Genomic DNA, 57671 nt, shown 5'->3' on the forward strand with positions numbered 1-57671 from the left:
AATTCAACTCGTTGAGATTTAATGTATTTACTTAGGTTTTCTTTACCTTGTATAGTAAATTTGTAATTAATTAATAGCTGCTCAAAGTTTGTTTGCATTTTAATAAATTCGTTGGGGCAATGACCTTTATTAAATAAGTCTGTCATTTTATTTTTTGTGAACTTAAGAGCTTGAGGTGTTTTTTCTTCTAACCACCCACTCTCTAATGCATGCTTCCAGATGGGTTCTGGTAAACATGATTCCAAGTCAGCGACCACATTAAAACCTTTTTTGACTAGATTATAAACCTGTGGTGGTTTAGGAATTAAACTAACCTTTATAGTATTTGATTTGCTATCTTTTAAAAACTCATCAATAACTGCTTTGCATTCATTGCCTGCGGGATCATTATCTAAAATCAAAGCCCCCTTTAGTTTATGGACTTCTTTATTATGCTTTTGAATCAAATGGAATGCTTTAGCTTTGTCTGTTGCGGAGTTTGCACAATTATTCCCTTTTAAATCAAAATGAAGTAAATCTGATAATTCAGGAAAATAAACTTCTATCACCTTAGAAAATATCCCCTCATCAGACTTTCCCTCTACAAATAATCTATGTTTTTTGTCATTTTTCAATTCTAACTCAAGGCTATCAATTATGCTTTTCTGCTTTTCTTTTTCATCAATCCATAACTTTTCTTGTTCCGCAATAATAGGTGCAATCAATGGCATAAAGCCCAATTTTTGGTGAAGATTGTCGTCATCAATGATATTTAATGTTGTATCCCCTGAACTTTCATCTTTACTAACATGAAAGCGGGCAGATTTTAAATTTGAGTCATTTTCAATACCTTGTCCAATATTATAAATAGCAGGTGAATGAGTAGTTAAAATGACCTGTACATTATTTTTTGCGGCATCAATAAACTGTTTATTGAGCGCGAAACAAGATGAAAACTCTACATTATTTTCGGGCTCTTCGAACCCCCAGATCTGTGGTGTGATTAATGTCTTATGGCGATTACCACTTTTGTCACCAATAAACCTCAACATTGCGGGTATATGTCTTATTTTTACACCGTCACCTCTTCGAGATAAGGGGATATTATTTGAATTAAACTCTAGAGTTTCAAATATACTTCTTAAGTTTTGAGGCAAGGATATTGAGTTACGGTTTTTGAAGGTGCTATCAATAGCAGATAATAATTCGGTAAATTCATTTTTAATTTTGTCTTCAAAGCTATTTGCTGATGAGTGAAGCTCACTTTCTGCTATTTGTGATAACACATCATAGATCTTACCTTGCAAATCAATAAAGAAATACTTATCTTTAATTGCTGGTACATATATAAAGTTGATGTTTTCCAATAGTGACTTTATTTTACTTCTTGCTGGAAAATCTTGCTTTTTAGTAAATCGATTGTTTTTGATTACACAATATTTTATTTCTTCACCGTCAGTATGCTCACCGCTTTCCCGCCATACTTTTTTCCAATAAACAGTCTCTGGTAAACCTTCTCTTCTATATGATTTAGGTAGTTTGAGGCCTAATTCTATAATTACTTCTTTAGCTCTTTGCTTATAAGTCTTAGCGTTAATATTAAAGTCGGATTTAAAGTTATATTCAGTTTTATGATCTGTTTCACCATTAAAAAATAAATTTAACCCTCGTAATATATTGGACTTCCCTGCGTCATTTTGACCAACAAAAGTTGTTATTTCTTCAATCGATGCTACTTGCGTTTGTATTGATCTAAAATTTTTAATATTAATTAAACGAATCATAATTCCATTGCCTGATTACTATTTTGAACTTGAAAAACTGTTAACAGCTTATTGAATCTACTTTGGTGGTTTATAAAACCTTAAAGTAGCGTATATTACGTTGTTCGATAATTAGACCAAACAAATCTTTTATAAACCGAGAATTACAGCTTCTACTTAGTAGCCTTTGTTATTTAACCCCATAACGTCTTTTAATAATGTATCGGACAAAACTTAAATTTTTGTATTTATACACAGTAACTAATTCTTTTTTTCAACCTAACCTTTAACTAAAAAGCGTATAGCTACCCTAGCCTTTATAATCGTGAATCCCTCTCACACGGGTCGCCATCTCTATCGCCATCCATGTTTGTATTCGGGCATTTATTTATGAAAAATACCGCCTCTGCACGGGAAGTCATTTGGCTGCAGTGCTGCCTGCCATCGCAGGTAAAGTTTTGTGTGTTTTTTGGAATAACGATTTTTGGATATTGCTCGTCAAAGGTGGCTAAATCGGCGTTGGTAATAACAGGTGTGTTGTTATTAAATTGCTCGTTACTTTTATAATGGCTGTATTTATTTACTGCGACAAAGCCAAGTACGGCGATAATACTAATTGAGGCTACTTTGCCTAAAAAACTATCAGTAAAATTAGATTTAGCAACACGATGATGGTTTGATTTTTTAGGCGTGACTTTAGGCGCAGCTACGCCTTCTATCCGGCAATTAATGGCTTTGGTTTTACCATCGGGCTGTGTAGCCACTTCAAAATAAAGGGTGTCGCCCACTTTAGGCTTGCGACTCATGTGTTTGAGCGCTGAAATGTGTATAAAGGTGTCGTGCGCTAGGGTGTCTGATTTAATAAAACCAAAGCCCTTTTCGTCATTCCACGCTTTTAACAGTCCTTTGTTCATGCATTTACCTTTGCTGATTAAGCTGCGATTACGCAAATTCCATTTAAAAGTTAAGAGTCGTTAGTATACGTTCCTTAATTGTTACCACGCAACCAAATATTCATATTAGGTTAATTTAAATACTCAAATTGGTGTGCAAAACATTTAACCGTATAAGGAAAATACCGAGCTTTGAGGTTTAAAATGCAGCAATAAAATAGCCTGTTTTATTTTATAAATTACGGCCATTTGTCTTTTATTCTACTACTGCTAACTTTTGCGAAGCGATTGAAAATGGCCACTTTAATTTTCAAATAGTGCCAACCGAAATTAAATCGCGTAAAGGCACGCACGTTTTTTGACACCGACGAACATGTCCGTACCGATAATACAGCCGAAAAACTTGCCACACTTAAGCCCTACTTTAAAGAAAATGGCACAGTAACAGCTGCTTCATCTTCAGGTATAAACGATGGCGCAGCTATGCTAGTACTTATGTCTGAACAAAAAGCCCACGAACAAGGGCTTCACCCTATTGGACGACTTATTGGCTATTCTCGTGCTGGTGTTGAACCCTCATTAATGGGAACAGGACCTATTCCCGCTGTACAGCAAGTATTTGAAAAAACGGGCTTAACAATCGACGACATTGATATAATTGAGTCTAATGAGGCCTTTGCAGCGCAAGCCTTATGCGTATCAAACGAGTTAAACTTTCCTGCACATAAGGTGAACCCGAATGGCGGCGCCATAGCGCTAGGTCACCCGGTTGGCGCAACAGGCGCTATTTTATCAACAAAATGCTTATACGAACTAAAACGCATTAACGGTAAATTTGGGCTAGTTACTATGTGCATTGGCGGCGGGCAAGGCATAGCAGCCATTTTTGAAGCGCTTTAATTTTAGGCCTCATTAGGTTTAATTATAAAAGTTTGTTCACAAAGAGAGTTTAGAAGCGCTTTGCTTATAGAGGAGGTAAAAACGTATGGGCTATATTTTGCGTATACCACTTCTTGCATATCTGTTTGTGGAAACCCCTTTTAACCTTTTTTCACAAAGAAAATAAGCGCTTTTTAAACATATACGTTAGCTATAAAATATGTGCCAATCTCATCTACAAAACATGTTTTAAAGTTAACTTTCTAACCCCTCCAAAAATACCGCCAAATGAGACTATAAATAAAGTCGGTAAAAACAGTAATGCATTGGTGTTACCACTATTTATAGCTGGGCTGCCAATAACTGCCAGCGTATTAATTAACAATAATATCAAAGTTGATTGCAGGTAGCCTTTGTACCCTATCCCCCTGCAAACAACAGCATAATAAATGAACCTAAAATCGCAGGTGTAAATGGTGCAACGGCGAGTAACATGCAAACGAATGAAAATATAACAGCACATCCAATTATTATTTTAAACATAATAACCTCAATGATAAGTGGCGTTTAATCCAAGTAATTAAAAGAGGATTAAACCAAATTAACTTTGCCGGGTCTGCTTAACATCCGCAATTTCTAATGTTAACGAACTCATTTTGCAAAAAAGCGTATTTTGGCTTCTTTTATTGTGATTAAAAATATAGAAAATGCACAAATTCCACCAGCTATAAACACAATTTGAAAGCTAGATAGCGAAGAAAAGCTATATTGCGGCGAATACAAATACTCCCCTAATAACTGTGCAAAAGTCGCTACACCTAACATTATTAATAATGGGCACACAACTAGCGTACACCAAAACCAAATACGTTTAATGTCTTTCATAAAAATTTCCTTTGTATTGCTTTAAATGTAACTTTTAAATAAATTAGCATTTAGGCTGTCTGTATTTTAAAAAGCTACTCGTTTTTGAGCAATAACAAATCCTCTAACTTATTAATATACAATTCAATTTCCTTTGTATGTGCATCACTATGTGAACCATTAATTACTTTGACTAATTCAATGTTGTTGAAACGCTCAGAGAGTACATGTATATCTTTATAGGGTGTTAATGTATCGTGCTCTCCTTGAAATATAACAACAGGTGCATATGTTAAGAAATCCATGGATTCTGAAAGCTTAGGGTCGTACTCCATAATATTTGCTAATGGTAATAGTGAACCAAGCCATAAATAAGGATTATTTTTAAAGTGATTGCCAATCACTGATGACAAAGAGACAGCGACTGAATCAAGTAAAAACCCTTTAGGCTTATTATATTCTGCAAGTTTTACAGCAACCATAGCCCCTAGCGAGCGAGCAATAAATACAGACTCTGATATTTTGCAGCTTGTACTATCGTTTATATACTCTAGGGCTGTTTTACCTGTTGTCAGCACAGTTTTGTAACTAGATTTGCCTTCGGCCCCGTCATAACCTGGAAATGAAATGGCAAATATTGAAATATTGCGGGCTAATGCATGTTTAAATATTTCTTTTTCATATCGACTAATATTGCCAGACCTTCCAGGAAAAAATATCGCACAATATTTTGCTAATTCAGGCTTATAATGGCGAATGATTAATTCATTATTTCCATGTTTTATTGAGTATCTTTGTGTTTCACTTGTTTGCGAATGCTCTATATTTTTAAAAATAAAGTCAGATAAATAAAATCTAAGAGAAATTAAAATAACCGTAAAATATACAATAAGCAGCAATAACGATAGCTTTAAAAAAATCTTAATATGAGTTCCTTACTGAGCTTCTATGAGACACCTAAACATTTACATATACTCTGTTTTTAACAACCCAAAGCATTTAAGATCGTGAAATTGGTTTTTCCAATAGCCACTTTGGCGCCTTATACCCTCTTCTTTAAAACCTACTTTTAATAATACCGCCTCAGACGCGGCATTACCTAAAACTGTATCGGCTTGTATTCGGTGTATGCTACACGGTAATTTACCTTCAAAAGCTGTTTTTACAATACAATTTACTGCGTCTGTTACATACCCTTTCCCCCAATAATCGGGGTGTAAATCATAACCAATAACAGCACTTTGCATTTTGGCGTTCCATGAGTTAAACCCACAAGTACCAATCAGTTTATTAGATTTTTTTAACCGAATAGCCCAGCGTATTCCTAAATTTTCACTAAAACGAGCATTAAATAACGTGATTAAATTGCTCGCTTGGGTTAATTCAGTCATTGCTTCTAAATCGTAATATTTTATAACCGACTGGTTTGAAAAAAGCTCAAACAGGGCCTTAGAATCTGCTGCGGTTACTTGGTCAAGCAGAATGCGGGGGGTCTTTAATATTGGAAAATCCATTTCATTCCTATTTATGCTTATAATTGTGCGTTTGTTAATACAAATCTAAATTTGAATTCGTAATATGCCAAAATGCTCACAAATACAGCTTCTAATATAATAAACACAACGCCAATTAAACTTGCTGTTTGTACATAATATAAAGCAATTAAAATGCATATCCATACCCATACCGCGTTAGCTATTGCCAATACAGTGATTGAGTAAACAGGCTTAGTGACTAAAAAAGCAAGGGTTAAAGCGTAAATCCCATAGATAACATTGGCACTGGCAAGTAAAATTACAATATTTACTGGTAGGTTATACAAAACCGAAACCTGCTCTAATTAAGCAAACAACAATACACCCACGCTAAAACCAGCCGCGCCATCTAGATGTAATATGTTTATAGCTAACCCCTCTATTTAGTAATTAACGACGAGTAATCAAGCATAAGCTAAAGCACATACTATTATATCTAGCAGTAAACTTTATATAATCATTAAGCCTTTAACTTATACGGTAAGTTTAGGTTTCACATTTATTAAAAAAACAACCTCAATGCAAATCCAAATGCGCATAGCAATGCACCTGAAAACATAATACATTGCTGTACTTTGGGAATACCTATAGATGGTGTTTCTTTTGATTTAAAAATATCAGTAAAAGGTAAGAAAAATATTTTCGGTATTAACGCTAAACTAAGTAGCAATAAGAATGCCCCAATACTCATTAATAAATCTTGTGCATTAAATTCGATAATCCAAAAATCGTAAATGCCGCTAATTAATAATAAAAAAGCAAAACTAATACATAGCGTAAACGCTACTTTTTCTCTAGTAGATAAATTACTCATAAAAATCCTTCTTACATAAAATTTTAATCCATAAACTAAATGACTTACGCTAATAAAACCAACTTTAATTTGTAACTATTTATTAGTTAATATTAATACTTGGCTTAAAGCAAATGACTTATTTGCTCTCTTTTGGCTAGCTTAGGTTAAAAGCATTGATTGTAAACAGAATGACGTGATTTGCTTTCCTGTAATTGTTTTGAAGAGTGCGTGTCTAATAGAATATAAAAAGTCGTACTCGCACTAATAAAGTAAATTTTGCAAATCATTAGCACAATTATAGGTTTTACTATGCTTAGCGAGTTCCAGCATTTCCTCGTTAAAAATACGTGAATAAGCAATGGCCTGTTTTTCCAGCTCAATTTGTGCAGAACAATTACCGCTGTCTGCACCAACCCACAAAACATCCCATCTAGTTTTCAATATAATACATGCTGTCATTTGAATATGTTCAAACCCCGGACGTGCAGGAACTAAACCATTAGCAACGGCGATAAAAGACACACCTTTAGCCTCAAAACTTTGTTTTGCATCAATCTCTGCACTTTCAGTAACAAAGTCATTACGTAGATGTTCAAAAGAGCAATAACTAGCTAAAACAAGAGGAGAAAAATAGAAATAAAAGGTATAACTATCTTCATGGAACCCCTTAATAATTATCACCCCAAATGGGGCCGCCCTTTCTTGTTATATGGTTTTATCAGCCAAACCTTGGTTAATTTTATATTGCATATAAATAACATGTAAAATTGATGTCATAAAAGGATTTAACCAAAGATTGTCACCTTTATGGGTGCCTGCTATTAAATTAATACGTTTACGAACCATGACAATCCAAGTGATATCGAAAGCACTCGATATTACATGAACGCCAATTGTGCTTTTTAAGATACTATGGTCATGATAGTTAACTAAACTGTAAATTAAGCTACTTAAAGAAATAACAAACAAAATGATTGCTGTAGTGATAAATAAGCATGATATTTTTAGGTGAGTATGTTGATTTATTCTACTTGTAAAACGATAAAGCTTATAAATCAAATACGCTCCTAAAGTTAGGACACATAATACGAGAGTCTTTAGTACAGAGTCTGTTTCAAATACATTCGAAAAACTGTGTTTCATTTATTTCCTCGTTATGAAGCTTGCTTTATTTGCTCAGTAAATCTTTTGAGCTTTAAGGCAACGAGAAGTCATTATTTTTTGCCAGTAAAGATAATCTAGCTGAATCTAGAAAACCAAATAAGTAATTCTCACAATGTGTAGTAACATCATCTCTATAACTACTTTCTTTGTCGCATACTTCAAAAAGTATTTTAATGCTCATATGCGTAACTAAGGAAGTAAAAATAAGCAGTAATACTAATGTCTTTATCGACAACCCCATATTTCACTAATGCTTCTCTAAACGGCAATTAGATTGTTAACTTAAAACAGCGAAGTCCGAGGGGTAGTCAACTGTTATTATCTGTATGAGCGCCTTGTATTTAATTAGCCACATGCTAATTTTGCTTGTTGCTTGCAAACCATTTCAGCCTGCTGCGTAGATTCTCCACCCATACAAAAATCTAACCTCAATGTTCTTTTTTCTGAAGTTGTTTCTGCGACTGTTGCTGAAGGAATCCACTTCCATTTTTTTAGCATTTTACGTGAATATTTACCAATATGCTTTTTAGGGAAAGAGTTGATAACCTCAACATTTTCAGTTTTCCCAGAGTCTGAGATATTGAAAGATAAGACAGCACAGCCCCTTATGCCTGATCGAGCAAGTTCAACAGGGTATTTGGGAGTGTTTTTATTCTTACGCTCCCAAATAAAGTCACTAGTTGGATCCATATCAGTGACTTGTACGTCGGCATAAAAGGTTTTGGTATTCGCTAAAACAGCTGCTGAGGTAAATAAGAGAAAGACTGGAATTAATTTTAAAGTATTCATATACACTCCATTGTTAGCATTATTCACAAAACGCTTCACCTAAGAGGAGAAAAGTTCTTGGCTATAATTAGTGACGTTGGAACCTAAACTAATTATTTTACGTATTTTGCTTTGAATTATTTCAACCTAAAGAACGCCACTTTGGGGTTTATACCTCCCCAAACGCCGTATGTATTTTCTTAATAATCGCACCAAAAAACCTCAATGTAAACAGGTGATTATATAAGATAAAAATGACTATTGTTAAAATACACCAAAATGGCTATTAATAATTTTATAGGGAAAAAAAATAACTGTGCAAATACGCATTACTTATGGATATATCAATTGATGTGTATAAAACACTTAACTCACTGGCTGTTAATTTAGCTAGGTGGTTTTAATTTTTGCGGCTGTTGATTATGATGATGCAAAGTCTGCTTTTATAAATTCATTTAAATTTTTCATTCATTTCATTAAGGATCACCGCATGTCTCAGTATGACGAATCTCCAGAGCAAATTGCACAGGCCACTGAAGGCTATGTAATGCAGCAAACTATGTTACGTATAAAAGATCCAAAACCGTCGCTGGCATTTTATCAAAATGTATTAGGTATGAAGCTATTAGGTAAGTATGACTTTCCTGAAATGAAGTTTACGCTGTACTTTTTAGGCTACGAGCCAACACAGCCCGAAGGTGATGATAAAGAGAAAACACAATGGGTGTTTCGACGCCCTGCGCTGATTGAGCTTACCCATAACTGGGGTACTGAAAACGACGACAGCTTTACCGGTTATCACAGTGGTAATGAAGAACCAAAAGGCTTTGGCCATATTGGGATTAGCGTACCCGATGTTTACGCTGCCTGTGAGCGCTTTGCTAAATACGATGTAGAGTTTGTTAAAAAGCCAGATGGTGGTTCAATGAAAGGTCTTGCCTTTATTAAAGACCCTGACGGCTACTGGATTGAAATACTCTCGCCGGAGGGTATTACTGACATTATTCAATCACAATAAAAAACATTAAACATAAAAAAGCCTGCAAATGCAGGCTTTTTGTTTACAAGTACTGTGAAAAACTTGAATTTTTTTAACGACGTAAAGCGTCTATACGCGAGTCAAGCGGCGGGTGAGATGAAAACAGCTCAGCCATGCTTTTACCACCCGCAATACCAAATGCCATCATAGATCCTTGTAACTGCGACGGATGGTTTTGCTTTAATCGCTCAAGTGCTGAACGCATTTTCTCGGCGCCAACTAATTTTGCTGCACCGCTATCGGCTGCAAATTCACGCTGCCTGCTGTAATGTGCCACAACTATACTTGCCAACACCCCAAACAGGACTTGGAATAACATATCGAACAAAATGTAGGTCCAGCTTATTCCGCCCTCTTCTTCATCGCCATTAAGAAAGTTATCTACAATATTTGCCAACACTTTTGCAGCAAAAATCACAAAAGTATTAACCACACCTTGAATAAGCGTAAGCGTTACCATGTCGCCACTGGCAATATGTGACACTTCATGAGCGAGCACGGCTTCGGCTTGATCTTGGGTCATGCTTTGCATTAACCCTGTACTTACAGCGACTAGTGAGTTGTTTTTACTTGGGCCTGTTGCAAACGCGTTTATTTCGGGGCTGTTGTAAATTGCCACTTCAGGCATTGCAATACCCGCTTTTTTAGCTTGTACTGCCACAGTGTTTACAAGCCATTGTTCGGTCTCGTTACTTGGTTGAGTAATAACCTGCGCCCCTGTTGATTTTTTAGCAATCCATTTAGACATAAATAGTGAAATAAACGATCCACCAAATCCAAATACGGCTGCAATAAGTAATATACCACCGAGGCTACGATGGCTTAAGCCCAGCGCGCTCATTATAATTGAAAGCACCACACCTAATACCAACATAACCGCGAGGTTAGTCAATAAAAACAAAAATACACGTTTCATTCGAGTTCTCCAAAAATAACATTTATTGCTGGGCGATTTTTCTAAAATTTGATCGACTATAAGCAACACCATCCTTATGACACACTATGTCATAAGGATGGTGTTATTTTGTGACAAACTATGTCACAACACAAGTAGTATTTATGGATTTATTGATAAATTTTCAAGAAGTGTTTTATAGATTTGTAATTTTGGTGTTTGTTCGCTGTACGGACTAATAGCAAGAATAGGAAACGGCAAGCGTGCCTTTAAACTATCAAGGTTTGCTTGGTATTCATCCATATGTTCATCAACTTGGTTGGCTATCCAACCTATACAGTTAATGCCTAAGCTTTGTATGTGTGCTGCGGTTAAAAGTGCATGATTTAAGCAGCCCAACTTCATACCCACCACTAATATAACCGGTAGCTTCTCAGCTTTTACCCAATCGTATAAATACTCGGTATTATTTATAGGCAAAGCCCAACCACCAGCACCTTCTGTAAGCAGGTAGTCAGCGCCTTGCTGTTTTACCGTTTTATAAGCTGCAGTAAGTTTGTTTACATTTATAGTTACACCTGCCTGCTCTGCTGCTATGTGGGGGGCTATAGGTGGTGCAAAAGTAAAGGGATTTACCACGTCATACTTTGCGCTTACTGTTGCACTTTCCATCAGCATAAGTGCATCATCATTAACAAGTTGGTCAAACGCCATTTCAGACCCAGCAGCTAGTGGTTTATACCCTATTGCCTTTTTTTTATGTTGGGCAAGCAGTTTTAACAATAAACTTGTTACATGTGTTTTTCCCGCATCGGTGTCGGTACCAGTAATAAAAAATTCTTTCATAGCTTTGCCTTGTAACAAACGATGTTTACGCTTTAGTTAATGATAACAATACTACATGATACGAAACACACGCTTTTTGGTTTATTAACGGATACGCTGCACAGGCCGTTTTAAGCGCCGATTTTGTTAATAACCCTGGGCGTGTTTTTCCTGTATTCTGAGTGGTTGCGCCAATTGCTTTTATTGAGCGAATTGCTTGCAGCGGTGTCGAGTATTTATCTGTATAAATTGTGCTTTTAGAGCTTGTAACATTAAAACCAGAACTTTGGACCGATTGGTTTATATAATCAACCGAATTAAATGTATTAATATGGCTGTGGCTATCTACCGCAGCAAACGCTGTTTTTATCTCGTTTAGTGAGCCTTCCACTACAGTGCTAATAAAAGCTTGCCCGCCCGGTTTTAATACCTCATAAAGTGACTTTAAAAGCACCTTAAAGTTAGCTGACCATTGCACCGCAAAGTTACTAAAAATAATATCTACACTGTTTGATTGTAATGGTAAATTGTCCATATCTGCGCATACTTTGTAACCGCCTTTATTACAACTATTTAGCATATTAAAACTTAAATCCATTGAAAGCACATTACCGTAAAGGCTTTTAAGCTGATGAGTGTTTACAAGTGGGCCTGCACCTAAATCAACACACACCTTATTTTTATTACATGCTGAAGGCGCTATTAATTTGAACAAGTCATCCGCTGCTTTTTTTTGAACATGCGCATGCGTATTGTAATTACCCGCCGCTTTTGAAAAGTTAACCTGCGCTCCTTTTTTAAGTGCTGGGTTAAACCTTTTTAAATGGCACATTGTTGCGGGCTTTGTAACCGGCTTACTATCAAGTGCATGGGCTATCATGATAGTGCCTCTGCTAAATGTTTAACTAGATAAGTAATATCATCAAGGGTGTGCGCTGCCGTTAACGTCACTCTTAACCGTGCAGTATTGTAAGCAACCGTAGGTGGGCGAATAGCGGTTAGCCAAATTCCTTGTTGCTTGAGTTTATTAGCCGCTTTTAATGTTTGCTCTGCACACCCTAATACAATAGGTTGAATAGCCGTATCGGACTCCATTACCGCTATGTTGTGCTGTTGTGCAAGGTGTTTAAAAGTAGCAATGTTTTTATTTAACATTACTCGTTGCGTGTTAGCTGTTTTAATGTGCTTTAAGCGCACTAATGTATTATCTGCCAATAACGGCGACATAGCCGTTGAGTATGTGTAATCGCGGTTATATTGCAGCATGTAGTCTATAAATGCGCGTGAACCCAACACACACGCGCCACTACTAGCAACAGCTTTACCAAATGTGATGACGAGTATATCGGGTAAAATATCGCCAATAAATGTTTCGCAACTACCCAGCCCTGTATTACCTAACACGCCAAAGCCATGTGCGTCGTCTATCATCAGCCATGCATTGTGTTTTTTTGCAAGGCGCAGTAGGTCTTTGATAGGGGCCGTATCGCCATCCATCGAAAAAACACCTTCGCTAATAATTAACTTATTTTGTGCTTTTGACTTTTCGAGCCTAGATCGTAAGTGATTTAAATCGTTGTGGTTAAACCGTATTAAAGCCGCATTTGAATGAAGTGCCCCATCTATTAAGCTAGCGTGGTTTAACTTATCTTGAAAAATAGCGCTGTTTTGCGCTGCTGCTTTATCCTGAAACAACGCTTTAATTACACTGCTATTAGCACTAAACCCAGAATTAAAAAGCAACCCAGCTTGATAACCTAACTGAGTGCATAAGTACTGCTCTAACGCTTGTTGCTGTAATTGATACCCTGTTACTAATGCAGAGCTATGGCTACCTAACGTATTAATATTTTCGTTCTCAATAGTTAAATCACCAAAGCCCAAGTAATCATTACTGGCAAAATTTAGGTAGGTTTTATCATTTACCATAATGGTTCGTGCTGTGGCGCTTTGTACCACATGGCGTTTGCGTAAAAGCAATTGCTCTGCCCGTTCATTAAGGTGTGTGCTAATAAATTCAAATGGCATGAGTAACGCTTAATTAGGCTTCGTAAAATAATTCAGACGTTGCTTTATCTGCAACTTGCGATGAAAGCGACGCTGCTACAGCTTCATCTGAATAATCTTCACGCGTTTCTGGGTTCATTCCTAGCTTTTTAATTAGGTTCATATCGGCATCCGCTTCTGGGTTTTCGGTGGTAAGCAGCTTGTCACCATAAAATATAGAGTTAGCACCTGCAAAAAAACACATTGATTGCATTTGCTCGTTCATGGCGTTACGCCCTGCCGACAAACGTACATAGCTGTGTGGCATCATTATTCGTGCAGTAGCAATAGTGCGTATAAACTCAAAATGGTCTAAATCGTCAACGTTTTCAAGTGGGGTACCTTTTACTTTAACTAGCATATTAATAGGTACACTTTCTGGCTGTTGTGGCAAGTTAGCCAATTGCATAAGTAACCCATAACGGTCGGCTGCTTGCTCGCCCATACCGACAATACCGCCTGAACAGACTTTCATACCGGCATCGCGTACATGATCTATGGTGTTTAATCGATCTTCAAAGGTACGGGTTGATATAATTTGCTCGTAGTATTCAGGTGATGTATCAAGATTATGGTTGTAGTAATCTAAACCTGCACTGCTGAGTTCGTGCGCTTTTTCGTTTGTGAGTTTGCCCAGCGTCATGCAGGTTTCAAGGCCAAGCTCTTTTACTTCTTTTACCATTTTCGAAATGTAAGGCATGTCTCTGTCTTTTGGATCTGACCACGCAGCGCCCATACAAAAACGTGTTGCGCCTTTTTGTTTAGCTAAACGCGCTTGCTCTACTACTTTTTCTACTTCAATAAGGCGCTCGCGCTCTAGGTCGGTTTTATAGTGCCCTGACTGTGGGCAATACTTGCAATCTTCTGGGCATGCCCCAGTTTTAATTGATAACAGGGTAGAAATTTGCACTTCATTTGGGTTGAAGTTAGCACGGTGAACCGACGCCGCCTTAAAAAGTAAATCGTTAAACGGCATTTCAAATAATGCTTTAACTTCGCTATGGGTCCAATTGTGGCGAACAGGTGCAAGTTCCATAATTCTCTCTTTATTTTTTTCATATCGGTGATGTTGGATTAGTCTAAAACTTCAAGTACCATTGTCAACGAAGCCCACCTAGTTAAAGTTTACATATGAACAATAAACACTCAATTGATTTAAATTTTGATCGTGAACACATTTGGCATCCATACACATCAATGACAAAGCCTATTCCCGTTTACCCTGTCACCCATGCTAAACACAATATAATTTACCTCGAAACAGGCGAGCAACTTATAGATGGCATGGCATCGTGGTGGAGCGCTATTCATGGTTACAACCACCCTGCTATTAACAAAGCAATGGTTAATCAAATTAATCACATGAGCCACATTATGTTTGGAGGTATCACACATTCAAGTGCAGTTGAGCTGTGTAAAAAACTTGTAGATATCACCCCCCCAAGCTTAACTAAAGTATTTTTAGCTGACAGTGGCTCGGTAAGTGTTGAAGTAGCTATTAAAATGGCTCTGCAATACTGGTTAAGCCAAGGTATTAAAACAAAACAAAAATTAATGACGCCTTATAAGGGTTATCATGGCGATACGTTTGCTGCAATGAGCGTATGCGATCCTGTGAACTCTATGCATAGCCTATATAAAGGTTTTTTGCCTGAGCACGTATTTGTACCAGCCCCTACCAGTAAGTTTTCAAGCACTTTTGAGCAAAGTGAAGCGCGTGAACTTGAACAGTATTTTAAAAATAACCACCAACACGTAGCTGCTTTTATTATTGAACCCATAGTACAAAATGCGGGAGGTATGAATTTTTATCATCCCGATTATTTAGCCTGCGTAAGGCAGCTATGCAATCAATACAATGTACTTTTAATTTGCGACGAAATAGCCACAGGCTTTGGCCGTACGGGTAAGTTATTTGCGGTTGAACACGCTAATATTGAACCCGATATTTTATGTATAGGTAAAGCACTTACCGGTGGCTCAATGACTTTATCGGCAACGCTTACGAGCGATAAAATTGCCACAGGTATTAGCGAAGGTGAAGCCGGAGTTTTGATGCACGGACCTACTTTTATGGGTAATCCGCTAGCGTGTGCAGCTGCATGTGCCAGCATAGACTTATTACTTGAGCAAAACTGGCAACAACGCGTAGAAGAAATAAATAATCAACTTCAGCAATTACACAAATGTGCGGAGCTTGAAGACGTTGCTGATGTAAGAGTGCTCGGCGCGATAGGTGTTGTAGAGCTTAATAAAGAGGTTAGCAATATCGATGTTGCGACTATTCAGGCCTTTTTTGTAAAACAAGGTGTATGGATCCGCCCTTTCGGTAAACTAATTTACCTTATGCCACCGTATATAAGTGACGAAAACAGTATTAAAACACTTTGCGATGCTATCTATAGTGCAATTAAAGGCAAACATTACGCTAAAGCACATTGATTTTTTAAAGTTAAATAGTGGTATTAATTAGTTAATAGCTTCATTAATTTTAAGCAAAAAGCGGATTTAACTTGATGTAGATCATTTGTATTAATTAAATTCGCCCTCACGCCTTCAAATACGTGTTTAGCAGTTTTAGTATATTGCTCTTCGTAATATTTACGGATATGATAATACCTATCATTTACAATTACCTTTTTGGACTTCTTTCATGAACTTATTTTTTAAACCAGCCAAAACATTAGGTGCCTCTTTATTAATAGCGTCTGCGTTTATTGCGCAACCTGTATTTGCTAACGGTCCTATTGGTGAACATGTAAATCACCTTCAAGCTAACCTTAAAAGCTATAACGAAGAAGTTGAGTGGATGGTAGGCAAAGTAGACAAACTTGTTAGCACCTACGAAAATAAAGGCGCTAAGGCCGTAAATACCGACGATTTAATTGAATATTGGGAATCGGTAAAATTTCACAGTGCAATTGAAACTAATTTAGTGCCTGTTTATGCCTCTATTTGGCAAGGTTTGTACGGTGTAAAAATGGCAATTGACGGTGGTAAATCAGCCACTGAGGTTCGTGTACAACAAACCGCAATGAATAATGCTTTATGGCAAGGTTTAGGTGCTGTTAAATTAGCGGCTAAATTTCAACAAAAAGGCTTGTTAGAGTCTGTTACAGCTACAGCAAGTAAAGAAATGACACAAAGTGCAACAATAGACGAAATAAAGCACAAACTAGACCGCGTCATCGCAAAACTTGCTGAGCGCCTTCAAGACGAAGCCACAGAAATTGTTCACGATACTTACCTACACTTATTCGAAGGCGTTGAAGGAACACTTATCGAGCAAGATGCAAATTTAGTCGAGGCACTTGAAAAAGATTTTAACGTCACGCTTCCAAAAGCAATCGCAGATAACAAAAGTGTTGATGAAGTACGCGATGTAGTTACCAGCATGCAAACAAAATTAGACCGCGCCAAACGTTTAATTGAAAAAGCAGAGAAAAACCGTAAGGACGTTTTTTAGTGGAACGCAGAACCTTTATACAAGGGTTAGCAGCATTAGGGGTAATGGGCTCATTGCCATTACCTTTATCGCAAGCTTTTGCTAATACACTAACCAACCCCGTCTCAGTTGACGATTTACCTAAGCTTAAAGGTGATTTAACCTTATATTTAGGTCGAGGTGAAGGTGGTTTATACGAAAACGTATTACAAGCTATCCAAAAAAATAACCCTGATTTTAATTTAGCTATTCGCCGTGGACCAACAGCTGCACTTGCCAACACAATTGTTGCAGAAGCCAAAGCGGGTGTTAAACGTGCTGATTTATTTTGGGCTGTGGACTCAGGTGCAATTGGTTTAGTGACCGATGCAGGTCTTGCCAAACCACTGCCAGACGATTTATCGGCTCAACTGCAGCCGCAATTTAAATATAAAGACTGGGCGCCAGTAACGGGACGTATTCGCACATTGCCTTTTAATACGTCGCGTTTAACCAAAGATAAAATTCCAACCAGCATTATGGAAATTGCTGACAGTGACTTGAGTATTGGTTGGGCCCCTGCTTATGCGTCTTTTCAATCGTTTGTTACAGCAATGCGTATTTTACAAGGCGATGATAAAACGGCTAAATGGCTCAAAAAAGTTAAAAAACGTGCAAAAACATACGCAGGTGAATTAGGCGTTGTAATGGGTGTGGAACGGGGTGAAGTTGATATTGGCTTTGCTAATCATTATTACACTTTACGTTTAAAATCAGGCAAGCCGGATGCAAATCTTGATTTAGCCTTTACCCAAAACGATGCAGGCTGTTTAGTAAACGCCTCGGGTATATTAACGCTTAACAACGACCCGCTTGCAACTAACTTTATGCGCTACTTACTCAGCAAAGAAGTACAAGGCTATTTAGCACGTGAAGCCTACGAAATACCCCTTGTAAACGGTATTGCTCAGCCTGATGGTTTACCTTCGCTTTCGAGTGTTTCACCACCTAAAATTGATTTAACACAGCTTGCAGATTTGCGACCCACTATTGACTTAATGCGCAGCAACGGCGTTTTATAATGCGATTACCCCCATCTTACCCAATGGCGCTGCTTGCAGCGCTCATTACGCTTACCCCTATTTGTATATTAATGGTGCTTGCTAGTGACTCAAGTTCCTATTTTGATAGCCATAATTTAACCATATTAGGTAATACACTGGCTTTAATGGGCTTAACTGTTTTAGGCTCAATTTTAATCGGCGTACCACTTGCGTTTATAAGCGCCTATGTACACTTACCATTTAAAAAAGCATGGCTTGTATTATTCGCCGCTCCCCTTGCTATACCCAGTTATATTGGTGCGTTTACGCTTTATGCTGCATTTGGCCCTGGGGGTGAAATAAATAATTTACTCGGATTTGAAACACCGTCTATGTATGGGCTATCCGGCGCTGCAATAGTTATGACCTTGTATACATTCCCATTTGTTATGATGACTACCCGATCATCTTTACTCAGTTTAGACGCCAGCATGGTAAACGCAGCTCGCACATTGGGTATGTCGATGACGCAAAGTGTATTCAAAGTTATTCTACCCCGCGTGGTAAATGGCATTGCTGCTGGGTCGTTATTAGTAGCACTTTACACTTTATCTGACTTTGGCACCCCAGCCATGATGAGACTTGATACATTCACCCGTGTTATTTATGTTGAATACAATGCGTTTGAACTGGGTCGCGCAGCGATGCTGTCGCTTCAGTTAATGGTTATTGTAGGTTTTTTACTACTAATAGAATCACAAATAAAAACGGCTACTGAGCGCCATGGCCGCCCTCATATTTTATTTCCAAGTAAACTTCAATTGAGTGCGTTATTTGCTCTGTTCGCCCCTGTGATGTTGCTAGCGATTGGCTTACCCTTGGCAATATTTTTTATATGGCTTGCAAGAGATGGCTTAAGTAATTTTGATTTTACCATTGCATGGCATTCAACCTATGCATCTGCTCTTGCTGCTATTGTTGCAGTAATAGTAGCGGTCCCTGTTGCGCACGCGGCTCTCAGTGGCAAAGCAGGCAGAATTATGGAGCGCGTTACTTACTTTGGCTTTGGCATACCCGGTATTGTAATGGGAACAGCGCTGGTTTATGGCGGGTTGCAATTACCATTTTTGTATCAAACTTTGGGGTTACTTATTATTGCCTACATGCTACGTTTTTTGCCTCTCGCGGTTGGTTCAATTCGTACTAGTACCGAACATTTAGATCCAAGCTTAGTAAAATCTGCGCGAGTGCTTGGTGCAAGCCCGCGCGAAGCCTTCACACGTATTACTTTGCCTTTAACCATGCGTGGTATCGTCGCTGGTGGTGCATTGGTGTTTTTAGAGTCAATGCGTGAACTTGAAGCCACTTTATTGCTAGGCCCTACTGGGTTTGAAACCCTGTCTACTTATTTATGGCGTGTTTACGAAGCTGGCTATTTTGGCCGTGCTGCCATACCTGGGCTGTTATTAGTGGTGATCTCTGCTTGTGGTTTAGCTATTATGATGTCTGGCGAAAAACGTAACCAGTTTGAACATTAAGGATTTGAAATAAATGCTATCTGTAAGTCAGTTGTCTATAGATTATGGCAGTAATCGTGTTGTGAGCGATTTAAATCTAACACTTGGTGAAAACGAAATTCTAATGCTTGTTGGCCCCACCGGATGCGGTAAAAGTACAATATTACAAGCACTCGCAGGCTTAATACCCATTTCTGAGGGTGATATAAACGCAGATAAATGGCGTGCAACCCCTAATAAATCAGTGCCTCCTGAGAAGCGCAGTGTAGGTATGGTTTTTCAAGACTTTGCGTTATTTCCGCATTTAACGGTTGAGCAAAATATTTGTTTTAAATTAAAAGATCACAGCGTGGCAGATCATTGGATTAACCTACTTGGTCTTGAAGAGTTTAGGGCTAAGAAACCTGCGACCCTGTCTGGCGGCCAGAAACAACGTGTTGCATTAGCACGTACTCTTGCTCACCAGCCTGACTTTGTATTACTTGATGAGCCGCTATCGAATCTAGACGCCGCGTTAAAAGACATGCTGCGTTGGGATATCCGAAACGCACTAAAAAATGCAGGTGTCCCTGCTATTTGGGTTACCCACGACCAAGAAGAGGCACTATCGGTTGGGGATCGTGTTGGTGTTTTAAAAGGTGGGCAAATACAACAAATTGACACTCCCGAAAAATGCTTTAGTACCCCCGCTAATCGTTTCGTTGCGCGCTTTTTGGGTGAAGCTAGCTTTATAAAAGGCACGTTAAATAATGGCCAAGCGCTTACCGACATTGGTAATGTTCCCGCTCACGGTGTTGACTGCGCTCAAGGCGATGTTGATGTATTATTGCGTCCAGACGATGTATTATTAGTGCAAAGCAGCGTAGGTAATAATGGCGAAGTTATTTGGGTACGTTTTGAAGGCGGAAGCCGGTTATGCGCAATTAAACTCGCCTGTGGTACTGTAGTTACTAGCCGTGTGAGTCATGAAGTGGTTGTTCACCCTGGTGATAACGTGCATGTTTCGCTAAGCACTTCTCATCCACTGGCGGCATTTAAAAGCTAGCGGATTAACCATGTTACTTTGGAGGAAACTATGAACGGACCAAACCCAAATAACCCATCTCCAATGCCAGGGTTTCCTCAAGTAGGTTATTTAAAAAATTTTATTACCTCACCTAATATAGAAGTGGGTGATTATACGTATTACGACGACCCTGATGGGCCTGAACACTTCGAAAAAAACGTACTTTATCATTTCGATTTTATTGGCGACAAACTTATTATTGGGAAGTTTTGCGCCATAGCAAAAGATGTAACGTTTATAATGAATGGGGCTAATCATCAAAGTGCTGGTTTTTCTACCTACCCTTTTTTTATATTTGGTAACGGGTGGGAAAAGTCTGCACCCCAACCAGGTGATTTACCTTTTAAAGGCGATACTGAAATAGGTAATGATGTGTGGATTGGCTATAACGCCACTATCATGCCTGGGGTAAAAATAGGAAGTGGCGCAATCATTGCCAGTAAATCGGTAGTGACCAGCGATGTACCAGCTTATGTCGTCGTTGGTGGTAATCCAGCAAAAATAATCAAACAGCGTTTTGACGATAAAACGGTTAATGCACTGCTATCTATTGCATGGTGGGATTGGAGCAGTGACAAAATCACTGCTCATTTAGATGCTATAACTCAAAATAATTTAGACTTACTGTCTAAACTATAACACTACCATTCAAACATATACGCCATTTTACTAATGGTTTTAAGCGGCACGTTATGCGAATTGCGTTTAGCGTATAAGTGCTGCATAGATTTATCTTTTACTTCACCCACTATCACTTCTTTAACTTGGTAACCTAAGGCAACAGCTGCTTGAGTGTATGCAACAAACTCCCATTTTTTTATATTGGTGTTGTCTACAATCACGAGCGGAATATCTTGTGCGAGCGCTTGAATAAAACGCGCTAAATTTAAATTATGGTATTGCGGTAATTTAAATTTATCAAAATGATATTCGCCCTGCTCATTTAAAAAATAATCGTCTGTTGAGCAAATTAAGTATTGGCTTTCATCTGCAGTCGCTAATTCGTCTGCTAAATTTTGTGCATAATACGACTTACCGCTTCCAGGTAGTCCACGTAAAATAAAAACTTGTTTCATAGCATCCATTTCTAAAGTAATGGTCAGTATTGAGTAATCAAAGAATATATAATGCCACAAAATCACTAAATTTCAGAGAAGCAAATTACAAACATAGTCATTTGTGCCTAAAAATTGACTAAAAATAAACCGCATTGATAAAAACTTATAAAGAGTTGCCCGCAATAGTTTTTTTATTTTACTTTACTAGGTAAGATACAGGGTTCTAGTACAGCACCATCTATAAATAAAATATGATTTATATACTGTACATATTTAAATAAATAAAGTTAGGCAACTTATATCATTGGAGTGAAGATGAGCCATTTAGCGATTTCAGAGCTATTAAAAGGCAATGTTGCGGTAGACAGCCAAGTAACAATTAAGGGCTGGATCCGTACTCGCCGCGATTCAAAAGCAGGAATTTCATTTTTAGCCGTTCATGACGGTTCGTGTTTTGATCCTATTCAAGCGGTAGTTCCTAATTCACTAAATAATTATGATGAAGTTACTAGCTTAACAGCCGGTTGTTCTGTATCGGTTACTGGTGTTTTAGTTCAATCTGCGGGTAAAGGCCAATCGTTTGAAATTCAAGCGAATACGGTCACTGTATTAGGTTGGGTAGAAAACCCAGATTCATACCCAATGTCGGCAAAACGCCACAGCATTGAGTACTTACGTGAGCACGCTCACCTTCGCCCTCGTACAAATATGATTGGCGCGGTAACTCGTGTACGTAACTGTTTAGCTCAAGCCATTCACCGTTTTTACCACGAGCAAGGTTACTACTGGATCAGCACACCTATTATCACAGCAAGTGACTGTGAAGGCGCTGGTGAAATGTTCCGTGTATCTACACTTGATATGCAAAACTTACCGCGTACAGATAAAGGCGATGTTGATTACAGTGAAGACTTTTTTGGAAAAGAAGCATTCTTAACTGTATCTGGCCAGTTAAACGGCGAAACTTACGCGTCTGCAATGTCAAAAATTTATACGTTTGGCCCGACTTTCCGTGCAGAAAACTCAAATACTTCACGCCACTTGGCTGAGTTTTGGATGGTTGAACCTGAAGTAGCGTTTGCAGATTTAGAAGATATTGCAAAGCTTGCTGAAAACATGCTTAAGTACGTATTTAAAGCGGTACTTGAAGAGCGCCGTGACGACATGGAGTTTTTTGCTCAACGTATCGAAAAAACTGCGATTAGCCGTTTAGAAGAATTTGTTGAAAAAGACTTTGCACAAGTTGATTACACAGACGCAGTCGAAATTCTTAAAAACTGCGGTAAGAAATTTGAGTTTAATGTTGAATGGGGTGTAGATTTACAGTCTGAGCACGAACGTTACCTAGCAGAAGAACACTTTAAAGCACCGGTAGTAATTAAAAACTACCCACGTGATATTAAAGCATTTTACATGCGCCAAAACGAAGACGGCAAAACCGTTGCCGCTATGGACGTAGTTGCACCGGGTATTGGTGAAATCATTGGTGGTTCTCAACGTGAAGAGCGCCTTGATGTACTTGATGCGCGCCTTGAAGAAATGGGCTTAAACAAAGAAGATTACAGCTGGTACCGCGACCTACGTAAATACGGTAGTGTGCCACATTCAGGCTTTGGTTTAGGTTTTGAACGCTTAGTTGCTTATGTAACAGGTATGGGCAATGTACGTGACGTAATCGCCTTCCCTCGTACGAAAGGCAGCGCAACGTACTAAATTAGTATTTAATAAATTGTTTAAATGTTAAAAACCAGCCAATTGGCTGGTTTTTTTATGACAATAACTTAGCGTAAAAAAAGCCGCAGCACCCAAATGGCACCACGGCTTTCAACCAGAATAGTTTTAATAAATGGTTATAGTGCGCTTTCTAATTGCGGTAACACATCAAATAAATCGGCAACGAGTCCATAGTCTGCAACCTGAAAAATAGGTGCATCGGGATCTTTGTTAATTGCAACAATCACTTTTGAGTCTTTCATACCTGCTAGGTGTTGAATGGCACCACTAATACCCACTGCGATATATAAGTTAGGCGCTACAATTTTACCTGTTTGCCCTACTTGCATATCATTAGGTACAAAGCCTGCGTCTACCGCAGCGCGCGATGCACCAATAGCAGCACCTAATTTATCGGCTATACCATTTAAAAGAGCGAAATTTTCGCCATTTTGCATACCACGACCGCCAGATATAACCACCTCAGCAGCGGTAAGTTCTGGGCGCTCTGACTCAGTTTGCTCAACGCTTACAAACGTACTTAACTGTGAGTCCGATACTGTATCTAAAGTATTAATACTTACAGCGGCTTGCTCGCCTTGTAAATCAAAACTACTTGCGCGAACGGTAATCACCTTTTTAGCATCAAGTGATTTTACAGTCGCAATAGCGTTACCGGCATAAATTGGGCGTTTAAACGTATCAGCATCTATTACATCAATAATTTCAGATATTTGTGCTACATCTAAAAGGGCCGCAACACGTGGCATAAAATTTTTGCCTGTGGTAGTTGCACTTGCCACAATATGACTGTAGTTGTCAGTTAACGACATAACTAAATCGGTCATACTTTCTGCTAGTTGATGTCCATAAGCTGCATTATCTGCAACAAGCACACTCGCAACGCCTTCTATACTTGAAATAGTCTCACTCATATTGGCGATGTTTTCACCGGCCACTAATACATCAACAGGAAAACCCATTTTAATAGCCGCATTAATTGTTTTTGAGGTTTCTGGTTTTAAGGCACCGTTGTCGTGCTCTGCAATTACAAGTGTTTTCATTTAAATCACCTTTGCCTCTGTTTTTAATTTTTCTACAAGTTGTGCAACGTCTTCCACAATAATGCCACCACTACGTTTAGCCGGTTCTTCTACGCTAACAAGCTGAATACGAGGTGTTAAATCTACACCTAAAGAGTCTGCAGCTATTACATCAAGCGGCTTGCGTTTTGCTTTCATTATATTGGGTAGTGATGCATAACGTGGTTCGTTCAAACGTAAATCTGTAGTGATAATGGCTGGCAATGAAAGTGCGACCGTTTGCAAACCGCCGTCTACTTCGCGCGTAACATTTACTTTTCCATCAGCGACGACCACTTTAGACGCAAACGTACCTTGCCCACGATTAGTTAATGCTGCAAGCATTTGACCCGTTTGGTTATTGTCTGAATCAATCGACTGCTTTCCTAAAATAACAAGTTCTGGCGCTTCTTGCTCTACAATTTTCGCGAGTAATTTTGCAATGTGTAATGACTCTAATTTTTCATCGGTTTCGATGTGGATTGCTTTATCTGCACCCAGTGCAAGCGCTGTGCGTAGTTGTTCTTGCGATGTTTTAGCGCCAATAGTAACAGCTACAACTTCAGTGGCTGTACCAGCTTCTTTTAAGCGAATAGCTTCTTCAATTGCAATTTCACAAAATGGGTTCATCGCCATTTTAACGTTCGTTAAATCTACATCGCTGTTGTCACTTTTGACACGCGCTTTTACGTTGTAATCTATAACGCGTTTTATTGGTACAAGAACTTTCATAGGAACTCCATAATTATTTAAACCTACAACCTAACGTGTACGTCAACCTATTTATTTTATGAAATCAGACTACTTCCTGTTGACGTAAACGTCAACCTAAAATAACCTTTAACTATTCACAGCCTGTAACGAAAAATTGGCATTGTAATAAATAGGCTGAATACCTTATTCAAATACTGAGGCAGTATTGAGTGAGTCCGTCATAAATAAAGAGGTTATTATGGTCGAACGTGAAACCATGGAATTTGATGTAGTTGTTGTAGGCGCTGGACCTGCGGGACTTGCTAGTGCAATAAAACTCGCACAACTTGCACAAGAAAAACAACAAGAGTGCATGATTTGTGTTGTAGAAAAAGGCTCAGAAGTTGGCGCGCATGTTCTATCGGGCGCTGTTTTTGAAACAAAAGCGTTAGATGAATTACTACCAAATTGGCAAGAGCAAGGTGCGCCAGTAACTACAAAAGTAACCAATGATGAAATTTATTGGTTTAATAACGAAGAAAAAGCAACATCAATCCCCCACTTTGCTACGCCTAAAACATTTCATAATAATGGTAACTACATTGTTTCAATGGGTAACGTATGCCGGTGGCTTGCAGAGCAAGCTGAAAGTTTAGGCGTAGAAATATTTCCAGGCTTTAGCGCGCATTCACTTATTATTGAAGACGACGCAGTAAAAGGTATTGTTACGGGTGACATGGGCGTTGATAAAGAGGGTAATGAAAAAGATGGCTACATGCCAGGCATGGAACTAAGAGCTAAATATACTATTTTTGCTGAGGGCTGCCGAGGCCATTTAGGCAAACAACTTATAAACCAGTTTGCACTTGATGCTGACTCATCGCCTCAACATTATGGCTTAGGCTTTAAAGAAATATGGCAAGTAGATGAGTCTAAGCATCAACAAGGTAAAGTAGTTCATGGCACAGGTTGGCCGTTAAGTGGTGATACGAGCGGTGGTGCATTTATGTATCATAGCGAAAATAATCAGGTCGTTGTTGGCTTAATTGTTGATTTAAATTACACAAACCCGCATTTAAGTCCGTTTGATGAATTCCAGCGAATGAAACATCATCCTGTTTTTAAACAGGTACTTGAAGGCGGTGAGCGTATTGCTTATGGCGCGCGTGCTATTGCAAAAGGTGGATTACACTCTTTACCTAAAATGCACTTTCCAGGTGGGTTATTAGTAGGCTGTGATGCAGGCACTTTAAATTTTGCAAAAATTAAGGGAAATCACACAGCAATGAAATCGGGCATGATAGCCGCTGAAGTCATTTTTGAAGCATTAGAAAATGAACAAGCTAATACTGATTTAGTAAATTACCACACGCAGTTTGAACAATCTTGGGCTTATAAAGAGCTTTATCAGTCTCGTAATTTTGGTCCGGTGATGCATAAGCTAGGTAAATTTTTAGGGGGTGCATATAACACGCTCGATCAAAATGTATTCAACGGTGCTTTACCATTTACCTTTAAAGATGATGTACCAGATTACTCTACGCTGGTTGATGCTAACATTGCTAAAAAAATAACTTACCCTAAGCCTGATGGTTCACTTAGTTTTGATAAACTTTCAAGTGTGTTTTTATCAAACACTAACCATGAAGAGTCTCAACCTTGTCACCTAAAACTTAAAAACACAGCAATACCAATAAAAGTTAATCTTGTGAAATTTGATGAACCTGCGCAGCGCTATTGCCCAGCAGGTGTTTATGAGGTGCAAGAAATAGAGGGTAACAACGAGTTTGTAATAAATGCACAAAACTGTGTTCACTGTAAAACCTGTGACATTAAAGATCCGAGCCAAAACATCACGTGGGTTACCCCAGAGGGCGCTGGCGGCCCTAATTACCCCAATATGTAATATCTTTTACATATAAATAATAAACATATCCTAAATTGCAGGGGCTTCGGCCCCTTTTTTGCGCTATGCTGATTGTATAACTAATAAAAAGAGTAAAGCTTATGCCGTCGTCAAATGTTGTTTTTCGTTTTTTAGCAGAACCTACCGACGTTAATTTTGGTGGGAAGGTACATGGTGGTGTGGTTATGAAGTGGATTGACCAAGCTGGCTATGCCTGTGCTGCTGGCTGGAGTGGTCATTATTGTGTAACCGTATCGGTGGCAGGTGTTAAATTTAGACGCCCTATTCTGGTTGGTCAAATAGTAGAAGTGGAAGCTAAAATTGCACATACCGGTAAAACAAGTATGCAAATATTTATACAAGTTCGGTGTGGCGACCCTAAAACACAGAACATGGTTGAAACAAATCACTGTGTAATAAGCTTTGTTGCCATGGATGAAACGGGTTATCCCGTTGCAGTGCCAGAGTTTAAAGCGATTACCAATGAAGATATAAAATTAGAAAACTACGCAATTAAAATGAAAGAAATTGCGATTGAAACCGAAAACTTACTTCATCAAGTGTAATTACGCATTAGCTAATTTTTGTACTGTAAAAATCACCTAATGCTTTGTAAAAAATACAATTTATTTAAAATCGCTAAATCTTAGCAGTTAGCGATTTGTTTAATAAAAAACCTAAACAACCCAAATAACTAATCCAAAAATACTAGTTCAGCTGTTTTAGTAATCAATTTAATCATTGGCATGTTCACTGCAAATAAGTAATTGAAGTTTGAAAAATCAAACCATTTTATTTTTTAAAGGAGCTATTTAATGATTAAATCACTTTCACTTTCAGCACTAGCGCTAGCAACACTTGGTTTTAACTCTGCGGCGCAGGCAGATATTTCCGATTTTGATTCTCCACGTATTTATACCGGTATAGGTTACGGACAGTACTCTTTTGAGTTTGAAGACAGTGAAAACGATACTGATTTTGATGATGACGCACAAATGCTCAAAGGATATGTTGGTACGCAATTTAATGAATATTTAAGTGTAGAGCTGGCTTATCAAAACTTTGATGAAGTTAGCGACATTGACAGTAAAGCTGAAATTGACGGCGTGTCATTGGCCGCGCGTTTAGGTATCCCATTAACTGAGAGCTTTTCGGTTTATGCCAAAGGTGGTTGGTTAGAATGGGATGCAGATATAAAACAAGAACTCCCTGTTGGAAGCGTTTCTACTTCACAAGACGGCGGTGACGCATTTTATGGTGCAGGTTTAGAATTTGCTTTTTCTAGCAATGTGCAAATGCGTTTAGAGTACGAGCGTTACAAACTAGACGATGATATTGATCCTGATATGGATGTAGCATCAGTGTCACTGCAATACATGTTTTAAACTATAAACAGGCTGTTTAACAAAGGTAAGCTTAGGCTTACCTTTTTCTACTTCATATAAACCACTCAGTCTAAAAGCTATTTTAAACCACTTAGTCTAATTAAATAAATTGCTCTGCTGTGATGCGATTGCCTGCAAATAAAGGTAGAATGCCCGCCTGTTCTATTTGTACTTGAGTAACATGAGCGACTACAGCATTTCGGCCGTTGGCCACATACAATCTCCCTATAAACAAAAGTTTGCCATACCAAGACAACCTCGTTTAGTACCTGAAGCCAAAGCAAAACTTATTTTTGCGCCTGATTTTAACCGCGAAGAATTTTTACGCGGTATTGATGAATTTACCCACATTTGGTTATTGTTTCGCTTTCATGAAACCGCAGATAAAGGCTACTCGCCCATGGTACGCCCTCCTCGCTTAGGCGGTAATGAACGCAAAGGTGTATTTGCTACTCGTGCTACTTTCAGACCAAATGCCATTGGTATGAGTGCAGTAAAGCTTGAAGGTATAGAATATAAAAATGGCCAACTCAGTTTATTACTTGCCGGAATAGACCTGCTCGATGGCACGCCCATCATTGACATAAAACCCTACTTGCCCTACTCAGATGCCATGCTTGACGCAAGTGCGGGCTTTGCAGATACACGCCCAGAAACACACATGAGCGTAGAGTTTACACCTGAAGTGACTTTATTCATTGAGCAGCAAACTAAATACCCTGATTTATTAAACTTTATTAGTAATGTTTTAAAACAAGATCCACGCCCTGCTTACAAAAAACAAAAAGACGGCGAGCAGAGCTATGGAATGACATTGTATGATTACAATATACGCTGGCAAGTTAATGGCGAGCACAACCTAGTAACAAGTATAGAAAAAAGCTAAATAACTCACTTAGCGCTTTTGTGTAAAAGCAACCGCTGGTAAACTTAAGCTCTATTAAAAGAACATATTACTCTATTTCGGAAAAATAATGCGTACCAGTCAATATATACTCGCAACACTTAAAGAAACGCCTTCAGATGCTGAAATTGTATCGCATCAGTTAATGCTTAGAGCCGGTATGATCCGCCGCGTCGCTTCGGGTTTATACACTTGGTTACCCTCTGGTTTACGCGTTTTGCGTAAAGTTGAAAACATTGTTCGTGAAGAAATGGACAAAGCAGGCGCAATAGAAATGCTGATGCCTGTGATACAACCTGCTGATTTATGGGAAGAGTCAGGCCGTTGGAGCGAGTTTGGTCCAGAGCTAATGCGCTTTACAGACCGTCATAATCGTGAATTTGCCCTTGGTCCAACACATGAAGAAGTAATCACTGATTTTGTTCGTAAAGAAGTGAATAGCTATAAACAGTTACCGCTTACTTTATATCAAGTACAAACTAAAGTACGTGACGAAAGACGCCCTCGTTTTGGTGTTATGCGCGCACGCGAATTCACCATGAAAGATGCTTATTCGTTTCATTTAAGCGAAGAATGTTTAAATAATACGTATCAAGCAATGCACAAAGCATACTGTAATATTTTTGAACGTTTAGGCCTAGATTATCGCCCTGTAATTGCCGATACAGGCTCTATTGGTGGTAGTGTATCTCACGAATTCCATGTTTTAGCCGAATCAGGTGAAGACGCTATCGCATTTAGTGATGGTAGCGATTACGCCGCTAATATTGAAAAAGCGGAAGCTCTTGCCCCAACAGAGCCTCGTGCTGATGCGACAAAAGAATTAAAAGCGTTCCCGACTCCAGATGCTAAAACAATTGAAGAGCTTAAAAAGCATTACGGTGTTAAACCACATCGTAGTGTTAAAACTTTAATTGTTTATGGTGCCCCAGATGAAAACGAACAACGTGGTTTAGTTGCCCTTGTTATTCGTGGCGATCACGAGTTAAACGAGTTGAAAGCTGAAAAGCACCCTCTTGTTGACTCACCGCTTGAAATGGCAAAAGAAGCAGACATCATTGCTGCAATCGGTGCAAAACCAGGTTCACTGGGTCCTGTAGGATTAACAATGCCAATTATTGTTGACCGTACAGCAAACGTAATGGCTGACTTTGTAGCCGGTGCTAATAAAGACGATGAACACTTTAGCGGCATAAACTGGGACCGTGATGTAACTAACTACGACGTTGCTGATATTCGTAACATTGTAGAAGGCGATCCTAGCCCTTGCGGCCAAGGCACATTACAAATTAAACGTGGTGTTGAAGTAGGCCATATATTCCAACTTGGCACAAAATATTCAGAAGCCATGAAAGCAGGCGTATTAAACGAAGATGGCAAAAACCAAACAATGACCATGGGTTGTTACGGTGTGGGTGTATCGCGTATTGTGGCTGCTGCTATTGAGCAAAACAACGATAAGTACGGTATTATTTGGCCGCAGTCTATTGCGCCGTTCGACCTTGCTATTGTACCAATGAACATGCATAAATCGCATCGCATTCCTGATATTGCAAACAACCTTTATCAAGGTTTGAAAGATGCAGGTGTAGATGTGTTATTTGACGATAGAAAAGAGCGCCCAGGTGTCATGTTTAATGATATGGAGCTTGTAGGTGTGCCTTTCACACTTGTAATTGGCGAACGTAACCTGGACGAAAATAAAGTAGAGCTTAAAAATCGTCGCACAGGTGAAAAGCTAATGATTGACATAGATACCGCTATTGAAAGCATTAAAGCAGCTATGCAAGCCTAAACACTTATTCGTTATTCAATAACGTGAATGCAAAAACCGCTTTTGTAGCGGTTTTTTTATAGCTGAGTTTTGTGTCATATAGCTTTACTAAAAGTGTCGTGTAACTGTCATTTTTTCTCTCTAAAGTAATTTATAGTTAACAAAACTAACGAGGGACACTATGAAAGGCGCTGAACAACAAGCTAAATACCCTGCAATATGGATATCAGATGTTCACCTTGGCTATAAAGATTGTAAAGCTGATTATTTACTCGATTTTCTAAGCGCTGTTGAGACTGACGTTTTATATTTAGTGGGCGACATTATTGATTTATGGTCAATGAAGCGCCAATTTTATTGGCACCCCTCTCACTATCAAATACTTAATTGCATTCAACAAAAAGCGGCCAACGGAACACGCGTAATTTATATACCAGGAAACCATGACGAAACCTTTAGAAACTATATAAATCAAACCCTATTTGGTATAGAGGTCCACCAGCAGTATATTCATGTAACTCAAGCCAATAAACGCTTTTTGCTCGTTCACGGCGATGACTTTGATAGCGCAACTCGTTATAACAAAATTATTAGCATTGCAGGCGATGCAGGCTACGATTTGCTTTTATTTTTAAATCGTTGGAGCAATAAAATAAGAAAGTTGTTTGGGGGTAATTATTGGTCGTTAGCGTCGTGGATAAAAGCACGGGTTCATAAGGCACGCGAAGCAATAAATGCATTTGAAGACGCAGCTATTCATGAGGCAAAAAAACAAAACGTAGACGGAATTATTTGTGGGCATATACACCACCCTAAAATAAAAGTGTGCGACGGCATAGTGTATTGTAACGACGGCGATTGGATAGAAAACTGCACCGCCTTAGTAGAACAAGCCGATGGAAAAATAGAACTGCTTCACTGGTCAGATACACACACAGTTTTAGACAGCGCCGACATACCTAACATTTCATCGCCACTGATGAGTAATGACGATGCGAAACCTAAAAAGTCTGCAGCCTAATTGCTGACTTTAAACCAAGTCATAAATTTTAACCCTTGTTGACGGTCTTAAACAAAAAAGCATCACTTAAGTGATGCTTTTTTAAGATGAGTAGCACACTATCTAAATAGTACATCTTCTCGGTTAAACCATTTAACACAAAATGCGAGTAACGCACCTGCAATAAGAGCGGTTGCTAAAAATATGAGCCCTACAAACGTGTAATCTACAGTGCCTTTAATTATGTCTTTAATGGCTAATGCAACGTTGGTTACCGGAATAAACGCGGTTTTAGCAGTCAATTCCATATTTGGCATTATTGAAATAATAATAGGGAAAAACACCCCCATACTTAAAGGAGCCATGTAGTTTTGTGCTTCTTTAAATGTACGTGCATAAATTGAGATAGCTAACGCTAAAGAAGAGAATATGGCAGCCAATGGCAGTAATAATACAAAAATCATCAGCAAATCGGTAACCGCCAAAGTACTAAATGCCGTTTTTATAAAGTCTAAGTCTGCGAACGCCAGTGCAACTGCAACCCAACACCCCATACTCACAACCGTAATAGTGGTTGATGCAATAGAGGTGGTCAGTAATGTTATAAATTTACCTAATACCAGCTCTGTGCGTGTTATGGGTGTAAGTAACAATGTTTCTAATGTTCCGCGCTCTTTTTCACCGGCACCTAAGTCAATTGCTGGGTAAGTAGCCCCCATTAAAACCAATGGAATAAGTAAATAAGGTAAAAAACCACCTATTTTTTCACCTAAGTTTTCGCGTTTATCGGCTGTATCTACTTTTACAACTTCAATAGGGTTAAGAATAGCTTTATGCGAAGACTCTTCTATCCCAAAGCTTTTTAATTTTTCGGCTTGCAATACGTCGCTGTATTCTTGAGCCAGTTCTTTAACTCGTTTGAATAAAAAATTTATTGATTTAGCATCGTTAAATACAACTTGCCATTTGCTTTGCTCGCCGCTGTCGAGCGCTCTTACGGCATTACTTGGCAAGTAAATACCCATATCTATGTCGCCGGCTGTAACACCCGCTTTAAGCTCTTCTATTGTATTAAAGGTTTTGCTGCCTTTATAAAGTTCAAAGCTTTTATGGTAAAACACTTTGTCGGTAAATTCTGGTGCGTATTCGCCGTTAATAATAACGTATGTATTAACTTTTTGGTCAGCTTCAAGTGCCGCTTGCGAACTAATAAAAGCCATAACAGCAAAAATTATTGGGAAAATAAGTACTGGCAGCGCCACAACAAACATAAGCGTTTTTTTGTCGCGAAGGAGCTCTTTTAATTCCTTTTTATATACTTCAAACATTATGCTTCTCCGTTAAAATGTTCATAAACGCTTGGTTTAACTCTTCACTGTTACCTGTTTGTTTAAACTCTTCAACTGTGCCATCAAAGCAGCTTATTCCTTCATTAATTACCGCTACGCGGTCACATAACAATGCAACTTCATCTAAATGATGGGTAGAAAAAATAACCGGAGTACCTTGTGCTTTTAAACCTTTGATAAATTCGATCACTGTTTGTGTGGTCATAATATCTAGGCCTGTTGTGGGTTCATCGAGAACAACCACTTTTGGACGATGTACAACTGCACGGGCTATATTTGCTTTTTGCTTCATACCTGTTGATAAATTTTCAGCGCGTTTATCTATAAATTTATGCATATCAAGTAATGTGAAAAGCTCGTCACAACGTGAGGCTATATCGCTTTTTTTCATCCCGTGGAGTTTAGCAAAATATTCAATATTTTCTTTTACGGTTAAACGCCCGTATAAACCGGTAGAGCCTGATAAGAAGCCGATAGACTTGCGTCCTAAAAGAGGTTTTTTAACAATATCGTTGCCAGCAATTGTAATAGAGCCTTCATCGGGCTTTAATGCCGTTGAGATCATTCTTAACGTGGTTGTTTTACCTGCGCCATTAGGGCCTAACAGTCCTAATACTTCGCCTTCAGCGCAGCGAAAACTGACATCTCGTACTGAATGAAAGTAGTCTTTATCTTCACGCGGGTCGATATCGTCTACTTTATTTTTTTTATGGTCTTTCGTCAGCTTAAAACGTTTTTTAAGCCCGGCAACTTCTATCATGCGCATGTCCTTCGTTTGGGTCTAAAGTAATCCGGATTATTGTAAAATGTGTCGTTTTCATTGTCTTCATGCCAGCCAGGTACACCTAATATTGGTAATGGCGAAAGCTCTGAGTTATCGGCTAAGCAATGATCTATTTTAATCTTCTCATAAAGTACTTGATCAAGGTACTGGTATTGCGTTGCTAAATCTTTACAAAATATTTCATCGGGCACATTTATGAATAATGCTTTACCTGTTAGCCCTATATAGGGGCGAGTCAACATTTCGTAATTGGCATGGCCAAACATAAATGCATGAATTGACTGCCCCCACTCATGACGGTGCTCTACAAATGCTTTGTGCCATTGATGATCACGCAGCCAGGTTTGCCACTTACTGTCACTAATGGCAAGTACAACACCACATTCATCAAATAGTGTGAGTGCGTTTCTGTGTTTGGTGCGCTTAGTTAAACCATATTCGGCAATGTCCTGAACATGCCGATGATTTATAAGTGATTTTGTTTTAGGAAATAAGCACCAAATAAAACCACCGAATAGATCGTGCCAATTTTCTGTCCGTGTAGGTACTTCACCTGTTTCAAAAATAACTTGTTCGTAATAGCGATCTGCAAAGTCTATTTGTGCATCGTCAACAAACTGTATCGGTAAATTATTCTCGTTCGTTGCGTTTAAATAAGGAGTAAACCATTTAGGTGAAGGCCATTGAGTTTGCTCATTAAGTTTAAACAAGCTATTTAGGTGATCAAATGCACCCGTTCTTAGGCAATTGGGTTGCCATTGTTCAGGAGGAGTAAAACGCTTCATTATTATGACTTTCTAACTTGTATAGGCCTTTAATTTTGTAACAGTTTACCGCAAAAACTAGCCCTACTTAATAGAAGTTAATATACTAATTTAATCTTAAAACAATAATCGAGTTAATATGAAACGCAATTTTTATCTTACACTCCTTGCTGGCGCTGTTTTAGCTGGCTGTGCAACAACAAGCATTACCCCATCAGATGTTACCAATGGCTATAACAGTATTAAAGCCGATGAATTAGCAAAACACATAAAAGTATTGGCATCTGACGAATTTGGTGGTCGAGCACCTTCTTCACCGGGTGAAAAGCTAACATTAGATTATTTAACAACCCAATTTAAAGCATTGGGTTTTGAGCCTGGAAATGGAAATAGCTTTTTACAAGAGGTACCCCTTGTATCACTTGAAGCTGATTCAAATATGGTTTTATCAATTGGTGGCAAAGATTACCAATACAAAAAAGACATGGTTATGGGAAGTAGCCGCATTAGTGAAAAAGAAGGCATTGAAAACTCTGAGCTTGTTTTTGTAGGCTACGGCGTTAATGCACCAGAGTATAACTGGAACGACTACGAAGGGATTGACGTAAAAGGTAAAACCGTGGTCATGCTAGTAAACGATCCTGGTTTTGCAACTAAAGATCTGGCTTTATTTACTGGCGACGCAATGACTTATTATGGTCGTTGGACCTACAAATATGAAGAGGCAAGTCGCCAAGGTGCTGCAGGCGCTATTATTATTCACGAAACAGCCCCCGCTTCATATCCTTGGTCGGTTGTAGAGAACTCGTGGAGTGGTGAGCAATTTGGTTTTCAAAAAGAAAACAACAATATGGATCGTGTTGCTGTTGAAGGCTGGGTAACAACTGATGTAGCTAAAGAGCTTTTCAGTAAAGCTGGTTTAGATTTTGATACCGTTAAACAAAATGCTGCTAAGGGTGCTTATCATGTTGATATGGGTGATTTAACCGCCTCTGTTAATGTGAGCAATACAATTAAAACGTCAGTGTCTTATAACTTTATTGCGACATTACCGGGCAGCGAATTGCCAGATGAGCATGTAATATATTCAGCGCATTGGGATCACTTAGGCACAGATACAAGCCGTAAAGGTGACCAAATTTATAACGGGGCTCACGATAACGCAACGGGTACTGCAGGCTTAATAGAAGTTGCAGAGGCATTTACTAAATTACCTAAGCACCCTAGCCGTTCAATAACGTTTTTAGCAGTAACTGCTGAAGAGCAAGGGTTACTTGGCTCTAAGTATTACGCCGCAAACCCTGTTATTGCAGCTAACAAGACGGTTGCTAATATAAACATGGATAGCTTAAATTTATTAGGCAAAGTGAAAGATATGAGTGTGGTAGGCATTGGTAAGTCTCAAATGGATGAGTTTTTAGCTAATGCAGCAAAAGAGCAAGCTAGAACTTTATCGGGCGATCCTAAACCATCGTCGGGTGGTTATTACCGTTCTGATCATTTTGCGTTTGCCAATATGGGCATACCTGCAATGTACGCTGGTGGTGGTACTCAAGCAGCGGATGAAGAAACAGCCAATTATCGCAAGCGAATGAGCTTAGTATTACGCGGTTGTTACCACCAGCCTTGTGACCGTTACCGCGATGAGTGGGATTTATCGGGCGCTGTTCAAGACTTACAATTATTTTATAAAGTAGGTTTTGATATTTCTGAGCAAGAGCAATGGCCTACTTGGAATTCAAATTCAGAATTTCAACGCAAATAGCCTAGAATTTAATATCGAAAAACTCAATGTGAGTAATCGATTTAAATACAACTTAATGATATTGATTATCATTTACTAAAAATATACAGTGTTATCCTGTTTATTAAATTGGTAACACTGTATGAGCTCAATTACACAAATAGGACTAATTACGCCCGCTTCAAAACGCTTTGTTAGCCAAAATAAACGCTTATTACTCCCTCTTTTTTTGTTGGTATGCTTTGCTGTGCCATCACTTCGTGATATTGCAATTACCGCACTAAGTGACGCGTTTTTTCAAGTTAGTGTATTTGTTGCTGCTACGTTACTGATTTATTACTACGCTATTGAGCGTTTACCTCAGTTGGAGCTTAGTTATCTAAGTGCCAAGTCGCCGGCATTAGAGGTCTTTTTTGCGGCTTTACTAGGTGCCTTACCCGGCTGCGGGGGCGCTATAATAGTGGTTACACAATTTACCAAAGGCCAAGCAAGTTTTGGTGCTATTGTTGCCGTATTAACAGCAACAATGGGCGATGCTGCATTTTTACTGTTAGCAACACGTCCTACTGAGGGCGCTGTAATAATGGCTATAGGATTAGTTATTGGAACTATATGTGGTGCTTTTGTAAATACAGTTCATAAACACGACTTTTTATGCCCTTCTTTAAAAGAACAAACGCGCAAAGTCAAAATATTGCCTACCCGCATTATTAGAGTCAGCAAGCCTATTTGGATGTTGGCGATTTTTCCAAGTTTAATCATCGCTTTTTTAATCGCATTTAACGTGGACTTTAACCAATTTGGAAAGTACACAAGCACTGGAGTAGATTTATTTGGTGCGGGCATGGCTCTATTTATTGTCACGGTATGGGCTTACTCGTCTAAAGGCGAAACATATAAACAAATTACCAGTGAGGAGGATGAATGTAATCCACCATCTAAAGTGGTTAAAGTGCTCCAAGACACACACTTTGTCACTGCATGGGTAGTGGCGTCGTTTATGTTATTTGAAATACTCGTGAATGTAGCCGAACTTGATTTAAAAACATGGTTTGCCCACTTCGCTTATTTAGCACCGCTGATTGCTGTAATTATAGGTTTTTTACCCGGTTGTGGGCCGCAAATAATAGTTACCACGCTTTATATACAGGGCATCATTCCATTTAGTGCTTTAACAGCCAATGCAATTTCAAACGACGGAGATGCGTTATTCCCTGCAATTGCGTTAGCCCCAAAAGCCGCAATAATAGCCACTTTATATACAGCACTTCCTGCTTTGGGGGTTGGCTATGGTTTGTATTTTATTTCGTATTAAATTTTAGGCATAAAAAAAGCTCAGCGAACACTGAGCTTTTAGGTTAAAACTTTACTTTATACAGCAGCAGGTTCTGCAGCTAACTCTTTTGGATTAGGACCATAATCGTTCTCGCCCTCATGTGAATCTTGTGCAAGGAACACAATTAAAACAATCCAACCAATAATTGGCACTAACCCCAGAAGCTGCCACCAGCCTGATCGGCCAGTATCGTGTAAACGACGTGCGCCGGCGCTTAAACTAGGTATTAATAGCGCTAAGCTATATATTGTGCTTACAAACATCGTGTTTGTAATACCATCTACAAGACCTGTTAAAAACGAAAAAATACAGTTAATTAGCACAAACATCCAATAAGCTTTGCGGCGATTACGTCCTGAAAAATCTGCGTAGCTACGCAGTGCGTTCATATAATGTTCCATAATATTTCCTTAGTGTTATTTTTTATATTCCCTAACGGGGTTTTTAAATTACTTATTAGTAACATTTGTATCTTAATTAAAAACGGTTTGCTTTAAAACAAAAAACCAGCAAATTGCTGGTTTTTTATAAGTTTAATTTTTAACTCATTGCCATCATCATTGCCGATGGGTTTTCTAAGTACGATTTCCATAAGTTATTAAAGCGAGCAATTGTTCCGCCATCAATAACACGGTGATCACCAGACCAACTGACTTGCATAATAGCCTTACTTACAACAAGACCGTTTTCATCAAAGCGAGGTAAATGCTGCAATTTACCTAGCGCAACAATAGCTACTTCTGGTTTATTAATAATTGGTGTGGCAATTGTGCCGCCAATTGCACCAATATTCGAAATGCTAATTGTACCGCCTTTTAAGTCTTCAGGTGGTACTCGCCCTTCGCGAGCAGACTCAGTAAGGCGTGTAAGTTCATTAGCCACATCAACAATATTTTTACTTTGGCACGACTTAATATTTGGTACCAATAAGCCAATTTTAGAATCGACTGCTATACCAATATTATGATCGTTAAAATAAGTAAGCTCAGAGCAATCTTCATTTACTTTAGAGTTAAGAACCGGGAATTCTTTCATTGCAAGCGACAGTGCTTTAACAAAGAAAGGCATCATAGTGAGCTTAACGCCTTGTGCTTTGTATTGCTCTTTCATTGAAGCTCTTAGGGCAATGAGATCTGTTAAATCTATTTCATCACAAAATGTAAAGTGTGGAATGGTTGAAACAGAGGCAACCATTTGTTTTGCCATCGCCGCTTTTATGCCTTTAATTGGCTCGACACGAACGCCAGAAATCTGCGTATTAGTTTGTGTGTTCGCTACATTGCTATTAAGCGGTGATGTATCAATACTGTTAGGTACTTCACCTTTAATAAACTCTTCTATATCTTGCTTATAGATACGTCCATTTTTACCACTACCCGGTACTTGTGTTAAATCAACATCAAGCTCGCGTGCTTTACGCCTAACAGCCGGTGATGCAACCGCTTTGGTGTTGACCACATTTGCTGGATTATTCACTTTTACTGGAGCTGCTTGCTCTGCTGCATTTGTTTGCGCTTTTACTACGGCTTGGTTTACATCTATGTTTTGTTTAGGTGCACTTCCAGCAATAGTCATCTGAAACAATGGGCTATGTACTTTAGCTATTTCGCCTTTCTGATAATACAGCTTTTGTACGGTACCGGTGTACTTGGCCGGTATTTGCACAAGGGCTTTATCAGTCATTACATCACAAACAGCTTGATCTTCTTCAATTTCATCGCCTTCGGCGACTAACCAGTCGACTATTTCGCACTCAACAATCCCTTCGCCAATATCTGGTAAAATAAAATCTTCTAATTGTTCAGCTGTATTGTTGTTTTGGGGTGCACTATTATGCTCTTGCGTTTCAATGTCAGCCGCTTCGCCTGCTACATCCATTGCAAACAAGGGTGCATGCACTTTAGCTATTTCGCCTTTTTGATGATAGAGCTTTGTAATTACTCCATCGTGCACAGCAGGTATTTGTACTAGCGCTTTATCGGTCATCACGTCACAGATGGGTTGATCTTCACAAACGCTATCCCCTTCTTTTACCAGCCATTCAACCACTTCACACTCAACAATGCCTTCACCAATATCGGGTAATATAAAATCTTTAGCCATGGGAACCCCTAAAAATCCATTGATTGTTTAATTGCAGCTAATACTTTGAGCGCATCAGGCACGTACTCTTTCTCAAGCGCCAGTGGGTAAGGTGTATCTAAACCACACACACGTAAAATAGGTGACTCTAAATGGAGGAAACACGCTTGTTGAATTGAGGCGGCAATTTCTGCACCAAATCCATTTGTAATAGGTGCTTCATGGCTTATTACTAAACGGCCAGTTTTAGTAACTGATTTAGCAATTGTGTCTATATCCCACGGCAAAATACTACGTAAATCTATAACCTCACAATGTATGCCTTGCTCGCTTGCTAGTTTTGCAGCATCTTCAATAATTTCCATTTGAGCGCCCCAGGCAAGTACTGTAATGTCACTGCCTTCTTGCACGACTTCAGCTTTACCTAACTCTATTGAGTAGTCTTCTTCAGGTACTTCACCCGTCGATGCGCGGTACAAACGTTTGGGCTCAAAAAATATAACCGGATTGTCATCTTTAATACTTGCACGCAGTAAACCTTTAGCTTGATATGGATTACGTGGCACCACTATTTTTAAACCTGGCGTATGTGCAAAGTAAGCTTCTGGTGATTGCGAATGATATAAACCACCAGCAATACCACCACCATATGGTGTACGTACAGTTAAGTTACCTACATTAAACTCGTTACCACTACGGTATCTGAATTTTGCTGATTCATTTACTATTTGGTCAAAGGCCGGGAATATATAATCTGCAAATTGAATTTCAGCTAATGCGGGTGCACCAAATGCCGCTAAACCATTAGCAAAACCTAAAATACCTTGCTCAGTTAAAGGCGTATTAAATACACGGTGTTTTCCGTATTTTTCTTGTAAACCTGAGGTCGCTCTAAATACACCACCAAAATACCCAACATCTTCGCCAAATATACACGCTTGCGGGTGTTCATTCATGGTTATATCTAGAGCAGAATTAATTGCATGTAGCATGTTCATTTTAGCCATTACTTAATTCTCCCTGCAGTAACTGGGTAAGCATCTGGGTGCTTTTGTATATGTTCTTTTAGTTCATTGTATTGACGAACAAGTGAAGGAATTGGCGTGTCGTAAACATCTGATACTAGCTCTTCTAAAGCAGGCTTTTGCACTACTTCTGCACGCTTTAATGCCGCTAATATATCTTCACGTATAGACTCTTTTGCTTTTAAATCGTCTTCTTCGTTGAGCCATTGCTGTTTTACTAGCCACTTTTTAAATTTTTCTATTGGGCATGTTTTGTAATTAGCCTCTTCGTCTTTTGAACGGTAACCACTTGGGTCATCAGACGTAGAGTGAGCGCCTAAGCGGTAAGCTATTGATTCAATTAAAACAGGTTCGCCTTGTGTTGAGGCAATTTCACGTGCTTTTTGCGTTGCCGCAAACACAGCAAGTGCGTCAGTGCCATCGACCCTAATTGTTTTAATGCCATAACCCACACCTCGTGAAGCAATACCATCACCTTTAAATTGCTCATCTGCCGGGGTCGAAATCGCATAGCCGTTGTTACGTGCAAAAAATATTACGGGTGCTTTATGCACTGCAGCCATGTTTAATCCTGCATGAAAGTCACCTTCAGATGCAGCGCCTTCGCCAAAGTAACAAATAGTAACGTTATCAATAGTGCTTGCAAGCTCGCCTGTTTTCGCATCTATATGCTTTACTTTTTGTCCATATGCATACCCTGTAGCTTGTGGTATTTGTGTGCCAAGAGGGGAAGAAATAGTCATATAGTTTAATTCGTTCGAACCATAATGAATTGGCATTTGACGACCTTTGCCTAAATCTAATTCATTTGAAAACATTTGGTTCATAAATTGGTCTAGCGTAAAACCACGGTAATGCAGTGCAGCTTGCTCACGGTATTGCGCCATTATCATGTCTTCTTGGTCAAGCGCAGCAGCGGATGCCGTAACGGCTGCTTCTTCACCTAAACATTGCATATAAAAGCTTACTCGGCCTTGGCGCTGAGCACCTTGCATACGTTCATCTAATAAACGTATAAAACGCATAGTCTCATAAAGTTTAATTGCGGTATGTTTTGAAATAGCGGGTGCTGTCGCACTTGGGTGAATGTCGCCATCCTCAGTTAAAATACTAAGGGTTGGAATATTAAGCGCATTGCCGTCAATAAATTCTAGCGCATGGTTAATATTCAGCGATACGTTATTTGGATTACTCATAACCTACCTTCTGTTGTTGTCAGTAACATAGTGCCCCTTTTACATTATTATTATGGGTGAGCATTGCTGAATAAACTTTGCAATATCTGCACTATATTTAATTAAAGCTGCCAACACTTTACGTTAACGTAAAGTGTTATTCAACAAATCTGTGACGAAACAAAAGTAAATATTGGTTAAATAAGTGGCAAGTTAACAATACAGCTACTTAAATTATTGGTAATCAGTTAGTTAACTTGCAGGGCAAAGAGGTCTAATGAGTTGAATTATACAAAGTTACTGTCTATTGCCATTGGAACAACGGTGAGTAATGCACGTTGCCCTAAGGCTACTTTTGCATTTGGGAATATGATTGCTTCTCCTTCAACGTCCGCATAATAAGGAGTATTTCCATCGGTTGCGAGCAGTTCTCCTTTTGCAAAGCCAGTAAAGTTCTCTGCATCATCAGAAAATGGAAAACTAAAATCCTCTTGAGTACGATTAATTGTACGGTGAACAGCGAACAGCTCAAAGTCGCTTGCATTAAATTGTGGGTATTCAACTTCTTTTTGACTAATTAATGCAGTTAACGTTTGTTTTGTTTTTTCAAAACGTGTCATATCGTTTTGGCCAAATGGTTTTACTTGCCCAAGCTCAACTGTAAACGAATCTGCACCATGAACAAAGGATGAGTAATAACTAAACGTTGTCGCTGGCGACTTCATCATTAATACAGTATTTACACCACAACTTAGTAAAAATTGTAGCTGTGATTTTTTCCATGGTTTACCGTGTAAAAATGGATACACAGCAAATTTTTCATTTTTTGAACCACGAATAGCCGTGTGCAAATCGTAATGACTGCGCTCACTGCCCTTTTCGCCTCTGGCAAAAAAGTCAGTTACGTAGCGTTCAAGTTTTGCCGCTCGAACGCGCTCGTTATTCATTTCAACACCATCAACTGTGTGGTGTCCATTAAATAAACGATTAAGATTTTCTTCAACAAAGCGCAAACCAATATTAATTGATTTAGGGTTACCGTATATAAAAAGGACTCGCTGATTAAGCTCAAGGTTTTGAGTAATAATTTGCTTTATTAGCTCATCACAAATTTCAATAGGCGCTGTTTCGTTACCGTGTACGGCACTTGATAGCACAATATCTTTTGAAGTAGTAACCGCTGGCTGAAACTCAATAACCCCAGTATCGTGTACATTAACTTGGGTTCCATTGTTGAGCGTAAAATGGCTCGGTGCTAAGTACCATTCATTATCTCGGCTAATGGTTAGAAAATCACCGGTTGATTGCAATAAATCTAAATAATCGGGTGTGGCTGACATAATAAAAGCCCTTTATAGTGTGAGAGATACAAAAAAAACGGCTGAATAATTCAGCCGTTTTTAAATAGTTTAAGCAGGTTTAGCTAATAACTGAATCAACTAATTGTTTAGCTTCTTTTTCTAAAAGAGCTAAATGTGCTTCGCCTTTAAATGATTCTAGGTATATTTTATAAATATCTTCAGTACCTGATGGGCGAGCAGCAAACCAGCCATTTTCTGTAACAACTTTTAAGCCGCCAATCGCTGCATTGTTACCAGGAGCATGAGTTAATTTTTGTAAAATAGGCTCTCCAGCTAACGTTTCGGCTTTCACGTCGTCTGCACTTAAAGCTTTTAAACGCGATTTTTGTGCACTACTTGCTGGCGCATCTAGACGCTTATAAAGTGGCGATCCAAATTCTTGTTCTAGCTCTTTATAAAGCGCTGATGGTGTTTTACCGGTTACTGCAAGTATTTCAGCTGCAAGTAGCCCCATTATAAATCCGTCTTTGTCGGTACACCATACGCTGCCATCAAAACGTAAAAACGCAGCGCCTGCACTTTCTTCGCCACCAAAAGCAAGATTACCTTTGTTTAGGCCTTCAACAAACCATTTAAAGCCTACCGGAACTTCTTTTACCTTTCGCTCATTACGCGCAACGACACGGTCAATCATCGAGCTCGAAACGAGTGTTTTACCTATTTCTACGCTGCTATTCCACTCGCGATGGTTTAATAGATAATCAATAGCAACAGCTAAAAAATGATTAGGATTCATCAGGCCATCGGGTGTAACAATGCCGTGACGGTCGTAATCAGGGTCGTTACCAATCGCTATATCAAAATCGTCTTTTAATTTAATCAAATTAGCCATCGAGTAAGGTGATGAACAATCCATACGTATTTTGCCATCTTTATCAAGTGGCATAAATGCAAAACGCGGATCAACACTGTCGTTTACTACGGTTAGATCTAAATTATATTTTTGCGCAATGACTGGCCAAAAATTTATACCTGAACCACCTAGTGGATCAATACCTATTTTAACGCCCGCATCACTAATGGCTTTTAAGTTAACGATATTTTCTAAATCGTTAATATACGGAGTCATTAAATCTTCGCAGCGGATAAACCCTGAGCGAGAAGCTTTAGCGAATGGGAAAAGCTCAACCTCGACTAAATCTTCAAGTAATAATTTGTTAGCCCTGTCTTCAATCCAGTTAGTTACGTCTGTATCAGCAGGCCCGCCGTTAGGTGGGTTATATTTAAAGCCGCCATCTTCAGGAGGGTTATGTGAAGGCGTAACAACAATGCCATCTGCAAGCTCATTAGGATTACGTTTATTGTGACAAACAATTGCATGGCTAATAACAGGAGTTGGAGTAAAGTCGCCATCTTGCTGAGTAATTACTTGCACTTCGTTAGCGACAAGCACTTCTATTGCAGAGTTAAAAGCAGCTTCACTAAGGGCATGGGTATCTTTACCTAAAAATAATGGCCCAAAAATATCGTTTTGTTTACGGTAATCACAAATGGCTTGTGTAATTGCTAAAATATGGGATTCATTAAATTTTACATCATAAGAGCAGCCGCGGTGTCCAGATGTACCAAAGGCAACGCCATGCTCTGGGTTTTGCTCTAAGTCTGGCTCATTTAAATAATAAGCCGAAACTAATTTAGGAACATTAACAAGTGCTGATTGTGGAGCAGTTTTGCCTGCGCCTGAGTGAATAGCCATTATATTTCCTTACAGGTAATCGCGAATTTTTTCAGCTTGCTCTGCACTGTAACCTAGGCAAAGAGCTACTTCATGAAGCATCATTTTTTTACGTGTTGTATTAGAATTAGTCATTACCCAATATTCACTGTCGGTGATATTTTTAGGGTTCATGCTACTTCCACTATTTACTAAATCTTCTTTGCTCGTTGCGAAATAAACACGGTCACGGCCTTTAATATCCAACACAGCAGAAAAATCAGATTTATGAGTGCGATAAAACGCACTTAAAATAAATAAGAAGCGACCCACCACGCCTTTTTGCATAGCTAGTTCTTCTTTATTTAATACATTAAAAACGTTAGCATTTTTTTGCTTCACTGGTGTGACAGTTTTTGGAACTTCAGCTTCTGCTACAGCGTGCTTTAATTCTGGCGCAGTAGATGGCGCAGTAGATGGCGCAGATGTAGTTGTTGTTTGTTGATTGTGTGTTATTTCTACGTCAGCGGTTAATTGTTTTTCGCCGCTCATGTTTAATAAACGACGCAAAATTGTGGATGCACTTTCACCAATACTTTGCGTGTTGCTGGCAATGTATTGATATAACTCGTCGTCTATGTCGATTTGTTTCATGGTCTTCCTGTCATTACGGGTCACATTTTTTTCTCACGCCTGATTATACCCAATCCAATAATAAATGCGAGTTACAACAAGCACTCGCAGGCATTTCGAAAATCTATAACTAGTTAGGTAAATTTTTAGTCAATCAATTTCTCTAATTTTCGAATATCATTTAATAAAATGGTCAATTAGACACTATTTTTTGCTTTTTTAAGTATTGCTCGGCAAACTAAGGCGAAATTTTTAGGAGCAATGTATGCAGCTAAATTATAAGCAACTGGGACAAGGTCCTGATGTTATTTTAATACATGGACTATTTGGTTCATTAGAAAACCTGAACGTAATTGCTAAGCCTTTAAGCGAGCATTTTACAGTTACCAATGTAGATTTACGAAACCATGGCCTCTCCCCTCATAGTAATGAGATGAGTTATCCTGCTATGGCAAAAGACATTGTTGAGTTACTTCAACACTTGAATATAAAAAAAGCACATATAATTGGTCATTCTATGGGTGGCAAGGTTGCTATGGAGCTTGCATTAACTCAACCCGAGTTAATTGAAAAATTAATTGTGCTTGATATAGCACCCGTTACCTACCCACCGCGGCATACTAAAATATTGCAGGCGCTTAACGCAGTTGCATCTGAGCATATAGAAGACAGAAAGCATGCTGATGATTTAATGCAGCCTTATATTGACGAACTTGGCGTTCGTCAGTTTTTATTAAAAAGCCTAGCTAAAAATGAAGCAGGAAAATTAACGTGGCGATTCAACTTACCTGTTCTTGATAAGAAATATTCAAATATACTCTCAAACGTTAATGAAAACAATTCTTGTTTATGCGATACTCTTTTTATCAAAGGTAACGATTCAGATTATATTTTACCCGAGTACCGCACTGCTATTGTCACGCGTTTCAAGAATACGAAAGCAAAAATCATTCACGGTGCTGGTCATTGGTTACATGCGCAAAAACCTATTGCTGTAAATAAGGCAATAAGTGACTTTTTAATTCAAAATTAAAGTAATTTTAATCGCTTGTTTTTGATTGCACGTACTAAATATATGAATATTTTTGTGCTATAGTACGCGCCGTTTAATTTAAAGGTTATACGTTGATGGTCAGTCAGTTAATTAACGAATTTGATACCCTAGGGTTGTATTTTGGCTTAGCCGGTATTTTGATATTCATCGGCTTGGCAATTAAAGACGTACTCAAAAGTGGTAATGTACCTAAGTTTGGTCGCTATATAGTATGGACTGTACTCTTTTTAGGCTGTTCAGGTTTTATTGCTAAAGGACTTATTCAAGTATTTTGGCAAGGCGCAGGTGTAGGTTAGGCATGGCGAAGTCAGAAACAGATAGAACAACACTCGATTTATTTGAATACGAAAAGCGTCCAGGCCGACCTAAAACCAATCCTCTTTCGCGGGATATGCAGTTAAAGGTTAATAAACGTAATCAAATAAAAAGAGACAAAGCACGTGGTTTAAAACGTGTTGAATTTAAAGTTTCATCGCAGTTGTATCAAGCGTTAAGTGATATGGCAGATGCACAAAATATTAGCCGCAGTGCGCTGATTGAAACGATTTTACAAGAAAGATTGGCTATTGATACATAAAAGGTTATAAATCCATGGCAAGTGTAGGCATTTTTTTCGGAAGTGACACAGGTAACACAGAACACGTAGCAAAAATGATCCAAAAAGAATTGGGTAAAAAGCTTGTGGCTGTGCATGATATTGCAAAAAGCTCTAAAGAAGAGATTGCAGATTTTGATTTAATCTTATTTGGTATTCCAACGTGGTACTACGGCGAAGCACAATGTGATTGGGATGATTTTTTCCCTGAGCTTGAAGAAGTAGACTTTGAAGGAAAACTTGTTGCTATTTTTGGTTGTGGTGATCAAGAAGATTATGCAGAGTACTTTTTAGATGCAATGGGCATGATCAACGATATTGTTACTGAGCGTGGCGCAATTGTTGTAGGTCACTGGCCTACTGAAGGCTACGATTTCGAAGCCTCAAAAGGCATGGCAGACGACAACCATTTTGTTGGTTTAGGTATTGATGAAGATCGTCAACCAGAACTCACAGAGCAACGCGTAAAAGCATGGTCTGCTCAAGTATTTGATGAAATGTGTTTAAGCGAGCTTGCTGACTAATCCATCCGATATACCGCTAACTGTTTAAATAGTTATCAAACAGTTAGCGTTTTCTTTATTTACTGCAATATAAATCATTTCTTCTTTGCACTTGAGGCCTAGGCACGTTATCCTATTTGTTGCTTATGTATCGTGAGCATCTTTGCAAGATGTCTAGTATAACCAAATAAAATTGAGACAGATTTAATGACTGATCATAACTTGGAACTTAAAAAAGCCGGTTTAAAAGTGACTTTACCGCGTATTAAAATTTTAGAGATTTTACAGTCTCCAGATAACCAACACATCAGTGCTGAAGATGTTTACAAAATTCTTTTGGATTTAGGTGAAGAAATTGGCCTTGCAACTGTATACCGCGTACTCAACCAATTTGATGATGCAGGCATTGTAAGCCGTCATCACTTTGAAGGCGGGAAGTCGGTATTTGAATTATCGGGCAGTACTCACCACGATCACTTAGTATGTTTAAAGTGTGGAAAAGTTGTTGAGTTTGAAGATGAGATGATTGAACGTCGCCAGCTTGAAATAGCTCAAGAAAACGGTATTACTTTAACAAACCACTCTTTATACCTTTACGGAGAGTGTGATGATAAAGCTGCATGTAAAGCGTTTAGTGATGCAAATAGTTAGTATATCCTAGCTATAAAAAAACCTGCTATTTGCAGGTTTTTTTGTGTCTATTATTTAAAGTATTACTACACCCACAAGTGAGCGGGCGTAGTAAAAATAAGCTTATTGTGTTTTAGACCATGAGTCACGAAGACCTACTGTTTGGTTAAACACAACATTTTCTGACTTAGAATCTCTTGAAAAGTAACCGGTACGTTCAAACTGGAACCCCTGCTCTGCTTGTGAATTAGCAAGCGAAGGCTCAAGTTTAGCATTAGTTAAAACAACTAATGATTCTGGGTTTAATGTCGTTTCAAACTCATCAGCTGCAGCTGGGTTTGGCACATTAAATAAACGATCGTACAAACGAACTTCAGCTGTAATAGCCTCAGAAGCTGATACCCAATGAATAACGCCTTTAACTTTACGACCATCACTTGGGTTTTTGCCTAGTGTTTCATTATCATAAGTACAATAAATAGTGGTTATTTCACCGTTTTCGTCTTTTTCTACACGATTAGCTTTAATAACATAAGCGCCACGTAAACGAACCTCTTTATCGAGCACTAAACGTTTAAACTTATTATTTGCTTGCTCTTTAAAGTCTTCTCGTTCAATGAATATTTCACGCGTAAATGGCACATCGCGGCGACCCATTTCTTCCTTATTAGGGTGGTTAGCCACCGATAAAGTTTCTATGGTATCTGCCTCGTAGTTTTCGATGATCACTTTAACCGGATCGAGTACAGCCATCGCGCGAGGAGCATTTTCATTTAAGTCATCACGAATACACGCTTCTAGCATACCCATTTCAACCATATTCTCTTGCTTGGTAACCCCTATTCGTAAACAAAATTCACGAATTGAAGCCGGTGTATAACCACGGCGACGTAAACCTGCAATAGTAGGCATACGAGGGTCGTCCCAACCTTCAACGTAGTTATTTACAACAAGGTCATTTAATTTACGTTTAGACATAATTGTGTATTCAAGATTTAAACGAGAAAACTCAATTTGCTGTGGATGACATTCAATGCTGATGTTATCAAGTACCCAGTCGTATAAACGACGATTATCTTGGAACTCTAGTGTACATAGTGAGTGTGTAATACCCTCAATTGCATCAGAAATACAATGCGTGAAATCGTACATTGGGTAAATACACCATTTATCGGCAGTTTGATGGTGATGAGCAAAACGAACACGATAAATAATTGGATCGCGAAGCACCATAAACGAGCTTGCCATATCAATTTTTGCACGAAGAACACATTCGCCTTCTTTGAAACCACCCGCACGCATTTTTTCAAATAATGCTAAGTTTTCTTCAGGAGATGTATCTCTGTATGGGCTATTTTTACCTGGCTCCGTTAAAGTTCCGCGGTATTCACGTGCTTGGTCTGCTGTTAAAAAACAAACATAAGCTAACCCTTTGTTTATAAGCTCAACAGCATAACCGTATAAAATATCAAAATAATTAGAAGAATACTTTATATCACCATCCCAGTTAAACCCTAACCATTGAACGTCTTCTTTTATAGAATTAACGTAGTTAATGTCTTCTTTTTCTGGGTTTGTATCGTCAAATCGTAAGTTACATAAACCGTTATAATCTTTTGCAATACCGAAATTTAAACAAATTGATTTTGCATGGCCTATGTGTAAAAAACCATTGGGCTCAGGTGGAAAGCGCGTGTGCGTTGCTGCATGCTTTTTACTTGCTAAGTCTTCATCAATTCGGGTTCTAATAAAGTTACTTGGGCGATTCTCAATTTCCGCCATAGGAGTACGATCCTCTAAATATTACTTAATTACAAAACTAATGCATTATTACAAAAACAATCACTAACATACAGCAATAGATTACGCTTTATCTTACTTATTGATTAACTTTAATTCATCTAATCTTTTTCTAACGAATAAAGTTTGTTTTAGCGCAATATTTAATTCATATAAGCGCTATATAGTGCGTCAATACCGTACTTTATAAGGATTAAGAGATGGCTACACTTAACCAGCACCGTGTATATATACCCAGTAATGCACGTGCTAATCATTACTTACTTGCAGAAATTACCCCTAACGAAAGTTTTTACTCGAGCTTTAACTCAATAAACTGTTGCTACGAAAGAATAGCACGTCAATTATTTGCAGCATGCGATGAATATGAGCTCCATAATGTGCATATTTTAGCAAACGACAAACTTCCTGTTGTCAGATTCCATGATGAGTCTTATCAGTTAGAAACTAATAAGCAAATGCTTATATTTTATAACCCACGTTATCACGAAGCGCATAAACTCTATTATTCAACGGATACGCAAAGTAAAAAGGTACGCTTACTCTTTTTAGCTACGGGCGAAGATATACGAGCTAACTCCGCTGTATTTCACAAAAAAGTCCAAAAAGTATTAACGGTAATGCAAGAACAATTATTTATTGATCAACCCAAATTTAAAGTGCGTGATCATCAACATTTAACTTACGACTTATTTGCTAAAAATAAAGGAAACAAAGAAACCTATGGCTACAAATTAAGAAGTTTGTACCCAAGATATCAAAATCGCCAATGTGAAATACCTAAAGAACATGCAGAGATGACATACACGACATTTTCTATCCCTGTATCAAGGGCTATTAAAACTCAATTTCAAACTTTAATGAATAATGGCGATTTTAATCAATTTTATAATTACTTTTTAGATAGCTTCAAACGGTGCTGCGAGCTTAATAAGCTAACTCATGGGGCATTAATAGCTAATGGTGCCAAACCTATTGTTAGAAATAGTAAAGTGGATATTAACGAAGGAAACGAAGAGCTTCAAAAGCTAAGCTTTGACATAAACTCAGATAAAACACAACTAAAGTGCTTTTTCGATGAACAAAGATTAGTAGAAACAATTCATTTTGTTATTGCAGCTGCCAATCATAACAAGCAAGAAATTGGTTATGGTAAATTTATGAATAAGGTTGAAAAAACGATTTTTCAACTTTGTGATGAGCTAGATATAAATAAAGAAAGACAAGATCTAACCGTCAGGTTTTTTCAACATATCAGTTACCCGTTTTAGCTAACTGCTCAAAACAAAAAGGCTCGCAAATGCGAGCCTTTTCAAAGATTAACTAAACTGATTACCAGCCTGTTTTCTCTTTAAGCGCTTTGCCGATATCAGCAAGTGAACGTACAGTTTGTACGCCAGCAGCTTCTAATGCAGCAAACTTCTCATCAGCAGTACCTTTACCGCCGGCGATGATTGCGCCAGCATGACCCATGCGTTTACCTTCTGGTGCAGTAACACCAGCAATGTAAGATACAACAGGTTTAGTTACGTTAGCCTTGATGTACTCTGCAGCTTCTTCTTCTGCAGTACCACCAATTTCACCAATCATTACGATTGCTTCAGTCTGTGGATCTTTTTCGAACATTTCTAAAACGTCAATAAAGTTAGTACCTGGGATTGGATCACCACCAATACCAACACACGTAGACTGACCAAAACCAGCATCTGTAGTTTGCTTAACTGCTTCGTACGTTAAAGTACCAGAGCGAGAAACAATACCTACTTTACCAGGCTTGTGGATGTGACCAGGCATGATACCAATCTTAGTCTCACCAGGAGTGATAACACCTGGACAGTTAGGACCTATCATACGAGTACCTGTTTGATCTAGTTTAACTTTAACGTCAACCATATCAAGTGTAGGGATACCTTCAGTGATACAAACAATTAGCTCGATGCCAGCATCAATTGCTTCTAAGATTGCATCTTTACAGAAAGGTGCTGGTACGTAAATAACTGAAGCAGTTGCGCCAGTTTCTTGTACTGCATCACGTACTGTGTTGAATACAGGAAGACCAAGGTGCGTTTGACCGCCTTTACCTGGGCTAACACCACCAACCATTTGTGTACCGTACTCAAGCGCTTGCTCTGAGTGGAAAGTACCTTGGCCACCAGTGAAACCCTGACAGATAACTTTTGTATCTTTATTGATTAATACAGACATTATTTGCCCTCCGCAGCAGCAACAACTTTTTCAGCAGCGTCTGTTAATGATTCAGCAGCGATGATGTCTAAGTCAGAGCTCTTAAGAACTTCACGACCTAATTCAGCATTAGTACCTTCTAAACGTACAACTACAGGTACATTTACGCCAACTTCTTTAACTGCGCCAATGATACCTTCAGCAATCATGTCACAACGTACGATACCGCCAAAGATGTTAACTAAAACAGCTTTTACATTGTCGTCAGAAAGGATGATTTTGAATGCTTCAGAAACACGTTCTTTAGTCGCGCCGCCACCAACATCTAAGAAGTTAGCTGGCTTGCCGCCGTGTAGGTTTACGATATCCATAGTACCCATTGCTAGGCCTGCACCGTTAACCATACAACCTACGTTGCCATCTAATGCTACATAGTTAAGCTCAAAGCTTGCTGCATGTGCTTCACGCGCATCTTCTTGAGATGGATCGTGGAACTCACGGATTTTTGGTTGACGGTAAAGTGCATTACCATCGATACCGATTTTGCCGTCAAGACAGTGAAGGTTACCTTCGTCTGTGATTACTAACGGGTTGATTTCAAGTAATGCGAAATCGAAATCGTTAAACATTTTACCAAGACCCATGAAGATCTTAACGAACTGTTTCATTTGTGTTGGGTTAAGACCCAATTTGAAACCAAGTTCACGTGCTTGGTAAGCTTGAGGACCTACTAGAGGATCGATCTCAGCTTTGTGGATAAGTTCTGGTGTTTCTTCAGCAACAGTTTCAATTTCAACACCGCCTTCAGTAGACGCCATGAAAACAACTTTGCGAGAAGCACGATCAACTACTGCACCTAAGTACAATTCGTTGGCGATATCTGTACAGCTTTCTACTAAAATTTTAGCAACTGGCTGACCGTTTTCGTCTGTTTGGTAAGTAACTAGGTTTTTACCTAACCAGTTAGCTGCAAACGCTTTAACTTCATCGATAGTTTTAACTAGCTTTACACCGCCAGCTTTACCACGTCCACCTGCGTGAACCTGAGTTTTAACAACCCACATATCACCGCCGATTTTTTCAGCAGCTGCTGCAGCTTCTTCAGGTGTATCGCAAGCGAAACCTTGAGAAACTGGTAAACCATATTCGGCAAAAAGTTGTTTTGCCTGATACTCATGCAAATTCATGATGCTTTATCCAATTTTTTATACTAAAAGAGCTGAATATTTATTCAATAAACAACTATCCCAAATTGCGCACCTAGTATAGTTGCCAAGGCTTAACATGAAAACCCCAGTACGACCAAAGGCGCAAAAAAAAAGCTGTGAATTGTGGTTCACAGCTTATATTTCATACTACTTGATTAAACATCCAGTAATAAGCGAGTTGGATCTTCAAGTAACTCTTTAATAGTTACTAAGAAACCAACAGATTCTTTACCATCTATTTGGCGGTGATCATAAGAAAGTGCCAAATACATCATAGGAAGAATTTCAACTTTACCATTTACTGCCATTGGACGGTCTTGAATTTTATGCATTCCCAAAATTGAAGACTGTGGCAAGTTAATGATAGGTGTAGATAGTAACGAACCGAATACACCACCGTTTGTAATAGTGAAGTTACCACCTGTCATGTCGTCAAGCGTTAGCTTTCCGTCACGGCCTTTAAGTGCTAATTCACGAATGCCTTTTTCAATTTCAGCAACTGATAACTTATCACAGTCTTTAAGAACTGGTGTTACTAGACCACGAGGTGTAGAAACAGCAATGCTGATATCAAAGTAATTGTGGTAGACGATATCGTCGCCATCAATTGATGCATTTACATCAGGAAAACGTTTAAGTGCTTCAGTGACTGCTTTCACGTAGAAAGACATGAAGCCTAAGCGAATACCGTGACGCTTTTCGAATACTTCTTGGTACTGCTTGCGAAGATCCATAATTGGCTTCATGTTTACTTCGTTAAACGTCGTTAACATTGCAGTAGAGTTTTTCGCTTCTAATAAACGATTAGCAATAGTTTTACGTAAGCGCGTCATTGGTACACGTTTTTGTGTACGGTCACCCATTGGTGCAGCTGGTGCAGCAGCCTCTGATTTTTTAGCTGATGGTGCAGGTGCTTTCAAGAACGTATCAACGTCTTCTTTAGTTACACGACCATTTTTGCCAGTTCCTTTGATTTTAGAAGCATCTAGTCCTTTTTCAGCAATTAAACGACGAACAGATGGAGTTAATACATCATTGCTGTCAGCTGAATCTGCAGCAGGAGCCGCCTCTTCTTTAGCAGCAGGAGCTGCAGGTGCACCACCTGCTTTTACTGAACCGATTACTTGCTCACCAAGAACAGTATCGCCTTCAGCGTTAATGATGTCGCCCATGATACCGTCTTCTTGAGCTACTACTTCAAGAACAACTTTATCTGTTTCGATATCTACCAGGTTTTGATCGCGCGTTACTGCGTCTCCTGGTTGAACATGCCATGTAGCAATTGTTGCGTCTGCAACTGATTCTGGAAGTACAGGTACTTTGATGTCCACTTCTTTACCTTCTGATGCTGGTGCTGATGGCGCCGATGGCGCGTCTTCTGATTTTTCTGCTTCACTTGAAGATGTGCTTTGGCTTGAAGGCGCTGCATCAGCATCGCCAAGTAAACCCATAACTTGGTCACCAAGTACGGTAGCACCCTCTTCTTGAGAGATTTCTGTAATTACACCGTCATGTTGTGCAACTACTTCTAACACTACTTTGTCTGTTTCAATATCTACTAAGTTCTGATCACGAGTTACTTTGTCGCCAACACTTACATGCCATGTAGCAACGGTAGCATCTGCAACCGACTCAGGAAGAACAGGAACTTTAATTTCTGTGCTCATCGCTTATCCTTTATTTTCTATAGTAAGCGCGTCAGCAACGAGCGCTTGTTGTTCTTTAGTATGTACTGACATGTAACCACACGCTGGTGATGCAGATGCTTTACGCCCAGCGTATTTCAACTTAGCACCTTGTGGAATTGCGTCAACAAAATGATGCTGAGAACAGTACCATGCACCTTGGTTTTGTGGCTCTTCTTGACACCATACAAAATCAGTAACGTGTTGGTAACGTTCCATAATAGTTTTCATTTCGTCATGTGGGAACGGGTATAATTGCTCTACGCGGACAATGGCAATATTATTTAGTTCCTGTTTACGGCGCTCTTGAAGTAGCTCGTAGTAGACTTTACCACTACAAAATACAACACGTTCAACGTCATCAGATTTAATATCATCAACTTCGTCGATCATATTATGGAATACACCATTTGACAGCTCTTCAAGTGAAGAAACAGCAAGTGGATGGCGTAGTAACGACTTAGGTGTCATAACAATCAATGGGCGACGTAGAGGTCTAACTGACTGACGTCGTAACATAGCGTATACTTGCGCAGGTGTTGACGGAACACAAACCTGCATATTGTGATCAGCACAAAGCTGCAAGAAACGCTCAAGACGTGCCGAGCTATGCTCTGGGCCTTGGCCTTCATAACCATGAGGTAATAAAATGGTAAGACCACACAAACGGCCCCATTTTTGCTCGCCTGAACTCAAGAATTGGTCGAATACAACCTGTGCACCATTTGCAAAGTCACCAAACTGAGCCTCCCAAAGTACAAGAGAAGTAGGCTCCGCAGTCGCATAACCATACTCAAATGCAACAACGGCTTCTTCAGAAAGTACCGAGTCAAAAACTTGGAACGTACCTTGATCTTCACTTAAGTGCTGCAAAGGTAGATAAGTCGCACCATCTTTTTGGCTGTGAACAACGGCATGTCTATGGAAGAAAGTACCGCGACCAGAATCTTGGCCTGTCATTCTAATGTCAGTGCCTTCGCTTGCGATAGTTGCATAAGCAAGTGTTTCTGCCATCCCCCAATCAAGCGGTTTTTCACCAGTGGCCATTAACTTACGATCATCGTAAATCTTTTTGACGCGCGACTGAGCTTTATATTCTTCAGGGTAGCTAGCTACCTTTTCGCCAAGTTCTTTGAGCTTTTCAACCGAAACACTAGCGTCGTAATCAACGTCCCAATCGTGGCCAACGTATTTAGCCCAATCTGAAGAATGAGAGGTTTCTGGTTGAATCTCAGATACAACGCAATTACCGTCATCTAATCCGTTACGGTATTCATCCGCAAGCGCTTTAATTTCTTGCTCTGAGAAAGAGCCTTCAGCGATTAATTGATCTGCATAAATAAGGCGCGGAACTGGGTGTTTTTTGATTTTTTGGTACATTAAAGGCTGAGTAGCATTTGGCTCATCAGCTTCATTGTGGCCATGTCGGCGGTAACAAACTAAGTCAATAACTACGTCACGCTTAAATTTGTTTCTAAAATCGAGCGCTATTTGTGTAACAAATGCAACCGCTTCAGGATCATCAGAATTGACGTGGAAAATTGGTGACTGAACCATTTTGGCGATATCAGTACAATAATCTGTAGAACGAACATCATCTTGTTTAGAAGTAGTAAAACCAACTTGGTTGTTAACAACAATTCGAATACTGCCACCACAACTAAACGCATTAGTTTGAGACAGGTTAAACGTTTCTTGAACTACACCTTGACCTGTTACAGCAGAATCACCATGAATTGTGATCGGTAACGCTTTTATTCCCGTAGTATCACCTAAACGATCTAAACGAGCGCGTACAGAACCCATAACTACTGGGTTAACTATCTCAAGGTGAGAAGGGTTGAAAGCCAGTGCCATATGAACGTTGCCGCCCTTAGTGGCAAAGTCCGATGAATAACCCATATGGTACTTAACGTCACCCGAACTAAGGGTATCTTTATGCTTACCAGCGAACTCATCAAAAAGCTCTGATGGGTTTTTACCTAAAACGTTAACTAAAACATTCAAACGTCCACGGTGAGCCATGCCTATAACAGCTTCTTGTTGGCCACTCTCACCAGCGCGATGAATAAGTTCTTTTAGCATAGGTACCAA

At 38.9% G+C, this 57671-nt stretch carries 56 protein-coding genes and 1 pseudogene (2 of these 57 cut by a window edge); 23 read left to right on the forward strand and 34 right to left on the reverse strand.

Annotation, left to right across the window (positions count from 1 at the left end; genetic code table 11):
- Positions 1 to 1763 carry the 5' portion of an ATP-dependent nuclease gene (locus tag ACFI34_RS00290; RefSeq protein WP_462671973.1) on the reverse strand. Its footprint begins 73 nt before the window's first position, so 1763 of the gene's 1836 nt are visible here — the first part of the coding sequence; the start codon lies at positions 1761 to 1763; its stop codon lies off the left edge, out of view.
- A gap of 296 nt (positions 1764 to 2059) precedes the next feature.
- Positions 2060 to 2656: a cold shock domain-containing protein gene (locus ACFI34_RS00295; RefSeq protein ID WP_462671974.1), complete on the reverse strand. Its 597-nt coding sequence runs from the start codon at positions 2654 to 2656 to the stop codon at positions 2060 to 2062.
- A gap of 260 nt (positions 2657 to 2916) precedes the next feature.
- Here ACFI34_RS00295 and ACFI34_RS00300 point away from each other — a divergent pair.
- Positions 2917 to 3535: pseudogene (locus ACFI34_RS00300) on the forward strand (acetyl-CoA C-acyltransferase); the annotation flags it as partial.
- A 214-nt stretch (positions 3536 to 3749) separates the two neighbouring features.
- Here ACFI34_RS00300 and ACFI34_RS00305 read toward each other — a convergent pair.
- The 9 genes from ACFI34_RS00305 to ACFI34_RS00345 all read right to left on the reverse strand — a co-directional run bounded on the left by ACFI34_RS00305 (position 3750) and on the right by ACFI34_RS00345 (position 8662).
- The gene (locus ACFI34_RS00305) at positions 3750 to 4037 is read right to left on the reverse strand and encodes a DUF6419 family natural product biosynthesis protein (RefSeq protein WP_462671975.1); all 288 of its coding nucleotides are present in this window, start codon (positions 4035 to 4037) and stop codon (positions 3750 to 3752) included.
- Between the two features lie 128 nt (positions 4038 to 4165).
- Positions 4166 to 4399, reverse strand: a complete 234-nt coding sequence (locus ACFI34_RS00310; RefSeq protein ID WP_462671976.1) for a hypothetical protein — start codon at positions 4397 to 4399, stop codon at positions 4166 to 4168.
- Between the two features lie 74 nt (positions 4400 to 4473).
- Positions 4474 to 5277, reverse strand: coding sequence for an alpha/beta hydrolase (locus ACFI34_RS00315; RefSeq protein ID WP_462671977.1), 804 nt, complete (start codon positions 5275 to 5277; stop codon positions 4474 to 4476).
- A gap of 66 nt (positions 5278 to 5343) precedes the next feature.
- Complete coding sequence (locus tag ACFI34_RS00320; RefSeq protein ID WP_462671978.1) at positions 5344 to 5892, reverse strand: GNAT family N-acetyltransferase; 549 nt, start codon at positions 5890 to 5892, stop codon at positions 5344 to 5346.
- A gap of 17 nt (positions 5893 to 5909) precedes the next feature.
- Positions 5910 to 6200 carry a hypothetical protein gene (locus ACFI34_RS00325; RefSeq protein ID WP_462671979.1) on the reverse strand — a complete coding sequence of 97 codons (291 nt, stop codon included), beginning with the start codon at positions 6198 to 6200 and terminating at the stop codon, positions 5910 to 5912.
- Between the two features lie 215 nt (positions 6201 to 6415).
- Positions 6416 to 6727 (reverse strand): hypothetical protein, encoded by a 312-nt coding sequence (locus ACFI34_RS00330; protein ID WP_203983499.1) that lies wholly within the window; start codon positions 6725 to 6727, stop codon positions 6416 to 6418.
- A gap of 243 nt (positions 6728 to 6970) precedes the next feature.
- Positions 6971 to 7390 carry a hypothetical protein gene (locus ACFI34_RS00335; protein ID WP_462671980.1) on the reverse strand — a complete coding sequence of 140 codons (420 nt, stop codon included), beginning with the start codon at positions 7388 to 7390 and terminating at the stop codon, positions 6971 to 6973.
- 24 nt (positions 7391 to 7414) lie between these two features.
- A complete protein-coding gene (locus ACFI34_RS00340; RefSeq protein ID WP_462671981.1) occupies positions 7415 to 7852 on the reverse strand; it encodes a hypothetical protein in 438 nt (145 codons plus the stop codon).
- 366 nt (positions 7853 to 8218) lie between these two features.
- Positions 8219 to 8662, reverse strand: a complete 444-nt coding sequence (locus ACFI34_RS00345; protein ID WP_462671982.1) for an energy transducer TonB — start codon at positions 8660 to 8662, stop codon at positions 8219 to 8221.
- Positions 8663 to 9131: 469 nt separating this feature from the next.
- On the opposite strand from ACFI34_RS00345, the gene gloA reads away from it, so the two are divergent.
- The gene (gloA, locus tag ACFI34_RS00350; RefSeq protein WP_462671983.1) at positions 9132 to 9659 is read left to right on the forward strand and encodes a lactoylglutathione lyase; all 528 of its coding nucleotides are present in this window, start codon (positions 9132 to 9134) and stop codon (positions 9657 to 9659) included.
- Positions 9660 to 9732: 73 nt separating this feature from the next.
- Here gloA and htpX read toward each other — a convergent pair whose 3' ends face one another.
- The 5 genes from htpX to bioB form a co-directional block, all read right to left on the reverse strand.
- Positions 9733 to 10596: a protease HtpX gene (htpX, locus tag ACFI34_RS00355; RefSeq protein WP_462671984.1), complete on the reverse strand. Its 864-nt coding sequence runs from the start codon at positions 10594 to 10596 to the stop codon at positions 9733 to 9735.
- A gap of 141 nt (positions 10597 to 10737) precedes the next feature.
- Complete coding sequence (gene bioD, locus ACFI34_RS00360; RefSeq protein ID WP_462671985.1) at positions 10738 to 11421, reverse strand: dethiobiotin synthase; 684 nt, start codon at positions 11419 to 11421, stop codon at positions 10738 to 10740.
- A 25-nt stretch (positions 11422 to 11446) separates the two neighbouring features.
- Positions 11447 to 12280: a methyltransferase domain-containing protein gene (locus ACFI34_RS00365; RefSeq protein ID WP_462671986.1), complete on the reverse strand. Its 834-nt coding sequence runs from the start codon at positions 12278 to 12280 to the stop codon at positions 11447 to 11449.
- Positions 12277 to 13428, reverse strand: a complete 1152-nt coding sequence (locus ACFI34_RS00370; protein WP_462671987.1) for an aminotransferase class I/II-fold pyridoxal phosphate-dependent enzyme — start codon at positions 13426 to 13428, stop codon at positions 12277 to 12279. Before ACFI34_RS00370 ends, ACFI34_RS00365 begins: the two co-directional genes overlap by 4 nt.
- Before the next feature lie 13 nt (positions 13429 to 13441).
- The gene (gene bioB, locus ACFI34_RS00375) at positions 13442 to 14482 is read right to left on the reverse strand and encodes a biotin synthase BioB (protein ID WP_006793000.1); all 1041 of its coding nucleotides are present in this window, start codon (positions 14480 to 14482) and stop codon (positions 13442 to 13444) included.
- Between the two features lie 95 nt (positions 14483 to 14577).
- On the opposite strand from bioB, the gene bioA reads away from it, so the two are divergent.
- The 6 genes from bioA to ACFI34_RS00405 all read left to right on the forward strand — a co-directional run bounded on the left by bioA (position 14578) and on the right by ACFI34_RS00405 (position 21135).
- Positions 14578 to 15888, forward strand: a complete 1311-nt coding sequence (bioA, locus tag ACFI34_RS00380) for an adenosylmethionine--8-amino-7-oxononanoate transaminase (protein ID WP_462671988.1) — start codon at positions 14578 to 14580, stop codon at positions 15886 to 15888.
- 211 nt (positions 15889 to 16099) lie between these two features.
- A complete protein-coding gene (locus ACFI34_RS00385; protein WP_462671989.1) occupies positions 16100 to 16912 on the forward strand; it encodes a hypothetical protein in 813 nt (270 codons plus the stop codon).
- Complete coding sequence (locus ACFI34_RS00390; RefSeq protein WP_462671990.1) at positions 16912 to 17952, forward strand: extracellular solute-binding protein; 1041 nt, start codon at positions 16912 to 16914, stop codon at positions 17950 to 17952. The genes ACFI34_RS00385 and ACFI34_RS00390 overlap by 1 nt, the downstream gene beginning before the upstream one ends.
- Entirely contained in the window at positions 17952 to 19451 is a 1500-nt protein-coding gene (locus ACFI34_RS00395; RefSeq protein ID WP_462671991.1) for an ABC transporter permease, read from the forward strand. The genes ACFI34_RS00390 and ACFI34_RS00395 overlap by 1 nt, the downstream gene beginning before the upstream one ends.
- A gap of 13 nt (positions 19452 to 19464) precedes the next feature.
- Positions 19465 to 20475: an ABC transporter ATP-binding protein gene (locus ACFI34_RS00400; RefSeq protein ID WP_462671992.1), complete on the forward strand. Its 1011-nt coding sequence runs from the start codon at positions 19465 to 19467 to the stop codon at positions 20473 to 20475.
- Between the two features lie 30 nt (positions 20476 to 20505).
- Entirely contained in the window at positions 20506 to 21135 is a 630-nt protein-coding gene (locus ACFI34_RS00405) for a Vat family streptogramin A O-acetyltransferase (RefSeq protein WP_462671993.1), read from the forward strand.
- A 2-nt stretch (positions 21136 to 21137) separates the two neighbouring features.
- Here ACFI34_RS00405 and ACFI34_RS00410 read toward each other — a convergent pair whose 3' ends face one another.
- On the reverse strand, positions 21138 to 21572 hold the full coding sequence (locus tag ACFI34_RS00410) for an ATP-binding protein (RefSeq protein ID WP_008131176.1): 435 nt from the start codon (positions 21570 to 21572) through the stop codon (positions 21138 to 21140).
- Between the two features lie 297 nt (positions 21573 to 21869).
- Between ACFI34_RS00410 and asnS the strand changes: the two genes are divergently transcribed.
- Positions 21870 to 23267 carry an asparagine--tRNA ligase gene (gene asnS, locus ACFI34_RS00415; protein ID WP_305399486.1) on the forward strand — a complete coding sequence of 466 codons (1398 nt, stop codon included), beginning with the start codon at positions 21870 to 21872 and terminating at the stop codon, positions 23265 to 23267.
- Positions 23268 to 23404: 137 nt separating this feature from the next.
- On the opposite strand, the gene ACFI34_RS00420 is transcribed toward asnS, so the two are convergent.
- Together ACFI34_RS00420 and ACFI34_RS00425 are read right to left on the reverse strand one after the other, a co-directional pair.
- Positions 23405 to 24331 (reverse strand): electron transfer flavoprotein subunit alpha/FixB family protein, encoded by a 927-nt coding sequence (locus ACFI34_RS00420; protein WP_462671994.1) that lies wholly within the window; start codon positions 24329 to 24331, stop codon positions 23405 to 23407.
- Complete coding sequence (locus tag ACFI34_RS00425; protein WP_006793021.1) at positions 24332 to 25081, reverse strand: electron transfer flavoprotein subunit beta/FixA family protein; 750 nt, start codon at positions 25079 to 25081, stop codon at positions 24332 to 24334.
- A gap of 220 nt (positions 25082 to 25301) precedes the next feature.
- Here ACFI34_RS00425 and ACFI34_RS00430 point away from each other — a divergent pair, with 220 nt between their 5' ends.
- The 6 genes from ACFI34_RS00430 to ACFI34_RS00455 all read left to right on the forward strand — a co-directional run bounded on the left by ACFI34_RS00430 (position 25302) and on the right by ACFI34_RS00455 (position 32032).
- Positions 25302 to 26948, forward strand: coding sequence for an electron transfer flavoprotein-ubiquinone oxidoreductase (locus tag ACFI34_RS00430; protein ID WP_462671995.1), 1647 nt, complete (start codon positions 25302 to 25304; stop codon positions 26946 to 26948).
- Between the two features lie 101 nt (positions 26949 to 27049).
- Positions 27050 to 27514: an acyl-CoA thioesterase gene (locus tag ACFI34_RS00435; protein WP_058553217.1), complete on the forward strand. Its 465-nt coding sequence runs from the start codon at positions 27050 to 27052 to the stop codon at positions 27512 to 27514.
- 249 nt (positions 27515 to 27763) lie between these two features.
- Positions 27764 to 28333 carry an outer membrane beta-barrel protein gene (locus ACFI34_RS00440; protein WP_008131186.1) on the forward strand — a complete coding sequence of 190 codons (570 nt, stop codon included), beginning with the start codon at positions 27764 to 27766 and terminating at the stop codon, positions 28331 to 28333.
- Between the two features lie 181 nt (positions 28334 to 28514).
- Entirely contained in the window at positions 28515 to 29219 is a 705-nt protein-coding gene (gene tsaA / locus ACFI34_RS00445) for a tRNA (N6-threonylcarbamoyladenosine(37)-N6)-methyltransferase TrmO (RefSeq protein ID WP_462671996.1), read from the forward strand.
- A gap of 88 nt (positions 29220 to 29307) precedes the next feature.
- Complete coding sequence (locus tag ACFI34_RS00450) at positions 29308 to 31032, forward strand: proline--tRNA ligase (protein WP_462671997.1); 1725 nt, start codon at positions 29308 to 29310, stop codon at positions 31030 to 31032.
- A 160-nt stretch (positions 31033 to 31192) separates the two neighbouring features.
- Positions 31193 to 32032 (forward strand): UDP-2,3-diacylglucosamine diphosphatase, encoded by an 840-nt coding sequence (locus tag ACFI34_RS00455; protein WP_462671998.1) that lies wholly within the window; start codon positions 31193 to 31195, stop codon positions 32030 to 32032.
- Between the two features lie 98 nt (positions 32033 to 32130).
- On the opposite strand, the gene ACFI34_RS00460 is transcribed toward ACFI34_RS00455, so the two are convergent.
- The 3 genes from ACFI34_RS00460 to ACFI34_RS00470 are packed head-to-tail and all read right to left on the reverse strand — an operon-like array spanning position 32131 to position 34929.
- On the reverse strand, positions 32131 to 33339 hold the full coding sequence (locus tag ACFI34_RS00460; protein WP_462671999.1) for an ABC transporter permease: 1209 nt from the start codon (positions 33337 to 33339) through the stop codon (positions 32131 to 32133).
- Positions 33332 to 34120, reverse strand: a complete 789-nt coding sequence (locus tag ACFI34_RS00465; protein ID WP_462672000.1) for an ABC transporter ATP-binding protein — start codon at positions 34118 to 34120, stop codon at positions 33332 to 33334. Before ACFI34_RS00465 ends, ACFI34_RS00460 begins: the two co-directional genes overlap by 8 nt.
- Positions 34117 to 34929: a DUF3025 domain-containing protein gene (locus ACFI34_RS00470; RefSeq protein WP_462672001.1), complete on the reverse strand. Its 813-nt coding sequence runs from the start codon at positions 34927 to 34929 to the stop codon at positions 34117 to 34119. Before ACFI34_RS00470 ends, ACFI34_RS00465 begins: the two co-directional genes overlap by 4 nt.
- 118 nt (positions 34930 to 35047) lie before the next feature.
- Here ACFI34_RS00470 and ACFI34_RS00475 point away from each other — a divergent pair, with 118 nt between their 5' ends.
- Together ACFI34_RS00475 and ACFI34_RS00480 are read left to right on the forward strand one after the other, a co-directional pair.
- On the forward strand, positions 35048 to 36673 hold the full coding sequence (locus ACFI34_RS00475; RefSeq protein WP_462672002.1) for a M28 family metallopeptidase: 1626 nt from the start codon (positions 35048 to 35050) through the stop codon (positions 36671 to 36673).
- A 121-nt stretch (positions 36674 to 36794) separates the two neighbouring features.
- Positions 36795 to 37967, forward strand: coding sequence for a putative manganese transporter (locus ACFI34_RS00480; protein WP_462672003.1), 1173 nt, complete (start codon positions 36795 to 36797; stop codon positions 37965 to 37967).
- 56 nt (positions 37968 to 38023) lie between these two features.
- Here ACFI34_RS00480 and ACFI34_RS00485 read toward each other — a convergent pair whose 3' ends face one another.
- From ACFI34_RS00485 to seqA, 7 genes are all read right to left on the reverse strand, one after another.
- Positions 38024 to 38389 carry a DUF805 domain-containing protein gene (locus ACFI34_RS00485; RefSeq protein WP_410899567.1) on the reverse strand — a complete coding sequence of 122 codons (366 nt, stop codon included), beginning with the start codon at positions 38387 to 38389 and terminating at the stop codon, positions 38024 to 38026.
- A 139-nt stretch (positions 38390 to 38528) separates the two neighbouring features.
- Positions 38529 to 40091: a dihydrolipoyllysine-residue acetyltransferase gene (locus tag ACFI34_RS00490; protein WP_462672004.1), complete on the reverse strand. Its 1563-nt coding sequence runs from the start codon at positions 40089 to 40091 to the stop codon at positions 38529 to 38531.
- Between the two features lie 8 nt (positions 40092 to 40099).
- Positions 40100 to 41077 carry an alpha-ketoacid dehydrogenase subunit beta gene (locus ACFI34_RS00495; protein ID WP_006793035.1) on the reverse strand — a complete coding sequence of 326 codons (978 nt, stop codon included), beginning with the start codon at positions 41075 to 41077 and terminating at the stop codon, positions 40100 to 40102.
- Positions 41077 to 42291: a thiamine pyrophosphate-dependent dehydrogenase E1 component subunit alpha gene (locus ACFI34_RS00500; protein WP_008127397.1), complete on the reverse strand. Its 1215-nt coding sequence runs from the start codon at positions 42289 to 42291 to the stop codon at positions 41077 to 41079. Before ACFI34_RS00500 ends, ACFI34_RS00495 begins: the two co-directional genes overlap by 1 nt.
- Positions 42292 to 42557: 266 nt before the next feature.
- Positions 42558 to 43610, reverse strand: coding sequence for a succinylglutamate desuccinylase (gene astE / locus ACFI34_RS00505; protein ID WP_462672005.1), 1053 nt, complete (start codon positions 43608 to 43610; stop codon positions 42558 to 42560).
- Positions 43611 to 43689: 79 nt separating this feature from the next.
- The gene (gene pgm, locus ACFI34_RS00510) at positions 43690 to 45327 is read right to left on the reverse strand and encodes a phosphoglucomutase (alpha-D-glucose-1,6-bisphosphate-dependent) (RefSeq protein WP_462672006.1); all 1638 of its coding nucleotides are present in this window, start codon (positions 45325 to 45327) and stop codon (positions 43690 to 43692) included.
- Positions 45328 to 45336: 9 nt separating this feature from the next.
- Positions 45337 to 45939 carry a replication initiation negative regulator SeqA gene (seqA, locus tag ACFI34_RS00515; RefSeq protein ID WP_462672007.1) on the reverse strand — a complete coding sequence of 201 codons (603 nt, stop codon included), beginning with the start codon at positions 45937 to 45939 and terminating at the stop codon, positions 45337 to 45339.
- Positions 45940 to 46183: 244 nt separating this feature from the next.
- On the opposite strand from seqA, the gene ACFI34_RS00520 reads away from it, so the two are divergent.
- The 5 genes from ACFI34_RS00520 (at position 46184) to fur (ending at position 48721) form a co-directional block, all read left to right on the forward strand.
- Positions 46184 to 46951, forward strand: a complete 768-nt coding sequence (locus ACFI34_RS00520; protein WP_462672008.1) for an alpha/beta fold hydrolase — start codon at positions 46184 to 46186, stop codon at positions 46949 to 46951.
- A 95-nt stretch (positions 46952 to 47046) separates the two neighbouring features.
- Complete coding sequence (locus tag ACFI34_RS00525) at positions 47047 to 47268, forward strand: DUF2788 domain-containing protein (RefSeq protein ID WP_006793041.1); 222 nt, start codon at positions 47047 to 47049, stop codon at positions 47266 to 47268.
- A 2-nt stretch (positions 47269 to 47270) separates the two neighbouring features.
- Positions 47271 to 47549: a LexA regulated protein gene (ybfE, locus tag ACFI34_RS00530; protein WP_002962928.1), complete on the forward strand. Its 279-nt coding sequence runs from the start codon at positions 47271 to 47273 to the stop codon at positions 47547 to 47549.
- Positions 47550 to 47563: 14 nt separating this feature from the next.
- Entirely contained in the window at positions 47564 to 48091 is a 528-nt protein-coding gene (gene fldA / locus ACFI34_RS00535; RefSeq protein WP_039037073.1) for a flavodoxin FldA, read from the forward strand.
- Between the two features lie 186 nt (positions 48092 to 48277).
- On the forward strand, positions 48278 to 48721 hold the full coding sequence (gene fur / locus ACFI34_RS00540; RefSeq protein WP_006794887.1) for a ferric iron uptake transcriptional regulator: 444 nt from the start codon (positions 48278 to 48280) through the stop codon (positions 48719 to 48721).
- A 102-nt stretch (positions 48722 to 48823) separates the two neighbouring features.
- On the opposite strand, the gene glnS is transcribed toward fur, so the two are convergent.
- Positions 48824 to 50482, reverse strand: coding sequence for a glutamine--tRNA ligase (gene glnS / locus ACFI34_RS00545; RefSeq protein WP_462672009.1), 1659 nt, complete (start codon positions 50480 to 50482; stop codon positions 48824 to 48826).
- Positions 50483 to 50700: 218 nt separating this feature from the next.
- On the opposite strand from glnS, the gene ACFI34_RS00550 reads away from it, so the two are divergent.
- On the forward strand, positions 50701 to 51771 hold the full coding sequence (locus ACFI34_RS00550; protein ID WP_462672010.1) for a DUF3083 family protein: 1071 nt from the start codon (positions 50701 to 50703) through the stop codon (positions 51769 to 51771).
- Between the two features lie 61 nt (positions 51772 to 51832).
- On the opposite strand, the gene sucD is transcribed toward ACFI34_RS00550, so the two are convergent.
- From sucD to ACFI34_RS00570, 4 genes are all read right to left on the reverse strand, one after another.
- Entirely contained in the window at positions 51833 to 52705 is an 873-nt protein-coding gene (gene sucD / locus ACFI34_RS00555; RefSeq protein WP_008127375.1) for a succinate--CoA ligase subunit alpha, read from the reverse strand.
- Positions 52705 to 53871 carry an ADP-forming succinate--CoA ligase subunit beta gene (gene sucC / locus ACFI34_RS00560; RefSeq protein WP_006794719.1) on the reverse strand — a complete coding sequence of 389 codons (1167 nt, stop codon included), beginning with the start codon at positions 53869 to 53871 and terminating at the stop codon, positions 52705 to 52707. Before sucC ends, sucD begins: the two co-directional genes overlap by 1 nt.
- 176 nt (positions 53872 to 54047) lie before the next feature.
- On the reverse strand, positions 54048 to 55559 hold the full coding sequence (gene odhB / locus ACFI34_RS00565; RefSeq protein WP_462672011.1) for a 2-oxoglutarate dehydrogenase complex dihydrolipoyllysine-residue succinyltransferase: 1512 nt from the start codon (positions 55557 to 55559) through the stop codon (positions 54048 to 54050).
- 3 nt (positions 55560 to 55562) lie between these two features.
- Positions 55563 to 57671 carry the 3' portion of a 2-oxoglutarate dehydrogenase E1 component gene (locus ACFI34_RS00570; protein ID WP_462672012.1) on the reverse strand. It continues 711 nt past the right edge of the window, so 2109 of the gene's 2820 nt are visible here — the last part of the coding sequence; its start codon lies beyond the right edge, outside the window — the gene reads right to left on this strand; its stop codon occupies positions 55563 to 55565.

Source organism: Pseudoalteromonas sp. PSi26 (assembly GCF_054960575.1).

Excerpts from the sequence above, each read along its gene's own strand:
- ACFI34_RS00405 (WP_462671993.1), top strand. The coding sequence starts at position 20,506 with ATGAACGGACCAAACCCAAATAACCCATCTCCAATGCCAGGGTTTCCT.
- ACFI34_RS00310 (WP_462671976.1), bottom strand. The coding sequence starts at position 4,399 with ATGAAAGACATTAAACGTATTTGGTTTTGGTGTACGCTAGTTGTGTGC.
- gloA (WP_462671983.1), top strand. The coding sequence starts at position 9,132 with ATGTCTCAGTATGACGAATCTCCAGAGCAAATTGCACAGGCCACTGAA.
- ACFI34_RS00480 (WP_462672003.1), top strand. The coding sequence starts at position 36,795 with ATGAGCTCAATTACACAAATAGGACTAATTACGCCCGCTTCAAAACGC.
- ACFI34_RS00345 (WP_462671982.1), bottom strand. The coding sequence starts at position 8,662 with ATGAATACTTTAAAATTAATTCCAGTCTTTCTCTTATTTACCTCAGCA.
- astE (WP_462672005.1), bottom strand. The coding sequence starts at position 43,610 with ATGTCAGCCACACCCGATTATTTAGATTTATTGCAATCAACCGGTGAT.
- ACFI34_RS00450 (WP_462671997.1), top strand. The coding sequence starts at position 29,308 with ATGCGTACCAGTCAATATATACTCGCAACACTTAAAGAAACGCCTTCA.
- fldA (WP_039037073.1), top strand. The coding sequence starts at position 47,564 with ATGGCAAGTGTAGGCATTTTTTTCGGAAGTGACACAGGTAACACAGAA.
- ybfE (WP_002962928.1), top strand. The coding sequence starts at position 47,271 with ATGGCGAAGTCAGAAACAGATAGAACAACACTCGATTTATTTGAATAC.
- ACFI34_RS00385 (WP_462671989.1), top strand. The coding sequence starts at position 16,100 with ATGAACTTATTTTTTAAACCAGCCAAAACATTAGGTGCCTCTTTATTA.
- bioB (WP_006793000.1), bottom strand. The coding sequence starts at position 14,482 with ATGGAACTTGCACCTGTTCGCCACAATTGGACCCATAGCGAAGTTAAA.
- seqA (WP_462672007.1), bottom strand. The coding sequence starts at position 45,939 with ATGAAACAAATCGACATAGACGACGAGTTATATCAATACATTGCCAGC.
- ACFI34_RS00320 (WP_462671978.1), bottom strand. The coding sequence starts at position 5,892 with ATGGATTTTCCAATATTAAAGACCCCCCGCATTCTGCTTGACCAAGTA.
- asnS (WP_305399486.1), top strand. The coding sequence starts at position 21,870 with ATGAGCCATTTAGCGATTTCAGAGCTATTAAAAGGCAATGTTGCGGTA.
- ACFI34_RS00400 (WP_462671992.1), top strand. The coding sequence starts at position 19,465 with ATGCTATCTGTAAGTCAGTTGTCTATAGATTATGGCAGTAATCGTGTT.
- ACFI34_RS00440 (WP_008131186.1), top strand. The coding sequence starts at position 27,764 with ATGATTAAATCACTTTCACTTTCAGCACTAGCGCTAGCAACACTTGGT.
- ACFI34_RS00330 (WP_203983499.1), bottom strand. The coding sequence starts at position 6,727 with ATGAGTAATTTATCTACTAGAGAAAAAGTAGCGTTTACGCTATGTATT.
- odhB (WP_462672011.1), bottom strand. The coding sequence starts at position 55,559 with ATGAGCACAGAAATTAAAGTTCCTGTTCTTCCTGAGTCGGTTGCAGAT.
- bioD (WP_462671985.1), bottom strand. The coding sequence starts at position 11,421 with ATGAAAGAATTTTTTATTACTGGTACCGACACCGATGCGGGAAAAACA.
- ACFI34_RS00425 (WP_006793021.1), bottom strand. The coding sequence starts at position 25,081 with ATGAAAGTTCTTGTACCAATAAAACGCGTTATAGATTACAACGTAAAA.
- ACFI34_RS00470 (WP_462672001.1), bottom strand. The coding sequence starts at position 34,929 with ATGAAGCGTTTTACTCCTCCTGAACAATGGCAACCCAATTGCCTAAGA.
- ACFI34_RS00490 (WP_462672004.1), bottom strand. The coding sequence starts at position 40,091 with ATGGCTAAAGATTTTATATTACCCGATATTGGTGAAGGCATTGTTGAG.
- ACFI34_RS00365 (WP_462671986.1), bottom strand. The coding sequence starts at position 12,280 with ATGATAGCCCATGCACTTGATAGTAAGCCGGTTACAAAGCCCGCAACA.
- ACFI34_RS00495 (WP_006793035.1), bottom strand. The coding sequence starts at position 41,077 with ATGGCTAAAATGAACATGCTACATGCAATTAATTCTGCTCTAGATATA.
- ACFI34_RS00525 (WP_006793041.1), top strand. The coding sequence starts at position 47,047 with ATGGTCAGTCAGTTAATTAACGAATTTGATACCCTAGGGTTGTATTTT.
- htpX (WP_462671984.1), bottom strand. The coding sequence starts at position 10,596 with ATGAAACGTGTATTTTTGTTTTTATTGACTAACCTCGCGGTTATGTTG.
- glnS (WP_462672009.1), bottom strand. The coding sequence starts at position 50,482 with ATGGCGGAAATTGAGAATCGCCCAAGTAACTTTATTAGAACCCGAATT.
- ACFI34_RS00435 (WP_058553217.1), top strand. The coding sequence starts at position 27,050 with ATGCCGTCGTCAAATGTTGTTTTTCGTTTTTTAGCAGAACCTACCGAC.
- ACFI34_RS00420 (WP_462671994.1), bottom strand. The coding sequence starts at position 24,331 with ATGAAAACACTTGTAATTGCAGAGCACGACAACGGTGCCTTAAAACCA.
- ACFI34_RS00455 (WP_462671998.1), top strand. The coding sequence starts at position 31,193 with ATGAAAGGCGCTGAACAACAAGCTAAATACCCTGCAATATGGATATCA.
- pgm (WP_462672006.1), bottom strand. The coding sequence starts at position 45,327 with ATGGCTATTCACTCAGGCGCAGGCAAAACTGCTCCACAATCAGCACTT.
- tsaA (WP_462671996.1), top strand. The coding sequence starts at position 28,515 with ATGAGCGACTACAGCATTTCGGCCGTTGGCCACATACAATCTCCCTAT.
- sucC (WP_006794719.1), bottom strand. The coding sequence starts at position 53,871 with ATGAATTTGCATGAGTATCAGGCAAAACAACTTTTTGCCGAATATGGT.
- ACFI34_RS00460 (WP_462671999.1), bottom strand. The coding sequence starts at position 33,339 with ATGTTTGAAGTATATAAAAAGGAATTAAAAGAGCTCCTTCGCGACAAA.
- ACFI34_RS00520 (WP_462672008.1), top strand. The coding sequence starts at position 46,184 with ATGCAGCTAAATTATAAGCAACTGGGACAAGGTCCTGATGTTATTTTA.
- ACFI34_RS00410 (WP_008131176.1), bottom strand. The coding sequence starts at position 21,572 with ATGAAACAAGTTTTTATTTTACGTGGACTACCTGGAAGCGGTAAGTCG.
- sucD (WP_008127375.1), bottom strand. The coding sequence starts at position 52,705 with ATGTCTGTATTAATCAATAAAGATACAAAAGTTATCTGTCAGGGTTTC.
- ACFI34_RS00485 (WP_410899567.1), bottom strand. The coding sequence starts at position 38,389 with ATGGAACATTATATGAACGCACTGCGTAGCTACGCAGATTTTTCAGGA.
- bioA (WP_462671988.1), top strand. The coding sequence starts at position 14,578 with ATGAACAATAAACACTCAATTGATTTAAATTTTGATCGTGAACACATT.
- ACFI34_RS00430 (WP_462671995.1), top strand. The coding sequence starts at position 25,302 with ATGGTCGAACGTGAAACCATGGAATTTGATGTAGTTGTTGTAGGCGCT.
- ACFI34_RS00395 (WP_462671991.1), top strand. The coding sequence starts at position 17,952 with ATGCGATTACCCCCATCTTACCCAATGGCGCTGCTTGCAGCGCTCATT.
- ACFI34_RS00475 (WP_462672002.1), top strand. The coding sequence starts at position 35,048 with ATGAAACGCAATTTTTATCTTACACTCCTTGCTGGCGCTGTTTTAGCT.
- ACFI34_RS00370 (WP_462671987.1), bottom strand. The coding sequence starts at position 13,428 with ATGCCATTTGAATTTATTAGCACACACCTTAATGAACGGGCAGAGCAA.
- ACFI34_RS00340 (WP_462671981.1), bottom strand. The coding sequence starts at position 7,852 with ATGAAACACAGTTTTTCGAATGTATTTGAAACAGACTCTGTACTAAAG.
- ACFI34_RS00550 (WP_462672010.1), top strand. The coding sequence starts at position 50,701 with ATGGCTACACTTAACCAGCACCGTGTATATATACCCAGTAATGCACGT.
- ACFI34_RS00295 (WP_462671974.1), bottom strand. The coding sequence starts at position 2,656 with ATGAACAAAGGACTGTTAAAAGCGTGGAATGACGAAAAGGGCTTTGGT.
- ACFI34_RS00305 (WP_462671975.1), bottom strand. The coding sequence starts at position 4,037 with ATGTGCTGTTATATTTTCATTCGTTTGCATGTTACTCGCCGTTGCACC.
- ACFI34_RS00500 (WP_008127397.1), bottom strand. The coding sequence starts at position 42,291 with ATGAGTAATCCAAATAACGTATCGCTGAATATTAACCATGCGCTAGAA.
- fur (WP_006794887.1), top strand. The coding sequence starts at position 48,278 with ATGACTGATCATAACTTGGAACTTAAAAAAGCCGGTTTAAAAGTGACT.
- ACFI34_RS00465 (WP_462672000.1), bottom strand. The coding sequence starts at position 34,120 with ATGATAGAAGTTGCCGGGCTTAAAAAACGTTTTAAGCTGACGAAAGAC.